Here is a 55,521-nt window from a genome sequence, read left to right as displayed (position 1 = left end):
CAGGCGGATCGGGTCACGTAGGTTACGGACGATCTCCTCCGGACCCCGGTCGTTGAGGTCGTTGACGTCGCGGAGCTTGGCCACCGCCTCCGGCAGGTCCCGGCTGGCCACGGACATGGCGCCTTCCCGCAGCCGTCGCAGCGAGTCGTTCAACGAGCGGGCCAGGACCACCGCGAGGGCGATCGCCAGCACCAGGGCGATCAGCACCGCGATCGACTCGATGATCGCCTGCCGGGTGACGTTGGTGCTGACCTGGGTGGCCCGGTCGAGCAGCCGGTTCTCCAGCTGGATCTCGGCCCACCGCATCAGGTCGTTGACCGCGCCCACGGCCCGGGCCGCCTGTGCGGCGCTCATCGGAGCTCGCTGGCCCACCGAACGGGTGATCTCGGTGGCGACCCGGTCGGCCAGGAAGACGGCGTCACCGGTGACGCTGCTGTCGACCAGCTCCTGCTCCCACGGCGACGCGGCCAGCGAGAACGACAGCAGGGCCTCCTGCTGGCTGGTCAGCGTGGCCAGGTACGACGAGAACTGCTCCTCGTCCAGCCGGCCGGTGGACAGCGCGGCGAAGATGATCGCCTCCTCCTCCGCCGTGGCCAGCTTGGCCCGGGCGAAGGCGGAGACGGCACGCAGGCTGTCCGGCACCTCGCCGTCACCGGAGACCTGGCCGAGCACCTCACCGTAGGAAGCCAGGTCGGACAGGATGACGCCGTACCGCAGCACCGCTTCCGGCACCGGCATCTGCCGCCGGTCGAGCACCTCCTGGCGGGTGGCGTTCAAGGTGTCCAGATGGTCGTCGATGGCGACCAGCTGCCGCTCGACCGCCTCCGGCACGTTACCGACCCGGTCGCGTTCGGCGGCGTACGCAGCGATCCGCTCGTCGGTGCTGCGCACCCGGATGTTGTAGGCCTCGGCGTCGGCGTCGCGGGCGGCGAGGAAGGTCACCGCAGCCATCCGCTCCTTGTGGACGTCCTGGGCCAGGGCCGAGACGTCAACGGAGAGTTCGGCCATCGACCGCACCATCCGCGCGTCGATTGCTCCCTGTCCCACGTCGACCAGCCGCACCGTGGCCAGAGCGGCGACCGCGGCCAGCGGAACGACCAGGATCAGGGCCAGTTTGGACCTGATCCGCGCATCCCTCAGTCGCGGCACCCAACGCAATGGCGCGCGGCGCTTCCGCGGGCCATTGTCGGGCAGGGTCGTCGGTCCGGTCCTCACGACATCGCCTCCGTCGCTATCTCCACACGCGGACTGCCGACCGATGCCTGCTGCAGCGGTGAGCGCCGCATGCGGCACGGCCGCGATTTCACCAGAAGTGGACCCGCTTGGGAAGCCTCAGTGGGGCAGGAATCGGTCGGACGACCTGTAATCACCCTAGTACTACCGGAGAGTATCTTCATCACACCGCCCTGATCAGCGCGGATAGAACTTCCACCGTCAGTTGTCCCGCCAAAGTCAACGATCGCAACATGTACTCGTTGCCAACATGTGGGACGACAGTCCCGGAAACGCCCCGACCGGCGCGCTTGACCAGAACGCCGCCCATTGGCATGGTTTCCCAAGTTTGCAGGCTCCGCGCACACCGTACGGCATGCCGCCGGCGCGACTTCTACTGAGGACGTGCTCAGCCGCGCCGCCGCCCACCGACCGGGTGCGCATCCGCCGCGTACCTGGAGGACTGACTTGAGGCCCACCCGTTCCGCCCTACTCACGGCGCTCGCATCCACATTGCTGGCCTCTTCGCTCACCGGCTGCCAGTTCGCCAGCGACTCGGCCGGCGGGGACGGCGGCGAGATCGTCATCGCCGCCGACCTGGAACTGTCCGGTGCCGCCGCGACCGTCGGCAAGGGCTTCCAGCGAGCCCTCGAGCTGAAGGTCGAGCAGATCAACGAATCGGGTCTGCTGGGCGACCGGACGATCCGGCTGGACGTCCGGGACAACCGTTCCGACCCGAGCGAGTCGCTGCGCAACATCGGCGACTTCACCGGCGACTCCGCGGTGACCGCGATCATCATGGGCAGTTGCAGTGACTGTGCGGTCGGCGCCGCCCGGACGATCAACGACAAGCGGGTGCCGACCATCTCGCTGGCCCCGGCCACCGCGGTCGCCACCCCGGTTACCGAGCGTCGCTACCTGTTCAAGCTCGGTCCCAACGCGGCGGACAGCGCCGCCGCGGTCGCCAACGAACTGCGCCGCCGAAACATCGGGCGGGCCAGTCTGCTGCACACCGACGACGAGTACGGCCGGGACGGCCTGCGGGTGATCACCGCCGAACTGGACAAGCTCGGCATCAACCTGGTCGGCACCGAACAGGTGCGTACCACCGACACCGACGTGAGCCAGGCCGTCGCCACCCTGGCGCAGCCGGTGACCGGCGAGAACCCGGGCGCGCTGCTGGTCTGGACCTCGGCCGAGCAGGCGGCGCTGGCGGCGGACAGCGCCGCGCAGGCCGACTACCCGGGGCCCCTGTTCTTCGACGCCGCCGCCGCCGGGGACCTGTTCCTGTCCGGTGGCTCGGCCACCGGCACCAAGGGCGTCAATCTGGTCTTCACCCAGACCATGGTGATCGACGACGTGATCGCCAACACCCCGGCGAAGGCAGCCCGCAAGCAGTGGTTCCGCGACTACACGGCCAGGTTCGGCAGCTACTACGGGTTCTCTTCGTTCGCGGCCGACGCGGTCCAGCTGATCGCCGACGCGGTGGCCACGTCGACCGGCGACGGCGACGTCGACCGGGAGGCCATCCGTGAGGTGCTGGAGACCACCCAGTTCGACGGGCTCTCCGGGCCGATCCGGATGACGCCGGACAACCACTCCGGACTGATGCCCCAGGCACTGACCATGCTGGTCTCCCGGGGTGGCCGCTGGCGACTGGCCAGCTGACGACCCCGGTACGGTCCGGTCTCGTGCGCCCGCCAGGAGTTGTTCCTGGCGGGCGCACGACGTCCGGGGCGGGCGCGACATGGTGGCAGACGTCAGCGGGCCGACGTCGTCTCCCGCACCCACGGCAGCAGCAGCCGTTCGATGGCGACCAGCGCGAAGTAGAGCAGGATGCTCATCAGCCCGATCAACACGATCGCCGCCCAGGCGGCGGAGTTCTCGCCCATCCCGCTGAACTGCAGGGTCATGTAGCCCAGACCCTCCTCACCGGCCTGGAACTCGCCGATCACGGCACCGATCGCCGCCAACGGCATCGCGACCTTCAGGCCGACGAAGATCTGCGGCAACGCCGCCGGGAAGCGGATCTTGCGGAAGGTCTGCCAGCGGGACGCGTCCAGCGACCGGGCCAGCTCGGCCAGATCGGCCGGGGTAGAGGTCAGACCGGTCACCGTGGAGAGCACGATCGGGAAGAAGCAGAGCAGGAAGACCATGGTGAGGATCGACTGCTGGCCCCAGCCGAGAGTGACCACGAGCAGCGGGGCGAGCACGATCTTCGGTACGGCGTTGAGCGCCACCAGCAGCGGAGCGAACATCCGCTCGGCCACCTGGGAGCCGGCCAGCACCAGTCCGATCAGCACCCCGATGACGGTGGAGATCGCAAACCCGACGACGGTCGAGGTGGTGGTCGCCAGGGTATGTTCCAGCAGCCGTGGCATCCGCAGGGAGAACGCCGCGTACACGTCCTGCGGGGGTGGCAGCACCACCGAGTGCACCAGGTTGAACACGCTGGTGGCGAGCCACCACGCGGTCACCGTCACCGCCACGCCGAGCAGCGGTAGTCCGACTACGGCGACCCGGCCGCCGGCGGGGCGGCGGACCGGAGCGGTGGTCGCGGCGCGGACCGGTGGCGCCTGCGCCGGTTTGAGTACGGTCATCAGATGCCTTCCGTGGATACTCCGGCCTTCCGGCCGGGGAGGAAACGGACACCTGCGGAGCACGGCAGGGAAAGTCGACTCGCCGCCGAGGCGGATCGACGTCCACTACTCACACACCGAGAGATCCGGCGTGCGAACAGGTGTGCTAACGTGGCCTTGCCCTTCCGGTGACAGCCAGGCCGGTCGGGCCTACCGCCGGGCTGGTGGGAAGTGACGTCTGTGGAGACGGTGTAAGACCGATGGGCGGTACTCCGCCGGTGCGGGCGGGTGGGTCACCGGACGGTGGTCCACCCACCCGCACCCGGGTCGGTCAGGATTCGGCGTTCGGGGCCAGGTCGAAGTTGACGACCTGCTCCGGCTCCAGGCCCGGCGGGATCGCTCCGGCGCCCTGCAGGATCGCGATGCTGCGGGCGATCCGCTGGCTGTCCAGCGCACCGACCGGCACACCGGAGCTGGTCGACTTCACGAAGGCGGCCATCAGCTCCAGTTCGGCGGCGGCGGCGGCCGGGTTGGCCTCCTCCACGTTCTTGGCCAGGATCTCGCCGGCCTCCTCCGGGTTGGTGATGCTGTACTCCAGGCCCTTGAGCAGTGCCGCGCTGAAGCGCTTCACCATCTCCGGGTCCTCCTCGGCGATCGCCGTCGAGGTGATCAGCACGTTGCCGTACAGGTCGGTCATGATGTCGCTGTACGGCAGCACCACGGCGGTCTTGCCCTGCGCGACGGTCTCCACGGTGGGCTTACCGACCACGAACTGGCCGATGCCGTCCACCGAACCGGAGGCCAGGGTGCCCATCAGGGTCTGTGGGGCACCGTTGACCCACTCGACCTTGGTCTCGTCGATGCCGGCCAGCGAGGCGTACGTCGGGAACAGGTTGCGCACCACCGAGCCGGGGGCGTCGGCGAGCGTCTTGCCCTCCAGGTCCTTGGGGGTGGTGATGCCGCTGCCGTCGAGCGCGATGATCGCGGCCATGGTCCGCTGCTGGATGCCGGCGACCACGACGAAGTCCTTCGCCTCGCCGTTGCCGTACTGCAGCAGTCCGCCGGTCATGTCGATCGGCGTGAAGTGGGCCTGCCCACCGACGACGGTCTTGATGTTGTCGCCGGTGCCGGCTCCTGCCTTGACCTCGACGTCGAAACCGGCCTCCTCGAAGAAGCCCTTGTCCTTGGCGACCCAGGCGTAGGAGTCCCGGCCGAAGTTACCGAAGGAAGTGAGGTAAGTCACTTTCTTCAATTCCTCGGTGCCACCGGCATTCGCCTCGTCACCGTCGTCCGCGCTGCAGCCGGCAGTGACCGCGAGCGCCGCCGCGAGGGCCGTGGCGGCGATCGTACGGGTGAGCCTTGTCATGAACGTGTGTCCTTTCCAACCCGACGGCCCCTCGACGAACCCGCAGGTCGTCGAGGCGACCGGAGGGGGTAGTTGGTCCGGCGCGGCAGCCGGTCGGTGGGGGCCGCACGGGTGCCGCGGTCGCGTTGGGAAACTTCGCGGGCAACAGAGTACGAGGGAAACCTGACCAATGCGACAGCCGGGCATCGCGGACCCTGGATCGCAATCAAAAGTGTTTACCGCGCGGGTGGTGCGTGGCCGGCACGATCTGGATACTCTGTCCCCCGCTTGTTGATCGACCCAGGACGAGGGAGCTGCCGCCCCATGATCCAGCTCAGCGGAGTCGGGCGGACGTTCGCCGGTCGCTCCGGCACAGTGGAGGCACTTCGCGGTATCGACCTCTCGGTGACCGCCGGTGAGTTCGTCGCGGTCGTCGGTCGTTCCGGCTGCGGCAAGTCCACCCTGCTCAGACTCATCGCCGGACTGCTTCCGACGACAGCCGGCGAGATCACTGTCGGTGGCGAGCAAGTGGTCAAACCACGCCGGGACATCGCGATGCTCTTCCAACGCCCGGCCCTGCTGCCCTGGCGATCAGTGCTGGACAATGTCCTGCTGCCGGCGGAGATTTTCGGGTTGCGCCGCAGGCAGCACCGGGCAAAGGCCTTGGAACTGCTGGAGATGGTCGGGCTGGCCGGCTTCGACAAGCGGCTGCCGCACGAGCTGTCCGGCGGCATGCAGCAGCGGGTGTCGCTGTGCCGCTCGTTGCTCGCCGAACCACGGGTGCTGCTGATGGACGAGCCGTTCTCGGCGCTGGACGCGCTGACCCGGGAGGAGCTCTCCGTCGAGCTGCAACGGATCCACATGGAGCGCGCGGCGACCATCGTCTTCGTCACCCACTCGATCGACGAAGCCGTCCTGCTCGCCGACCGGGTCGTGGTGCTGAGCCCTCGACCAGGGCGAATCCGCAAGATCGTACCGATCGACATTCCCCGCCCCCGCAGCCTGGGGCGCAACGCGCACACCGAGGACGTAGCCCGGTGCAGTGCGGAGCTGCACGAGGTGCTGATGGAACGCGACGCACCGGCGACGGCCGGGATCGGAGGGTACTGACCATGCGGGTCAGCGTGTTCACCGAGCCGCACCGCGGCGCCAGCTACGACGACCAGCTCCGGCTGGCCCGGCTCGCAGAGGAGTCCGGGTTCGAGGGTTACCTACGGGCCGACCACTACCAGTCGATGGGCGAGGAGCTGGCGCTGCCGGGGCCGACCGACGCCTGGCTGACTCTGGCCGCGCTGGCCCGGGAGACCTCCCGGATCCGGCTCGGCACGCTGGTCACCTCGGCGACCTTCCGGCTGCCCGGACCGCTCGCCGTGATGGTCGCCCAGGTCGACCAGATGAGCGGCGGCCGGGTCGACCTCGGCATCGGCGCCGGCTGGTACGCCCGGGAACACACCGCGTACGGGCTGCCGTTCCCGTCCGTCGGGGAACGCTTCGACCGGTTGGCCGAACAGCTCGAGGTGATCACTGGGCTGTGGCGTACCCCGGTCGGTGACAGGTTTAGCTTCCACGGCGACCACTACCAACTGGTCGACGCTCCGGCGCTACCGAAGCCGGCGCAGCCGGCCGGCCCGCCGATCATCATCGGCGGACGAGGACCGAAGCGGACCCCGGAGCTCGCTGCCCAGTTCGCCGACGAGTTCAACATGCCGTTCAAGTCGGTCGCCGAGACCGCGGCGGCTTACGATCGGGTGACCAAGGCCTGTCACCGGACCGGGCGCACCGAGCAGGGCCGACCGCCGCTGACCATGTCGGCCGGCATCGTCATCGCGATCGGGCGTACCGACGCCGAGGCGCAGCGCCGCGCCGCGCCGCTGCACGAGAAGAGCGCCCTGCCGCCGGAGGACCCGGTGATCGGTTCGCCGGCCCAACTGGTGGACCGGATCGGGGAGTTCGCGGCGGTCGGTACCAGCCGGGTACACCTGCGGTTCATCGACCTCGCCGATCTGGACCACCTGGAGCTGGTCGCTGCCGAGGTGCTGCCCCAGCTGGGCTGACCTGCCGGCCCGGCGGCGGTCGCCCGGTCCAGGTCGACAGTGCGGGCGGCCGGCCGTAACCTCCCGGCATGGCCTTGCGGACCTGGCTCAGAGCGATCACCACGGCATTCGGTGTGGCGGCGTTCGCCGGTGCCGTCCAGCTTGGTGCTGCTTACGGTCTCCAACTGGTACGCCTGCGCCGCGACTTCGTCGGGCCGACCGCAGACTTCTGGCCGACCCAGCTGTCCTGGCTCGCCTGGTTCGCGATCGTCGCTGCCGTCGTCGGCGGGTGTGTGGCGCAACGGGTCGCCGAACAGCGTCCGGCCCGGCCCCGGCGGGTGTCGGCGGTCCGGACAGCGGTCCGCCGGGTCGTATTGGCGCTGGTCGCCGCAATCGGTGCGGCGCTCGCCGTGGTCGGGTTGTCGGTGCTGCCGGCGCAGGCGTCGACCGGGGTCGACGATCCGGTGACGGTTACCGCCCTGATCGGCGGAATCGGGGCGGTGGTGGGTCTGCCGGCGGCTCTGGCCGCGCTTGCCCATCCGGCGATGCGCTGGAACGTGCTGGTGTTCAGCGGCGTGCTCTGGCTACTGGCGGTCGGGTCAGTCGCCCCGGATCTGTGGGCGGGTGACCCCGTCGCCGAGATCCGACCCGGGGTACTCGAACCGGTCGTGCTCGACACGGCTGGCTCCGGTTGGCAGGTGTTCGTGCTGCTGCCGGTGCTGGCGCTGGCGCTCGGTGCGGCGGTGAGCGGGCTGGCCCGGTGGCGGGCGGCGCCGACGGTGGCCACAGCGGTGTCCGGAATGGCCGGACCCGCGGTCCTCGACGCCGCGTACCTGGCCGCCGGGGCCGGCCGCGCCGGGCCTTACCAGGACGACCCCTACTGGGCGGCGCTGCTGGCGGTGGCCGCCGGGGTCGTCGGTTCGATCACCGTGGCTGCCGTGCCCCGGCCTGACCGACGGGTCAGCACCGCAACCGGAACGCCGACAACCGTGCCCGCGAGTGGGACGCCCGCGCCCGCCGCCGGAACGACCGTCGGACCCGCCGACAGCTCGTCCGAGAGCCGAGAACCTGTAGTGGAAATTGCCCTATCTGAAAAGATTCCCGCCGATTCAGCATCCGTCGGGCGGGTGTCACCCGGTCCGGCAGCGCCGCCTGTGCCGGACCCGCCGACGCCGGGCCTGACCTCACCACAACCGGTCCGATCAGGCCCGGTCCGGTCAGCCCCGACCGTAGCGTCACCGGTGCCAGTCGCCGCGCAGTCACATCCGGGCGACCGTCCGCCGCCGGTACCTGCGGCGGTCACCCCCCGTGTCGACCCGACCCCGATCGCGCCGGACGGGCCGCCGACACCGACACCGACTCCGGTGGCCGATGGCGTCGACCGGCCGACGCCAAAGCCGGTCGCACCACCACCGGTCGCACCGCAACCGGTCGCACCGCAACCGGTCGCCGCACCGCCCACCGCACCTGCGGCCGGCCGGATCCCCCGGCCACGGTTCATGCGCCAGCGGCGGCCGGCGCCTCCACCGACGTTGACCGACGAGGACGCCGAACACGTGGACTGGGTCAGCGAGTTGGGCCGGCAGCCCCGCCGCGCGGACGGCCGGAGCCGTAGCGGCGCCGACGATCAGGCCAACGGCAGGTAGACCCGGCCACCGGAGGCGACGAATTCATCCGACTTATCCTTCATGCCCTGTTGGGCGTACTCCTTCAGATCCTGCGTGATTTTCATCGAGCAGAACTTCGGGCCGCACATCGAGCAGAAGTGGGCCGTCTTCGCCGGCTCGGCCGGCAGCGTCGCGTCGTGGTAGGACCGGGCGGTCTCCGGGTCCAGCGACAGGTTGAACTGGTCCTCCCAGCGGAACTCGAACCGCGCCTTGGACAACGCGTCGTCCCAGGCCTGCGCTCCCGGGTGTCCCTTGGCCAGGTCGGCCGCGTGCGCCGCAATCTTGTACGCGATCACTCCGGCCTTGACGTCGTCGCGATCCGGCAGCCCCAGGTGCTCCTTCGGCGTGACGTAGCAAAGCATCGCGGTACCGAACATGCCGATCATCGCCGCCCCGATCGCCGACGTGATGTGGTCGTACGCTGGCGCGATGTCGGTGGTCAGCGGGCCGAGCGTGTAGAACGGCGCCTGGTGGCACAGTTCCTGCTGCAGGTCCACGTTCTCCTTGATCTTGTGCATCGGCACGTGGCCAGGGCCTTCGATCATCACCTGCACGTCGTGCTCCCACGCCACGGAGGTCAGCTCGCCCAACGTCCGCAGCTCGGCGAACTGCGCGGCGTCGTTGGCGTCGGCGATCGACCCCGGCCGCAGCCCGTCACCCAGCGAGAAGGTCACATCGTAGCGGGCCAGGATCTCGCACAGCTCGGCGAAGTTGGTGTAAAGGAAGTTCTCCTGGTGGTGTGCCAGGCACCAGGCGGCCATGATCGACCCGCCCCGGGAGACGATCCCGGTGACCCGGTCGACCGCCAACGGCACGTACGGCAGCAGCACCCCGGCGTGCACCGTCATGTAGTCGACGCCCTGCTCGGCCTGCTCGATCACGGTTTCCCGGAACACGTCCCAGCTCAGCTTGACCGGATCCCCACCGACCTTCTCCAACGCCTGGTAGATCGGCACCGTACCGATCGGCACCGCCGAGTTGCGCACGATCGCCTCGCGGGTTTCATGGATCCGCTTGCCGGTGGACAGGTCCATCACCGTGTCCGCACCCCACCGGGTAGCCCAGGTCAGCTTCTCCACCTCGTCGGCCACCGACGACGAGACCGCCGAGGTGCCGATGTTGGCGTTCACCTTCACCAGGAACCGACCACCGATGATCATCGGCTCGGACTCCGGGTGGTTGACGTTGGCCGGCAGCACCGCACGTCCGGCGGCGATCTCCTCCCGTACCACCTCGACCGGAAGGTTCTCCCGCAGCGCGACGAACTCCATCTCCGGGGTGACGGTCCCGGCCCGGGCGTACGCCAACTGGGTGGGCCGACGCCCGTGGGCCCCAGCCAGCGGGGTGCCCGCACCGCGTACCGGGGCGACGTCGCCGCGCTCGGCGATCCACCGCCCGCGCAGCGCGGCCAGCCCGACCTGCGGGTCCGACCCCGGGCCGGACGTGTCGTACAGCCGCACCGGCGGGTTGTCGCCGGCGAGGGTCACCTCGGCGAACGGCACCTGGATGTCCGGTCGCGGTCCTTGCACGTACACCTTGCGCCGAGCCTGCATCAGCGGGCCTCCTTCAGGTAGTTGCCGACTGTCCGGCGGTTGCCGGCTCTCTCTCAGGTGGTTGCCTACGGTCAGGTGGCCGCCAGCTGATTCGACCATCCGAAGTGGTCTATTGGTCCGTGACCGGAGCCCAACCGCCAGTGCCGGGCGCCGTCGAGCGCCCGCGCGACGTACTCCTTGGCGAAGACCAACGCCGCCGGTACGTCGTCGCCGAGCGCCAACCGGGCCGCCACCGCCGCCGCGAAACTGCACCCGGTGCCGTGCGTGTTGCCGGTGTCGCACCGTTCGCCGGCCAGCCGCCAGCCGGCGACAGCGGTTCCGGCGACGTCGACCGCCGGGTCCGCGGTCGCGACCACGTCGACCGCCGCCGGGTCGGTCGACGTACCGTCCGGGTCGCCACCGGTCACCACCACGAACCTCGGTCCGCCGGCGGCCAGCTCGACGGCGGCTCGGGCCATCTCGTCGACGGTCCGCACCGGCCAGCCGACCAACGCCGAGGCCTCCGCCCGGTTCGGCGTCGCGACCAGCGCGTACGGCAGCAGCCGCTCGACCGCGCCAACCACGCCGAGCCGGTGCCCGCTGGTCGAGACCAGCACCGGATCGACCACCAGGTTCGGCAACTCCCCGGCTCGGGCCAGCGCGGCGACCGCCCCGGCGATCCGGGCCGTACCGAGCATGCCGGTCTTCACCGCGCGCACCGGCAAGTCGGCGCGGACCGCCTCTATCTGGGCCAGCACCTGCGCTGCCGGCAGCTGATGGACGCTGGTGACGCCGGTGGTGTTCTGCGCGGTCACCGCAGTGATCGCGCTGGTGCCGTAGACGCCGAGCGCGGCGAAGACCTTCAGGTCCGCCTGGATTCCGGCGCCGCCGCCGGAATCGGAGCCGGCGATCGTCATCGCCACCACCGGGGTGATCCGGTCGGCGGGCATCAGCTGCTCACCTCGCTCGCCGGCCATCAGCCGCTCACCTCGGCCAGTGCGGCCGCAGCGACCAACTCCGCCACGACGGCCGCCGGGTCGGCGGCGCGCATCACCGCGCCCATCACCGCCACCCCGGCGGCACCGGCCGCCCGACAGGTGGCGACCTGCTCCGCTGTGGTCACCCCGGCGAGCGCGACCACCGGCCGGCCGGCGGCCACTCGGACCAGACGGGCCAGCCCGGCGGGCCCCAGCAGCGGACCGTACCCGGGTTTGGACGCGGTCGCGAAGACCGGCGACACCGTCACGTAGTCCTCCGTGGTCAGTCGACCGAGCTCGGTCTCGTCGTGACAGGAGCGGCCGACCAGACCGAACACCGGCGGCGGGTACGGCCCGGCGGCGCGCAGGTGCACCGCGGCACCGCCCAACGGGTCGGGGCCGGCGACGATCAACGTCCCGCCGACCGGGGCGAGGATGCCGCGCAACCGGTCGGCCAACGCGGCACGTTGTGCCCGGGGCAGGTCCCGTTCCCGCAGCACCACCTGCCGGAGCCCGCCGGCCACCGCCGCCGCGACCACCTCCGACAGCGGCCGGGCCGTCTGCCGGCGGTCGGTGAGCAGCATGATCCCGTTCACAGCTCGGGCCGCCCATCGTCCGGAGTGGATGCCAGGGCGTGGAAACGCTTCGGGATCCGCCCGGCGCGGGCCGCCAGCCGGCCTGCGTCGATGGCGTACCGCATGGCGGTGGCCATCGCGACCGGGTCGGCGGCCCGGGTCACCGCGCTGGCCAGCAGCACCGCGTCGCAGCCGAGTTCCATCGCGAGCGCGGCGTCGGAGGCAGTGCCGACCCCCGCGTCCAGCACCACCGGGATGTCCACCGACTGTCGGATCAGTCGGATGTGGTGCGGGTTGAGGATGCCAAGCCCGGAGCCGATCGGTGCACCGGCCGGCATCACCGCCGCGCAGCCGGCGTCGGCCAGCCGGCGGGCCAGCACCGGATCGTCGGTGGTGTACGGCAGGACTGTGAAGCCCTCGTCGACCAGTTGCTCGGCGGCGCGCAGCAGCTCGGCGCCGTCCGGCAGCAGGGTCCGTTCGTCGCCGATGACCTCCAGCTTCACCCAGTCGGTGTCGAACGCCTCGCGGGCCAGGTGGGCCACCTTGACCGCCTCGGTGGCGGTGTAGCAGCCGGCGGTGTTCGGCAGCAGCCGTACGCCGCAGCGCTCCAGCAGGTCGAGCAGGCCGCCGTGCATCGTGGCGGCGCTGTCCACCCGGCGCAGCGCGACCGTGACCAGGCCGGTGCCGCTGGCCGCAATCGCCTGCTCCAGGATGTGCAGGTTGGCGGCACCGCCGGTGCCGAGGATCAGCCGGGAGTCGAAACTGTGCCCGGCAACGGTGAACGGCATCCGACTCACCCGCCCTGCGCCGCGATCAGCACTTCGACCCGGTCGCCGTCGCACAGCTGCTCGGCCGACCAGCCGCTGCGCGGCACCACTTCACCGTTGACGGCGACAGCGACGCCGCGTGCCCGGTCGGTGACCGCCCGGACGACGTCGACCAGCAAAGTCCCGGTCGGCGCGGTCATCGGTGCCCCGTTGACGATCAACTCCACGGCTGCTCCTCCCTCGCGATCTCGCTGGTCGCGGCGGTGAACCGGGCCGGCTGGAACGGTGCCAGCGCCGGATCCGGGTCGCCCCCAGCCGCCAGGTCTGCGATCAGGTCGGCGGTCACCGGGGCCAGCACGATGCCGTGCCGGTGGTGCCCGGTCGCCACCAGCACTTCCCGGCCTGCGGTGCCGCCGGCCGAGTTGACGTCGGGCTGCTGGTGCCAGCCGAGCAGCGGCGCGTTGTCCGGGGTGCCGGGCCGGGCCGCCGCCTGTGCCTCGACCAGCTCGTACTCGGCGATCTCCGGCAGCAGGTCGGCGGCGGCGCGCAGCAACTCCAGCACCGCTCCGGCGGTGACGGTGGTGTCGACGCGCTCCTCGACGGTGGCGCCGACGACCACCTCACCGTCGGCGCGCGGCACCAGGTAGACGTGCCGGCCGTCGGCGTACCCCCGGATCACATGCCGGAACCCGACGGCGCCGGCGGGTGCCCGCAGCCGCAGAATCTGGCCTTTCACCGGGCGGACCGGCAGCCCGGTCAGCGCCGCCGATCCGCAGCCGGCGGCGACCACGACGACCCGCGCGTCCAGTGCGGAAAGATCGGTGACCGGCTGCGGGACGACGGTCACCCCGGCCCGGTCCAACGCGGTGTCCAACGCCGCGACCAGCCGACGCGGGTCGACCTGGTGGTCGTCGGGCATCAGCGCACCGCCGCGCACCCTCGGCGCCAACGCCGGTTCGCGCTCGCGCAGCGCCGTGGCGCGCAGCAGCGTGATCGGCAGGTCCAGACTCTGCTGGTACGCCCAGAGCCGCTCCGCCTCGCGCCGGTCGTCGCCGGTGAGCGTGACGACCAGCGTGCCGTCGGTGCGGTAGCCGATGTCCTGGCCGGTGACGGCGGTCAGCTCGGCGGCGAACGCCGGCCAGCGGGCCGCCGAGTCGACCAGCAGCCGGGTCAGCTCGGCCTCGCCGAAGTGCGACTCGGCGACCGGGGCGAGCATCCCGGCGGCCACCGAGGACGCCCCGGACCCGGGCGCCGGGTCGTAGAGCGCGGTACGCAGCCCGCGCTGGGCGCACCGCCAGGCGATGCTCATCCCGATCGGCCCGCCGCCGACCACCGCGACATCGGCCCGGCCGTTGGCGTTTCCGCTGCCTGTCACCGTCATGCCGGCGCTCCGTCGGCGGCGGCGGGCCGCTGCCGTACCGCGGTCAGCAGGTCAGCGGTGGCCCGGCCCGGATCGGCGGCTCCGGCGATCGCGCCGACCACCGCGACCCCGTGCGCCCCGGCGGCCAGCAGCTGCACAACCCGGTCCACAGTGACCCCGGCGATCGCGATCACCGGCACGTCGACCGTAGCGGCGACGGCGGCCAGCCCGGCCGGCCCGATCGGGTCGGGCAGACCGGTCTTCGTGCCGGTGGCGTAGCACGGCCCGACCCCCAGGTATGTCGCCCCGGCCGCGACCGCCGCCCGCCCGGTGGCCGGGTCGCGAGCGGTGGCGCCGAGGATCGCGGCCGGCCCGAGCACCCGACGGGCGGCGTCGACCGGCAGATCCAGGGCACCGACGTGCGCGCCGGCCGCACCGGTGGCGAGCGCGATGTGCAGCCGGTCGTTGACCAGGCAGGTCACCCGGTACGCGGTGCATTCGGCGACCGCGCGGACGGTCAACTCGTACGCGTCCCGGTCCGACATGTCGTCCTCGACGCGGACCTGCACGACCAGGTCGGCGGCGGCGTCGGCGGACCGCGCGGCCGCGAGCGCGGCCCGCAGTACGCCGAGCGGGTCGCACCCGGGTCGGGTGTCGGTGATCAGATGCAGTCGCCCAAGGGACGGCACGGCAACGCTCCTCCCTGCGCCGGCATTACCCGGATCAGGTTCGACGGTCGGAGGCCGCGTCAGCCTCCCTCTCAGCCCGGTGCACCGGGCTCCCGTGGGTTACTTGCCTGTTACCGTACGACGGTCTCGTCGATCCGCCAAGGGCCGATCCGAGGCAACCTTCGGTCGCTGCCCACCCCGCCGCTGTCGGCCGTGACCAGGCTCACCGCAGGCCGGCCAGACAGAATGATGCCGACCCCAGGTGCTGTCTCATTGGCGTAGGCGACTGCCAGTAGTCATGCTGCGCTCGGTAGCGCAGGAGGCCCTTCGGGGTTCCCGCAGCCGCCTTGGGGCCCGCTCACGCGGGCCCTTTGTGCGTCTGGCGTGCCGGGTTCCAACACCACGTGTGGTAGACCCGTGGTTGCACCCAGGACCACATGCGCTCGTTGGGTCCGGCCGCCCTACGCGATCCTCTGGTCGGCCGGACCCAGAAGCGTTAGCTGGTGAAGGTGCCAGCCCTCGCGGCGGCGACGAAACTCGACCAGCTTGCCGGGGCGACCACCAGCACCGGACCAGCCGGATCCTTCGAGTCCCGCACCCCGATCACGCCACCCAGCCCGTCCGCCACCTCGACACACTCGCCCTGGTTGTTCGACCGGCTGCTCTTCCGCCAGTTGGTGGAACCAAAGTCGATCATCGCCGTACTCCCTTACGGATCGGATCACGCCTCGGCGGTCGAAGTCACGAGGCGGCGTCGCGGCGGAACTCAACCGACCGCCAATCAACTCGTGAGGGTGCTGTTCTTCGTAGCGGCGACGAAGCGTGACCAGCTTGCCGGGGCGACCACCAGCACCGGACCAGCCGGATCCTTCGAGTCCCGCACCCCGACGACCCCACTCAGTCCGTCCGCCACCTCGACGCACTGACCCTGGTTGTTTGATCGGCTGCTCTTGCGCCAGCTAGCTCCGGAAAGATCGATCATGACTCGTACTCCTTCGCGGTCCGCCAGAAGAGGTCACGACTGGCCTGCTCGCTCAGCGCCCGGCCAGCGATGTCGGTGAAGGTCCAAGCGTACCGCTCAGCCTCATCCGGCCGATCGAGGAACAGGAGCTCCTGTCAGCTCCTCCACGTAGACAGTCGTCGGCTCGTTCCCTTCTGGAAAATCAAGAAGAGTGAACGAACCGTGCGCCATCAGGCCGGCGTGCAGCCCGGCGCTGAAGGGCAGCACCCGGATCGAGACATTCGGCTGCTCCCCGGCCTGAGCCAGCCGACGCAACTGTCCGGCCATGGTCTGACCGCTGCCAATCGGTCAACGCAGGATCGCTTCGTCGAGCACGATGTCGAACCTGGGCAGGTAGGGCTCCATTCGGGTCAGCAACCGCGCGCGACGCATCCGCATCTCGACCCTGCGCTCGATCTCCTCCGCCGGCACTTCGTACTGGTTCACGCTGAACACGGCAGTTGCGTACTCGCGGGTCTGCAGCACGCCGGAGACGAGCTCCGTATGGAATTCGCGGAGGTGGGCGGCGGCCTCCTCCAGACCGATGAACAGCTCGAACCAGGACGGGATGCTGGCGTAGTCGTGCCACCAGCCCTTCTCCTTGGTCTTCGGGGCCAGCGCCGCCAGCGCCTCGATGGTCTTCAGGTCCGCGCCGTACAACTCGCAGAGCAACACCACATCCTCGGCGCGGATCGGCACCTCACCGCGCTCCATCCGCAGCAGCTTGGTCGCCGACCACTCCAACTCCCGGGCCGCCGTGGTCTGCGGAACCCCGGCCAGCCGCTCCCGCAACCGACGCAGCTCCCGACCGAGCTGCCGCCGCGGCACCGACGAGTTCAACAATGCTGCGGGCACGTTGCCACCTCCTGATATGCCACTCACCGACGACAGAATGATCGACAGACGACGTTCGCTATCGAGTGGACATATCTCTACCACAACGCCACGACGCCATTGCTGAACCGCTAATTAATCAACGGCTGACGGCTAACCCGAAATCGACACGAAGCACCGCGATCCGCAGCCAGCCTCCACGCCACGCAATGCGGGTACCCGATCATCGGCGGAAGTCCAGCCGAGGGGACAAGATCATGTGAGGCTCAGATACCTTACGAGCGCGACGTAGGGTATCTGAGCCTCACATGATCTTGTGGATGCAGTTCCGGTCAGCTCAGCGAGCCGCCGGGGCCGGCGGGCTCCGGCAGGATCGACCGCAGTTCGGCGAGGTCGGCGGCGTCGGGCTGCCAGGTCCCGGCGGCGGCGTTCGCCCGTACCTGCTCGGGGGTGGTCGCCCCGGCGATCACCGACGCCACGGCCGGCTGCGCGGCCAGGCCGCCGATCGCGACCGCGAGCAGCGGCAGGTCCCGCTTCCCGGCGTACGCGTCGAGGGCCTCGATGACGTCCCACGGCGCCCCGGCCAGCCGGGCGGCGTACCGGCTGCTCTCGCCGGCCAGCCGGCTGCCCGGCGGCGGCGCCTCGCTCCGGCGGTACTTGCCGGTCAGCAGCCCGTCGGCGAGCGGGAAGTACGGCAGCAGCCCCAGCCCGAAGCGCTCGCAGGCCGGCACCACTTCCTGCTCCACCCGCCGGTCCAGCAGGTTGTACTCGTTCTGCGCACTGACGAACGGCGACAGCCCACCAGTACGCGCGGTCCACGCCGCATCGGCGATCTGCCAGCCGGCAAAGTTCGAGCAGCCCAGATAGCGGACCTTGCCGCCGCGTACCAGGTCGTCCAGGGCCTGCAGGGTCTCCTCGACCGGGGTGACCGGGTCCGGCTCGTGGAACTGATACAGGTCGATGTGGTCGGTGCCGAGTCGACGCAACGACGCCTCGACGGCCCGCATGATGTACCGCCGCGAGCCGCGTACCCCGTGGTCGACGCCGTTGCGCCCGGACATGTCCATGCCGAACTTGGTGGCCAGCACCACATCGTCACGGCGGCCGCGCAGCGCCGCCCCGAGCTGTTCCTCGGAACCACCCGAAGGCGTGCCGTAGATGTCGGCGGTGTCGAACAGGGTGATCCCGGCGTCGAGTGCGGCGTCAACCACCGCCCGGGTGCCGGCGGCGTCGAGCTTGCGGCCGAAGTTGTTGCAGCCGACCCCGACCGCCGACACCATCAGCCCCGAGTCGCCCAACCGGCGGTAGGTCATCTCCGTCACACCGGCCAGCCTACGACGGTCAGCGTACGTCCCAGACCGGCTCGGGGACCTCGATTACCTCGCCGTCGCCCTGGAACAGCACGAACCGGTCGAACGACCGGCTGAACCAACGGTCGTGGGTGACCGCGATCACCGTACCCTCGAAGGCCTTCAGCCCTTCCTCCAGCGCCTCGGCCGAAGCCAGGTCCAGGTTGTCGGTCGGCTCGTCGAGCAGCAGCAGGGTGGCACCGGACAGCTCCAGCAGCAGCACCAGGAACCGGGCCTGCTGGCCGCCGGAGAGGGTGCCGAACCGCTGGTCGCCCTGGCCGGCCAGGTCGTAGCGGGACAGTACGGCCATCGCCGCGTGCCGGTCCATCCCGTCACGGTGGTCGTCGCCGCGCCACAGCACGTCGGCGAGGGTCTGGTCGAGCAGTTCCGGCCGGTCGTGGGTCTGCGAGAAGTGGCCGGGACGCACCCGGGCACCGAGCCGGACCATGCCGTCGTGGGCCACCGGGGCCAGCGCCGCGCCGGCGATCGGGCCGGCCGCCGGGTCCGGGTCGGTGCCGCCCCGGGCCAGCAGTCGCAGGAAGTGCGACTTGCCGGTGCCGTTGGCGCCGAGCACCGCGACCCGGTCGCCGTACCAGATCTCCAGGTCGAACGGGTAGGTCAGCCCGTCCAGCTCCAGTTGCTCGCAGATCACCGCCCGCTTGCCGGTACGCCCGCCGGACAGCCGCATCCGCAGCGACTGGTCCTTCGGCGGCAGCGGCGGAGGGCCGGCCTCCTCGAACTTGCGCAGCCGGGTCTGCGCGGCCTGGTACCGCGAGGCCAACCCGTCGTTGTACGCCGCCTTCTGCTTGTACATCAGCATCAGTTCGCGCAGCTTCTCGTGCTCCTCGTCCCAACGGCGGCGCTGCTCCTCCAGCCGGGCGTGCCGGGCGACCCGCGCGGAGTGCCAGCTGGCGAAGCCGCCCGGGTGGGTCCATGCGGAGCCGCCTTCGACGGCGACCACCCGGTCGGCGGTCTGGGCCAGCAACTCCCGGTCGTGCGAGACGTAGAGCACCGACTTGGTCGACTCTCGCAGCCGCTGCTCCAGCCACCGTTTCCCGGGTACGTCGAGGAAGTTGTCCGGCTCGTCGAGCAGCAGCACCTCGTCGGTGCCGCGCAGCAGCAGCTCCAGCGCGAACCGCTTCTGCTGTCCACCGGAGAGTGTCCGGACGGGACGGTCATGGACCCGTTCCCACGGCAGGTCGAGCACGGCGGTGGCCACCGTGTCGAAGACGACCTCGGCCTCGTAGCCGCCGGCTTCGCCCCAGGCGGCGAGGGCGTTGGCGTACCCGATCTGGGTTTTCTCGGCGGCGGCCGGGGTGGTGCCGGCGGCCTCAGCGGCATGCACGGCCCGTTCGGCGGCGGCGAGCCGTTCTCCTGCGGCCCGCAGCGGCGGCGGGGCGAGCGACAGCGCCAGGTCGGCGAGGGTACGGTCGTCGCCGATCATGCCGATGAACTGCCGCATCACGCCGAGCCCGCCAGCGCGGGCGACTGCTCCGGTGGCCACCGGCAGGTCGCCGGCGACCATCCGCAGCAGCGTCGTCTTGCCGGCGCCGTTCGGGCCGACCAGTGCCACCTTGGCACCCTCACCGACCCGGAACGACACGTCGGCAAAGAGCTCCCGACCGTCCGGCAGGGTGTGCCCCACCGCGGCCACGTCCACGTATCCCACCCCGGCATGGTGCCTGATCGGGCCTGTCGTCGGCAGCTGAGATTCGCCGCCACCGGGTGGGCGTCCGGCACTGACTCTGGCTTACCTGGCCTACCGGTCAGTCGGCGTGGTGAGTGACCCGCAGCACCCGGTAGCCCTTCTGGCTGGCGTGCCGGTCCACCTGCCAGCCCTGGTCGCGCAGCCACTGCTGCACCGAATCGCCGCCCAGGTAGCGGGCGATGACCAGCCAGCCGACGCCGCCCGGGGCGAGGCGAGGCAGCCAGCGGGTGAGCAGGGCGTGCAGTTCCGCCTTGCCGACCCGGATCGGCGGGTTGGACCACAGCTGGGTGAAGGTGAGCTCCGGCGGCACGCGGTCCGGATCAGCAACCCGGACCCGGTCGGCGACGCCGAGCCGGTCGGCGTTGAGCAGGGTGAGCTCGCGGGCGCGGGCGTTCACATCCACCGCGTGGACCGTTGCGGCTGGCGCCTGGTCGGCCAGCACACAGGTGATCGGACCGTACCCGCAGCCGAGGTCGAGGAAGGGGCCGGGGTCGGTCGGTGCGGGCAGGTCGGCCTTGCGCAGCAGTACGGCGGTGCCTGGGTCGAGCCGGCCGGCGGAGAACACTCCGGCGGCGACGGTCAGAGTGTAGTCGCGGCCGGCGACCGCGAAGTCGATCTCCGACCGTACGTCCGCGGTGCCGGGCTGCGGGCTGAAGTAGTGGTCGCCGGTCACCGGTGCATTGTCGCCCAGCCCGGGGTACGGCGTTGACGGCGGTCACCACGATCGATAGGGCTTATGCCCGATCTTCAATTGATGCAAGTCTTGACCGGCAGCTCTCCCCCCAATCCGTCCGTTACTCTGTGCGATATGACGTACGGGTACGAATCCGGCGCGGACCGCCGGCCGATTCGACCCGATCAATCGGCTCGGCCGCCGGGGTCCGCCGGTGTACCGCCGACGCCACCGCGCCCCCGGCCCCAGCCGACACCCCGAGCACACCCCGGTGGACAGCCGTCACCGCGACCGCGCCCCGGGGCCCAGCCGCCGCCGGGAGCACACCCCCGCGCCCGGCCCCAACCGCATCCCCGCGCTCAGCCCCAACCGCATCCGGGGCTGCCGAGTCGGCCGCCGCCTGCCGCACCGCCGCCGGGTGCCGGGCCGGCGCACTACGCCGTGCCCCGCGGCGCCGGGCCGGCGCACTACGCCGTACCGCCTGGCACCGGGCCGGCACACTACGCTGTGCCACCGCCGCGTGGCTTCCCTGCGCCGCAGGCATTCCGGCCCTCGCAGGTTTCCCCGCCGCCGCAGGCATTCCGCTCACCGCAGACCTTGCCGCCGCAGGCCGTACCGAGACCGGCGGACGGCGAACCTGCTGCGCCCGGATTGTCGTCCCGTACCACCAGGGCGCGTCGTCAGGCCGGCCGGCGGCCGGGCACCACCCCGCCGCCGGGCAGGACCCCCCGACCGCGTCGACCCCCGACCGACGGTCCCACTGAACCTCACGGCCGGCGACCGACCGGGCCGGCCACGGCAGTGTGGTCGTCGACAAAGCTGTGGCAGGTCGTGATCAGCGGCGTCGCCGTCCTGCTGATGCTCGGCGTCTGCGGGCTGAGCTCGTACTTCATCGTCGTGGACGAACGTAACGGGCGGGCGGCGGCGGGTGCCCCGGCGGCACCGACCGTGGTCCCCCGGGACGTCAGCTCCCGGGAGGCCGATCCGCAGCCGCTCACCGTCGAGGAGGTCTTCCCGACCGGTGACATCGTGATCGACCCGGCCGAGCCGCCGTACCGGCTGCTGAAGACCCAGATCGAGGAGCGCTGCCGGGCGGCGGTCGCCGGCGACATCGGCACCCTGCTCGACGAGCTCGGCTGCAACCAGGTGGTCCGCGGCACGCTACGGTCACCGACCGGCGAGTACCTGATCACCACCGGGGTGTTCAACCTGGCCGACGCCTCCGGCGCGGAATGGGCACACACCCGGATCAAGCCGATGGTCGACGAGGAGAAGGGCCGCTTTCAGGGCATGATCGCCGACGAGGGGACCGAGGCGATCGCGCTCTCCTCCGCCCAGGTCGGCTGGCACTCGCTCGGCCACTTCCTGATGTACTGCGTGATCGCCCGCGCCGACAGCGAACCGGTGCCCGCCGACGACCCGTACGCCCGGCAGATCCTCTTCGACATGCTGCAACTGCACCTGCAGGCGAACGTGCTGGAGAAGCGGGCAGTGCAACCGGCAGCACCGGACGAGCCGGCCGAGTCCGACGGCGATCCCGCAGCGGCCGACGGCGACGCGGCGCCGGACGAGGCCGACGCCGGGGCCGACGCGGCAGCAGCTCGGTGACCGGCCGTCAGTCGGCCGCCGGTAGCCGCAGCCGGCGGGTGACGCTGGCGCGGGCCGCGTACCCGGCCGGGTCGGTGGGGTAGCCGACCTCGACCAGGGTGAGCCCGTGCGGCGGGGCGACGGTGACCTCACTGGACCGTTCCCGCCGGGTCAGCAGGCTGCCCGGCCAGTCGACCGGCCGGCGGCCGTCGCCGACGAACAGCATCGCCCCGACCAGGCTGCGCACCATCGCCTGGCAGAACGCGTCCGCCTGTACGGTGCCGATCAGTGTCCCGTCCGCGTCACGGCGCCAGTCCAGCCGGGTGATCTGCCGGATCGTGGTGGCATGCTCCTTGCGCCGGCAGTACGCGGCGAAATCGTGCTCGCCGACCAGCAGGGCGGCGGCGGCGTTCAGCGCGGCCAGGTCGATCGGACGGGGCCAGGCAAGCGTGTCGTGCCGGCGCAGCGGCTCCGCACCGTACGGGGCGTCGGTGACCCGGTAGGCGTACCGCCGGTAGGTGGCGGCGAACCGGGCCTCGAAGTCGGCCGGTACCTCGGTGACCGCCCGCACCCGGACGTCGCGGGGCAGCGTACCGGCGAACCGGCGCAGTAGCGTCGCGGACCGTTCGCTCCACACCTCGGCCGGCACGTCGAGGTGGCAGACCTGACCGGTGGCGTGCACCCCCGCGTCGGTACGCCCGGCCACGGTCAGCCCGAGTGCGACGCCTGGCCCGAACGCCCGGTCGAGGGCCTCGGTCAGCACCCCGGCGACGGTCCGCCGCTGCGGCTGCACCGCCCAGCCGGAGAAGTCGGTGCCGTCGTACGCGACATCGAGCCGCAGCCGGACGTACCCCTGCCGCACCTGATCCTCCTGTGTCGCGTGGTTGCCGGGAAGGTCTCGTGGTTGCCGGAAAGACGGTGGGACCCGACGCTGCTGTCGCAGCGCCGGGTCCCACCGGTTGTGCTCGTCGCCGACTCAGGCCGTGTCGTCGCCTTCGGCGGCGGCTCAGGCCTTGTTGTCGCCTTCGCCGGCCGGGGCCGCCTGGGTCGCGCCAGTGTCGGTGTCACCGGAGGCCGACACCGGCGGCTCGGCGTCCTGGTCGGCCGCGGTGTCCGCGTCGGTACGCGCGGCCGGCACCTCGTCGGCACCGGCGAGCGCCTCGACCTTGTCCTGCTGGGCGGCCGCCCGACGGTCGGCCTTGGCCGGCGCCGGGGTGGTCACCACCAGCTCCTCGACCAGCTCGATGATCGCCATCGGGGCGTTGTCCCCCTTACGCGGTCCGGCCTTCACGATCCGGGTGTAGCCACCCGGACGGTTGGCGAACCGGGGCGCGATCTGGTCGAACAGCTCGAAGACCACGTCCTTGTCCCGCACGACGGTCAGCACCCGACGGCGCGAGTGCAGGTCGCCCCGCTTGGCCTTGGTGATCAGCTGCTCCGCGAGGGGACGCAGCCGCTTCGCCTTGGTCTCGGTGGTCTTGATCTTGCCGTACCGGAACAGCGAGGTGGCCAGGTTGGCCAGCATCATCCGCTCGTGCGCGGGGCTGCCGCCGAGGCGGGGGCCCTTGGTGGGCGTGGGCATGGTTGGTGCTCCTCAGTGGTGGCGGCAGCCGGCGTTACAGCTGCTCGGTCTCGCGGTAGTCGTCGGTGTCGTAGTCGGCTTCGCTGAAGGAGTCCACGACGTGTGCCGGGTCGAAGTTGGGCGCCGAATCCTTCAGGCCCAGCCCCATCCCGGCGAGCTTCATCTTGACCTCGTCGATCGACTTCTGACCGAAATTCCTTATATCGAGGAGGTCCGCCTCGGTCCGCCCGATCAGCTCGCCGACGCTGTTGATGCCCTCGCGCTTGAGGCAGTTGTACGACCGTACGGTCAGGTCCAGCTCCTCGATCGGCAGCGCCAGGTCAGCGGCCAGCTGGGCGTCCTGCGGCGACGGCCCGATGTCGATGCCCTCAGCGGTCTCGTCCAGCTCACGAGCCAGACCGAACAGCTCGACCAGGGTGGAGCCGGCCGAGGCCAGCGCGGTACGCGGCCCGATCGACGCCTTGGTCTCGACGTCGATGATCAGCCGGTCGAAGTCGGTCCGCTGCTCGACCCGGGTCGCTTCGACCCGGTAGGTGACCTTGAGCACCGGCGAGTAGATCGAGTCGACCGGGATCCGGCCGATCTCGGCACCGGCCTGCTTGTTCTGCGCGGCGGTGACGTAGCCGCGGCCCCGCTCGACGGTGAGCTCCATGTCGAGGCGGCCCTTGCCGTTGAGGGTGGCCAGTTTGAGGTCCGGGTTGTGCACCGAGACGCCGGCCGGCGGCTGGATGTCACCTGCGGTCACGTCACCGGGGCCCTGCTTGCGCAGGTACATGCTGACCGGCTCGTCATGCTCGGAGCTGACGCACAGCTCCTTGACGTTCATGACCAGCTCGACCACGTCCTCCTTGACGCCGGGGATGGTGGTGAACTCGTGCAGCACGCCGTCGATCTTGATGCTGGTGACCGCTGCGCCCGGAATGGAGCTGAGCAGGGTACGCCGCAGCGAGTTGCCGAGCGTGTAGCCGAACCCCGGCTCCAACGGCTCGATGGTGAACAGGGACCTCGTGTCGCTGATCGACTCCTCGGACAGAGTCGGCCGCTGGCTGATGAGCACGTACTTCTCCTTGGGTCGGGGCGACCGCTATATGACGCCCGTCGGTCGTGCGCCCGTCGACGGGGGCCGGGCCGGTGCCGTACGTCGGTGACGCCGGTCGACCGCGACCCCCGTCGACGGGGGTGGCTCACTTCGAGTAGAGCTCGACGATCAGCTGCTCCTGAACCTGCGTGTCGATCGTCTGACGCGCCGGCATGGAGTGCACGAGGATCTTCATCTGGCTGGGGATCGCCTCCAGCCAGGCCGGGACGGTCTTGGAACCGGCCTCGCCCTGGGCAACCAGGAACGGGGTGAGCTCCTTCGACTTCGTCCGCACCTCGACGATGTCGTGCTCCTTGACGCGGAACGAGGGGATGTCGACCTTCTTGCCGTTGACCATGAAGTGCCCGTGCTTGACCAGCTGGCGCGCCATGTCCCGGGACTTGGCGTAGCCAGCCCGGTACACGACGTTGTCGATCCGGGACTCCAGGATCTGCAGCAGAACCTCACCGGTCTTCGCCTGCTTGGCAACTGCTTCCTCGTAGTAGCCGCGGAACTGCTTCTCCAGCACGCCGTACACCCGGCGGGCCTTTTGCTTCTCCCGCAGCTGGAGGAGGTACTCGGTCTCCTTGGTCCGACCACGGCCGTGCTGGCCGGGCGGGAAGGGCCGGGATTCGAACGGGCACTTCGGCCCATCGCACTTGCTGCCCTTGAGGAACAGCTTCATCTTCTCCCGCCGGCAACGGCGGCAGTCAGCACCCGTGTAACGAGCCATCTCTTCCTAACCTCTCAGACCCGGCGACGCTTCGGCGGACGGCACCCGTTGTGCGGCTGCGGCGTGACATCGGAGATCTGCCCGACCTCCAGGCCGACGGCCTGCAACGAACGGATGGCGGTCTCCCGGCCGGAGCCGGGGCCCTTGACGAAGACGTCGACCTTGCGCATGCCGTGCTCCATCGCCCGCCGGGCGGCAGCCTCGGCGGCCAGCTGCGCGGCGAACGGCGTCGACTTGCGGGAGCCCTTGAAACCGACCTGGCCGGCGGAGGCCCAGGAGATCACCGCACCGGTCGGGTCGGTGATCGAGACGATGGTGTTGTTGAAGGTGCTCTTGATGTGCGCCTGCCCGTGGGCGACGTTCTTGCGTTCCTTGCGCCGGACCTTCTTGACAGCGGCTCCAGCGCGAGCCTTCGGTGGCATAAGTTTTCTGCGCTCCTATTGAACGATCGAGGTATCCGGGCGAGCCCGGCGTCGGCCAGGACTACTTCTTGCCCGGCTTCTTCTTGCCGGCGACGGTCCGCTTCGGGCCCTTGCGGGTCCGGGCGTTGGTCCGGGTGCGCTGGCCGTGCACGGGCAACCCGCGGCGGTGCCGGATGCCCTCGTAGCAGCCGATCTCCACCTTGCGGCGGATGTCTGCGGCAACCTCCCGACGCAGATCACCCTCGACCTTGAAGCTGGCCTCGATGTGATCCCGGAGCTGGACCAGCTCCTCGTCGGTGAGGTCCCGGACCCGCTTGTTCGGGTCGATGCCAGTCGCGGCAAGCGTGGCGATCGAACGGGTCCGGCCGATCCCGAAGATGTAGGTGAGCGCGATCTCCATCCGCTTCTCGCGGGGCAGATCCACGCCGACTAGACGTGCCATGTGCGGGCGTACTCCTCAAGTGGTGTGCACGGAGGTCTGAGCCCGCCCCACCCCGGCTGCCCTCGCCGACCACCCAGCTGGGTGGGCCGGCATGCCGGGCCCCGGCCTCCGACCGGGGGTTGCGCCGCGGACACGGCGACATGGTCACCGGGTGCTCGCGGCTGGAACGAGCATGTGCTGTTGTGCGATCGGCCGCCTGAACCGCCCCGTCGCCGGCCCGGCTCCTGCCGGTCGGCTCGGGGTCAGCCCTGGCGCTGCTTGTGCCGGGGGTCGGTACAGATCACCATCACCCGGCCGTGCCGGCGGATCACCCGGCACTTGTTGCAGATCCTCTTGACGCTCGGCTTGACCTTCACGGTGTGCCTTACTTCCGTTGACGCCCGGCCGCATACACGGTGCGGGCTTGAGGACGGACACGGGACGCCCCGGCCGCCGTCAGGCGGTTACTTGTAGCGATAGACGATGCGCCCGCGGGTCAGGTCGTACGGCGAAAGCTCGACGACGACCCGGTCCTCGGGCAGGATGCGGATGTAGTGCTGCCGCATCTTGCCGCTGATGTGAGCCAGCACCTTGTGGCCGTTGGCGAGCTCCACCCGGAACATGGCGTTCGGTAGTGGCTCGATCACTCGACCTTCGATCTCGATGGCCCCGTCTTTTTTCGGCATGTCCTCCGCTGTCCTGACGTCGGTTGCTCGGGATCGGCTCACAACACCATTCGCGGACGGACCCGTCCGGCCTGCCGACCGTACCGATTCGACCGCGCCAGCCGCGGCTCCAGACGTCTGACGACGGGCTCGGCCCGGGTTACCGAAACCCAGGCGACACCCGATCAGACACGGCCTGCCGAAGCGCAGAGCAGGCACGCTGGAGTGGACGCTGTGCGCCGACCTATCAGTGTACGCGGGTTGTCACGCGGACAGCAAACCGCGCGCTGCCGCGGGTCAGCATACCCGACAAAGCAGCAGGAGCAGGGATTTTACCGGCGACCCGCCGGGCGTCGGTCAGGCCACTAGGCCGCCGGCCGCCCGCTTGGCCTCCGGTGTCCGGCCGGGTGGCTACCCCTGGCCCGGGGCCGGACCGTCGGCCCCGCCGGACTCATGCTCGAGCCGCTTGCGTTCCGCTTTCTCCTGCTTCGCCAAGTGCCGCCGGGCCTGCTTGGCCGCACACCGCTGCGGCTCGCCCTTCATCAGGCCCAGCACGGTGGTCACCAGCAGCACCGCACCCCACGGGCCGGCCACCCAGCCCGGCCAGAAGTACAGCAGATCCTGAGTCATGACGCAGGTCACCGCCCAGATCGCGATGGTGATCCCGACCGCCGCCCCGTACCCGTCCCACTCGTTGACCAGCCACCGGCGGGTCGCACCGGGATAGCGCCCGTCCGGGCCGGGAGTCAACTCGGCGGGCAACCCGCCCGTGGCGACCGGCGCCAACTGCGAGCGTCCGGCGGCGGTCACCGGCGGCAGATCGTCGAGCAGGCCGTCCAGATCACCGTACGTCTTCGCCGCGTAGGCCCGCTGCAGCCGCTCGTCGAACTCGGCAAGATCCAGTCGACCCTCGCTCAGCGCGTTACGCAACCGCTCGGCCACTGCTTCCCGGTCGGCGTCGGCCGCCCGCATCCCGTCCCGCCGATCCATGGCTACCAGCTTGACACCCCGGTGCCAGCCCGGCCACAGCGGTCAGCGTCGGGAATCGGCCGGCTGGCGGGCGGTCACCAGATCACCGAGCCGGGAGCGGCCGCCGTCCGGCGCGGTCAACACCCAGACGCCGTCCGGCAGCAGCGCCATCGAATGTTCGACGTGCACCGCCATCGACCCGTCCCGGGTCACCACCGTCCAGCCGTCGGCGAGCTCGTCGGTGCGGGCCGACCCCTCGGTGATCATCGGCTCGATGGCCAACGCCATCCCTGGGACCAGGCGCGGGCCCTTGCCCGGCCGGCCGTAGTTGAGCACGTGCGGGTCCTGGTGCATCTCGGTGCCGATCCCGTGGCCGCCGTAGCCCTCGACGATGCCGTACCGGCCGCCCGCCCGGATCGCCCGTTCCACCGCGTACGAGATGTCGGTGAGCCGGCCACGGCCGCTGACCGCACCGCGCGCCGCAGCGGCGATCCCGGCCCACAGCGCGTCCTCGGCGACCGTGATCATCCGCAGCAGTTCCGGACGTACCTCCCCGACCGGAGCGGTGAAGGCCGCGTCGCCGTGCCAGCCGTCCAGTACGGCCCCGCAGTCGACCGAGATGACATCACCGTCGCGCAGCACCTGCCCAGCGGCCGGGATCGCGTGCACCACCTGCTCGTTGACCGAGGAGCAGATGGTCGCCGGGTAGCCGTGGTAGCCCTTGAACGACGGGACAGCGCCGGCGTCGCGGATCGTCTCTGCGGCGATGGCGTCCAGGTCGGCGGTGGAGACGCCGGGAGCGATCGCCGCCCGCATCCGGGCGAGGGCGTCGGCGACCACCAGGCCGGCGGCACGCATCCGGTCGATCTGCTCCGGGCTCTTCAGCTGGATGTCCAACTGCTGGCGGCGCATCGGACGCTACCCGCCGTACGAACGCAGGGCGTCGATCGCGCGTACGGTGACGTCCTCGACCGGCCCGGTGGCGTCGATCCCGACCAGCTTGCCCTGGGCGCCGTAGAAGTCGACCAGCGGCGCGGTCTTCTCGGCGTACTCCACCAGTCGCTGGGCGATGGTCTCCGGCTTGTCGTCGTCGCGCTGGAACAGCTCGGCGCCGCACCGGTCACAGCGGCCCTCGGTCGCCGGCGCGTCGAACTCGACGTGCCAGATCTTGCCGCAGCCGCGACAGGTACGCCGACCGGACAGCCGCCGGATCACCTCGTCGTCGTCGACGACCAGCTCGAGCACCAGATCCAGCGCGGTGCCGAGGTCGGCCAGCAGCTTGTCCAGCGCGGCGGCCTGCGGAGTGGTCCTCGGAAAACCGTCGAGCAGGAAGCCTTCAGCGGCGTCCGGCTCGGCCAGCCGGTCCCGGACCATGTTGATGGTCACTTCGTCCGGGACCAGCTTGCCGGCGTCCATGTATCGCTTGGCCTCGACACCCAACGGCGTGCCCTGGGAGACGTTGGCCCGGAAGATGTCCCCGGTCGAGATCTTGGGCACGACCAGGTGAGCGGCGATGAACTCGGCCTGGGTCCCCTTCCCCGCCCCGGGGGGACCGACCAGTACCAGCCTCATCTACCGGAGGAACCCTTCGTAGTTGCGCTGCATGAGTTGGCTCTCGATCTGCTTCACGGTTTCCAGACCGACACCGACCATGATGAGCACGGCGGTGCCACCGAACGGGAAGTTCACGTACTGGTCGCTGTCCAGCCAGATGAAGAAGAAGTTCGGCAGGACGGAGATGAGGCCGAGGTAGAGCGCACCGGGGAGGGTGATCCGGCTGAGGATGAAGTCGAGGTACTCGGCCGTGGGCCGGCCCGGTCGGATGCCGGGCACGAAGCCACCGTACTTCTTCATGTTCTCCGCGACCTCGGTCGGGTTGAACGTGATCGACACGTAGAAGTACGTGAAGAAGATGATCATAAAGAAGTACGTGACGATGTAGATCGGGCTGGTCGGGTTCGCCAGGTTGTTCTGGATCCACGCCTGGACCTGACCAGGGTCGTTCGGATCGAAGAACTGCAGTCCGAGCTGCGGCAGGTAGAGCACCGACGAGGCGAAGATCACCGGGATGACACCGGCCTGGTTGACCTTCAACGGGATGTAGGTCGAGGTGCCGCCGTACATCCGCCGGCCGATCATCCGCTTGGCGTACTGCACCGGGATCCGGCGCTGTGCCTGCTCGATGAAGACCACCGCGGTGATGACCACCAGGACCAGCACGATCACCAGGCCGAACATGCCCCAGCCGTGGGTGTTCTTGATCGCCCAGCCCTCGCTGGGCAGCCGCGCCGCGATCGAGGTGAAGATCAGCACCGACATGCCGTTGCCGACGCCCCGGTCGGTGATCAGCTCGCCGAGCCACATCACCACGCCGGTGCCGGCGGTCATCGTGATGACCAGCACGCTGAGCGTCAACCAGGTCGGCAGGCCGGTCCCGTCCGGGATGATCGGCCACTGGTCGCACTGGTTGTTGAACAGTTGCCCGGAGCGGGCCAGCGCGACGAACGCCGAGGCCTGCAGGATGCCCAGGCCCAGGGTCAGGTACCGGGTGTACTGGGTGATCTTGGCCTGGCCGGACTGCCCCTCCTTGCGGAGCTGCTCCAACCGTGGAATCACCACGGTGAGCAGCTGCAGGATGATCGACGCGGTGATGTAGGGCATGATGCCCAGCGCGAAGACGGACAGGGACAGCAACGCACCGCCGGAGAAGAGGTTCAGCAGGGTGAAGACCCCGCTGGAGTCCCCGGACTCCAGGGCGGTGATGCACTGCTGCACGTTGCCGTACGACACGCCTGGGCTCGGCAGCGTGGCGCCGAGCCGGTAGACCGCGACGATGAAGACCGTGAACAGCAGCTTCTTGCGCAGGTCAGGCGTGCGGAACGCACTGAGAAAGGCGGAGAGCAACTTCTTCCTCCTGCGCGAGGCGGCCGCCGGATGTTCTGGCGGGTCGGGATGGGTGCGGAGCGCCCGATATCCATGGCTGGCATCGGACTCTAACAGTCCGGCGTCGGTCTGGGCAGGCGTGCCCTAGAACATACACCGGTCCCGATATTAACGGGACGGGGGCTTCACCAGTAGGCCGTGGCGCCCGTCAGTCGCGGACAACTGAGCGAGCGCCACGTCCAAGCTGGGTGTTCAGAGCTCGGTGACCGAGCCGCCAGCTGCGGTGATCTTCTCCTTGGCCGACCCGCTGAACGCGTGCGCCGACACCTGGAGAGACACACCACCGAGGTCGCCGCTGCCCAGCACCTTGACCGGCTGGCCCTTGCGGACCGCACCGGACTCGGCCAACTGCTGCGGACCGACCTCACCACCGTTCGGGAAGAGCTCCGCCAACCGGTCCAGGTTGACCACCTGGTAGACGACCTTGAACCGGTTTTTGAAGCCCTTCAGCTTCGGCAGACGCATGTGGATGGGCATCTGCCCACCCTCGAACGCCGCCGGGATGTTCTTGCGGGCCTTGGAGCCCTTGGTGCCCCGACCGGCGGTCTTGCCCTTGGAACCCTCACCGCGGCCCACCCGGGTCTTCGCGGTCTTGGCCCCCGGCGCCGGCCGGAGGTGGTGGACCTTGATCGCCATTACTCGACCTCCTCGACCTTCACGAGGTGGTTCACGGTGAAGATCATGCCCCGGATCTCGGGCCGGTCCTCCTTGACCACCACGTCGTTGATCCGCTTCAGACCGAGCGACCGCAGCGACTCCCGCTGGTTGCGCTTGGTCCCGATCCCGGACCGGACCTGGGTCACCTTCAGACGTGCCATCACAGCCGCCCTCCGTTCATCTTCGCTGTCACGCCCCTGCGCCCGCGCGGGACGCGAGCATCGCGGCTGGGGCCACGTCCTCGACCGGCAGGCCACGCCGGGTGGCGACCGCCTCCGGCGACTCCAGGCTCTTCAGCGCGGCGACCGTGGCGTGCACGATGTTGATCGGGTTCGACGAGCCGAGGCTCTTGGAGAGCACGTCGTGGATGCCCGCGCACTCCAGCACCGCACGCACCGGGCCACCGGCGATCACACCCGTACCGGCGCTCGCCGGCTTCAGCAGGACCACGCCGGCGGCGTCCTCGCCCTGCACCGGGTGCGGGATCGACGCGGCGATCCGGGGCACCTTGAAGAAGTGCTTCTTGGCCTCCTCGACACCCTTGGCGATCGCCGCCGGCACCTCCTTGGCCTTGCCGTAACCCACGCCGACCGTGCCGTCACCGTCGCCCACGATCACCAGGGCGGTGAAGCTGAAACGCCGACCGCCCTTCACGACCTTGGCGACCCGGTTGATCGCGACGACGCGCTCCAGGTGTGGGGTCTTCTCGACGGGCGCGTTGCCGCGACCGCCCTCACGGCGGTTGTCGCGGCGACCACCTTCGTTGCCACCGGACCCGCCGCCACGACGCTGTTGACCTGGCATCAGCAGCCTTCCTTCCTACTCGTGACGGGGTTTGCTTCGATTTGCGTCTGGACAGGCATCAGACGGCCGCTAGAACTCGAGTCCGGCTTCGCGGGCGGCGTCGGCCAGCGCGGCGATCCGCCCCGCGTACCGGTTGCCCCCACGGTCGAACACGACCTTGGAGATACCTGCCGCCTTGGCCCGCTCGGCGAGCAGCGTGCCCACCTTGCCGGCCAGTTCGCTCTTGGCACCCGCGGTACCCCGCAGCGACGCGTCCATGGTCGACGCGGACGCCAGGGTGTGGCCCTTGGTGTCGTCGACGATCTGGGCGACCATGTGCTTCAGGGAACGGGTGACCACCAGGCGCGGCCGCTGCGCGGTCCCGCTGAGATTCTTGCGCACCCGGAAGTGCCGGCGCGCCCGCCCGATGGCACGCCGCGCGGAGACGCTGCCGCCCGCCCGACGCTTCAACAGTGTGGCGCTCACTTCTTACCTGCCTTTCCGGCCTTGCGGCGGATGACCTCGCCCTGGTATTTCACGCCCTTGCCCTTGTACGGCTCCGGCGGGCGGATCTTCCGGATGTTGGCGGCAACCTCGCCGACCTGCCACTTGTTGATCCCGGCCACGTGGAACAACGTCGGCCGCTCCACGGTGAAGGTGATCCCCTCCGGGGCCGGCACCAGCACCGGGTGCGAGAACCCGAGCGCGAATTCCAGGTCCTTGCCCTTGGCGGTGACCCGGTAACCCGTACCCGCGATCTCCAGGGTCTTGCGGTAACCGTCGGTCACCCCGATGACCATGTTCGACACCAGGGTGCGGCTCAGCCCGTGCAGTTCCTTGGCCTGGCGCTCGTCGTTGGCCCGGTTGATCTGGAGCTGACCGTCCTCGGCCCGCTCAACGGTGATCGACTCGGGCAGGACGTGCGACAGCTCGCCCTTGGGGCCCTTGACCGTGATGGTCTGGCCATCGATCTTGACATCGACGCCGGCCGGCACCGGGATCGACTTACGTCCAATACGCGACATTGTTACCAGTCTCCCGATTACCAGACGAAGGCGAGGACTTCCCCGCCCACGCTCCGCTTACGGGCCTGCCGGTCGGTGAGCAGCCCCTGGGACGTCGAAATGATCGCCACGCCCAGGCCGCCGAGCACCCGGGGCAGCTCATCCGACTTGGCGTACACCCGCAGACCCGGCTTGGACACGCGCTTGATCCCGGCGAGGCTGCGCTCCCGGTTCTGGCCGTACTTCAAATCGACCACCAGCCGCCGGCCGACGGCACCCTCCGCGGGGTCCTCGACCTGCCAGGTCGAGATGTAACCCTCGGCCTTGAGGACCTCGGCGATGTTCGCCTTGACCTTCGAGTACGGCATCGTCACCCGGTCGTGGTACGCCTGGTTGGCGTTGCGCAGACGGGTCAGCATGTCTGCGATCGGGTCGGTCATCGTCATGGGTCTCGTCAACCTTTCTCGCCGGGGTTCCCGGTGGCTGTGCCACCGGGCCTACGGCGAAGACCTGTCAAGGTGGGGTTACCAGGAAGCCTTGGACACGCCGGGCAGCTCACCGCGGTGCGCCATCTCCCGGATGCAGACCCGGCAGAGGCCGAACTTGCGGTAGACCGCCTTGGGCCGCCCGCACCGCTGGCAACGGGTGTACGCGCGCACCGAGAACTTCGGCTTCGCGGCGGCCTTGATGATCAGCGCCTTCTTGGCCATAGCTCAGTTCTCCTTGAACGGGAAGCCCAGGAGCTTGAGCAGCGCCCGGCCCTCGTCGTCGGTCTTGGCGGTGGTCACCACCGTGATGTCCATGCCCCGGGTGCGGTCGATCCGGTCCTGGTCGATCTCGTGGAACACCGACTGCTCGGTGAGCCCGAAGGTGTAGTTGCCGTTGCCGTCGAGCTTGCGACCGTCCAGCCCGCGGAAGTCCCGGATTCGGGGCAGCGCGATGGACAGCAGCCGGTCCAGGAACTCCCACATCCGGTCACCGCGCAGGGTGACCTTCGCGCCGATCGGCATCCCCTCGCGGAGCTTGAACTGCGCGATCGACTTGGTCGCCCGACGCACCTGCGGCTTCTGACCGGTGATGGTGGCCAGGTCACGCATGGCACCGTCGATCAGCTTGGCGTCCCGGGCGGCCTCGCCGACACCCATGTTCACGACGATCTTGACGAGCCCCGGAACCTGCATCGGGTTCGCGTACTGGAACTGCTCACGCAGCTGCGCGATGGTCTCCTCGCGGTACCGCTGCTTGAGGCGCGGCGCCGGCCTGGTCTGGGTAGCGGTGGTCATCACAGGTCCTTACCGTTGCTACGCGCGATTCGCACCTTCTGGCCGCTGTCGTCGAACCGGTAACCGACCCGGGTCGGCTTGCCGTCGGAGTCGAGCACCTGCACGTTCGAGACGTGGATCGGAGCTTCCTGGGTGACGATGCCACCGGTCTGTCCGCCGCGCTGGGTGGTCTGGATGCGGGTGTGCTTCTTGATCCGGTTCACGCCTTCGACGAGGACCTTGTCCTGCCGTGGGTAGGCCGCGATGACCTTGCCCTTGGCACCCTTGTCCTTACCGGCGATGACGACGACCGTGTCGCCCTTCTTCACCTTCACGGTCACAGCACCTCCGGCGCCAAAGAAATGATCTTCATGAACCGCTTGTCCCGCAGCTCACGCCCGACCGGGCCGAAGATGCGGGTACCGCGCGGGTCCCCACCGTCCTTGATGATGACGGCAGCGTTCTCGTCGAAGCGGATGTACGACCCGTCCGGCCGCCGCTTCTCCTTCGCGGTCCGGACCACGACGGCCTTCACCACGTCGCCCTTCTTCACGCCGGCGCCGGGAATCGCGTCCTTGACCGTCCCGACGATCACGTCGCCGATGCCTGCGTAGCGCCGACCGGAGCCACCGAGCACCCGGATGCACAGGATCTCCCGGGCACCCGTGTTGTCGGCGACACGCAGTCGCGACTCCTGCTGGATCACGTCTATCTCCTATGTCTGCCAGTCCTCCGGTCACCCGGAGCTTGGAAGAACCTGGTCCGCGCTACGCGCGGGCTGCCATCCGGACCCGACCGACCCGAACGCCGCGCGACGGCGGCGGACGGGTCGCCCGGCTACTTCGCCTTCTCGAGGATCTCGACGACCCGCCACCGCTTGGTGGCGGACAACGGCCGGGTCTCCATCAGCAGCACCCGGTCACCGACCCCGCACGCGTTCTGCTCGTCGTGTGCCTTCAGCTTGCTGGTACGGCGCATGACCTTGCCGTACAGCCGGTGCTTGACCCGGTCCTCGACCTCGACGACGACGGTCTTTTCCATCTTGTCGCTGACCACGAGCCCTTCGCGAACCTTGCGGCGGGCCCGGACGACCGTTGCGCCCTGCTCGGGGGCGGTGTTCTCACTCATGATGCAGCCACCTCAGTCGGCGCGGCGGAGAGTCCCAACTCACGCTCACGCATGATCGTGTAGATCCGGGCGATCTCCCGACGGATGACCTGCAGCCGGCGGTTGTTGTCCAGCTGACCGGTCGCGGCCTGCACGCGGAGGTTGAACAGCTCCGCCTTGGCCTCCCGCAGCTTCGTGACCAGCTCCTCCTCGGAGAGTTCACGCAGCTCGGCGGCCGAAACGCCCGCTGCCATCAGCTTTCACCCACTTCGCGCGTCACGATGCGGCACTTCATCGGGAGCTTGTGGATCGCACGACGCATCGCCTCACGCGCGATCTGCTCGTTCGGGAAGGACATCTCGAAGAGCACCCGTCCCGGCTTGATGTTGGCGACCCACCACTCGGGCGAGCCCTTACCGGACCCCATCCGGGTCTCGGCCGGCTTCTTGGTCAGCGCCTGGTCGGGGAAGACCGTGATCCAGACCTTGCCACCACGCTTGATGTGGCGGGTCATGGCGATACGGGCCGACTCGATCTGACGGTTGGTCACATACGCCGGCTCGAGCGCCTGGATACCGAACTCGCCGAACACCACCCGGGTGCCGCCCTTGGCGGCGCCAGTACGGCTCGGGTGATGCGGCTTGCGGAAGCCCTTCGGGGGCTTGCGCGGGATCAGCATCTGTCAGCCCTCCTGCGCTGAGCTGTCCGCTCCGGCCGAAGCGGCCGGAGTGGCCGGCGCGGCATCAGCCGGCGCGGCACTGCTGGTCGTGGTCGACGGGCCACCGGAGATCTCCGCGGCGGCCGCCCGGCCGGCCTCGGTGCCACCGGCGGTCGTCCCGCTGGAGCCGGAACGCCCGCGACGGGGCCGGTCCGGCCGCTCCCGGCGGGGACGGCTGGGCGCCTCGGCCGGAGCCTCCCGCCCCGGGACCGCGTCGCCCTTGTAGATCCACACCTTGACGCCGATGCGGCCAAAGGTGGTCCGAGCCTCGAAGAAGCCGTACTCGATGTTGGCCCGCAGCGTGTGCAGCGGCACCCGACCCTCGCGGTAGAACTCGGTACGGCTCATCTCCGCACCGCCGAGCCGGCCGGAGACCTGCACCCGGATACCCTTGACGATCGGGTTCTTCATCGCCGACTGCATGGCCTTGCGCATCGCCCGCCGGAAGCTCACCCGGCTGGCCAGCTGCTCGGCGACGCCCTGCGCGACCAGCTGTGCGTCCGACTCGGGGCTCTTCACCTCGAGGATGTTCAGCTGCACCTGCTTGCCGGTGAGCTTTTCCAGCTTGCCCCGGATCCGGTCCGCCTCGGCGCCTTTGCGGCCGATGACGATGCCCGGGCGGGCGGTGTGGATGTCGACCCGGACCCGGTCACGGGTCCGCTCGATGTCCACCTTGGAAATACCGGCACGCTCGAGACCGCTGGACATCATCCGGCGGATCTTGACGTCCTCGGCGATGTAGTCCTTGTACAGCTTGTCCGCGTACCAGCGCGACTTCCAGTCGGTCGAGATGCCGAGCCGGAACCCGTGCGGGTGAACTTTCTGCCCCATTACTCGGCACCCTCCGTGCTGCTCTGCTTGCCGCCGGCCGGCTCGTTCGCGGTCGTGCCGCCCTGCGCCGTGCTCTCGGTCTGCTCCACGGCCGCCGGCTGCGCGTCGGTCGCTGCCGCCTCGGCCGGCTGTGCCTTCTTCGCGGCCTTCGCCGGCTGGGCCTTGGCCGCCCGCCGCGTCGGCTTCGCCGCAGCGACGGCCTCCACCGCGATGGTGATGTGGCAGGTCCGCTTACGGATCCGGTACGCCCGGCCCTGCGCCCGTGGCCGGAACCGCTTCAGCGTCGGACCCTCGTCCACGAACGCCTCGCTGACCAGCAGCGCGTCGGGGTCCAGCTGCTCGTTGTTCTCGGCGTTGGCGATCGCGCTGGCCAGGACCTTGTACACCTGCTCACTGGCGGCCTGCGGCGCGAACTGCAGGACGGTGAGTGCCTCCTTCGCGGGCAGACCGCGGACGAGGTCGACCACCCGACGCGCCTTCATCGGCGAGATGCGCACGTACCGCGCAACCGCCCGCGCGCCCGGAAGCACCGGAGCGTCGCCCTTCACTGGCATCGCTGTAACCCCTTGATCCTCTATCCGTGCCCGCGACTCAGCGCCGACGGCTCTTGCGGTCGTCCTTCTCGTGACCCTTGAAGGTGCGGGTCAGGGCAAACTCGCCGAGCTTGTGCCCGACCATCGACTCGGTGATGAACACCGGGACGTGCTTGCGCCCGTCGTGCACGGCGATCGTGTGCCCGAGCATCTCCGGGGTGATCGTCGAGCGCCGCGACCAGGTCTTGATGACGTTCTTCGAGCCCTTGTCGTTCTGCGTCTCCACCTTCTTCATCAGGTGGTCGTCGACGAACGGGCCCTTCTTCAGGCTGCGAGGCATGTGCTACCAGACTCCTTCTAGCCGCGCTTGCGGGTGGCGTAGCGGCGGCGGACGATCAGCCGGTCACTCGGCTGGCCCTTACGACGGGTCCGGCCCTCCGGCTTGCCCTTCGGGTTCACCGGGTGGCGACCACCGGAGGTCTTGCCCTCACCACCACCGTGCGGGTGGTCGACCGGGTTCATCGCGACGCCACGGACGGTCGGGCGCTTGCCCTTCCACCGCATGCGGCCCGCCTTGCCCCAGTTGATGTTTGACTGGTCGGCGTTGCCGATCTCGCCGATGGTGGCCCGGCAGCGCACGTCGACCCGGCGGATCTCGCCGGAGGGCATCCGCAGCGTCGCGTAGGCACCCTCCCGGCCGAGCAGCTGGATGCCGGTGCCGGCCGAGCGGGCCAGCTTGGCGCCGCCCCCCGGCCGCAGCTCCACACCGTGGATGGTGGAACCGACCGGGATGTTGCGCAGCGGCAGGTTGTTGCCGGGCTTGATGTCGGCCCCGGGACCGGACTCGACGGTGTCGCCCTGCTTCAGGTCCTTCGGCGCGATGATGTAGCGCTTCTCGCCGTCGGCGTAGTGCAGCAGCGCGATCCGGGCGGTCCGGTTCGGGTCGTACTCGATGTGCGCGACCTTCGCCGGTACGCCGTCCTTGTCGACCCGCTTGAAGTCGATCAGCCGGTACTGGCGCTTGTGGCCACCGCCGTGGTGCCGGGCGGTGATCCGGCCGTGCGTGTTCCGACCGCCCTTCTTGGGCAGCGGCACCAGCAGCGACTTCTCCGGCGTGGACCGGGTGATCTCGGCGAAGTCGGCGACGGACGAACCACGGCGGCCCGGCGTCGTCGGCTTGTACTTACGGATTGGCATTGTCTACACCCCTCAGCTGACCGGGCCGCCGAAGGCCTCGATACGGTCACCGTCGGCCAGCTTCACCATCGCCCGCTTGGTCGCCTTGCGCTGACCGAAGCCGGTCCGGGTGCGCTTGCGCTTGCCTTCGCGGTTGAGCGTGTTCACGGTCAGCACCCGGACGTCGAAGATCTGCTGGATCGCGATCTTGATCTGGGTCTTGTTGGCGTCCGGGTGGACCAGGAACGTGTACCAGTTCCGGTTGAGCTCGGCGTAGCTCTTCTCCGAGACCACCGGCGCCACGATGATGTCGCGCGGGTCGGCAATCGTGCTCACTTGTCGCCCTCCTCGGTCTGCGCCGGAACACCGAGGAACTCGTCGAGAGCTCCCTTGGTGAAGACCACGTCGTCGGCGACCAGCACGTCGTACGTGTTGAGCTGCCCCACCTCGATGAGGTGCACCAGCGGCTCGCTGTTGCGCAGGTTGCGCAGCGACAGCCAGTTGAGCTCGTCGGTCGCGCTCAGCACGACCAGCACCCGCTTGGCGGAGCTGACCTTGCGCAGCGTGGCGAGGGCGCTCTTGGTCGACGGCTTTTCACCGGTGACGAACGCCTCCACGACGTGCAGCTGCCCGGCCCGCGCCCGGTCGGAGAGGGCGCCGCGCAGCGCGGCGGCCTTCATCTTCTTGGGGGTCCGCTGGCTGTAGTCACGCGGCACCGGGCCGTGCACCACGCCACCGCCGGCGAACTGCGGCGCGCGGATCGAGCCCTGCCGGGCCCGGCCGGTGCCCTTCTGCTTGTACGGCTTCTTGCCGCCGCCGGCGACCTCGCCGCGGGTCTTGGTCTTGTGGGTACCCTGCCGCGCGGCGGCGAGCTGGCCGACCACGACCTGGTGCATCAGGGCGATGTTGGCCTGTACGTCGAAGACCTCGCCCGGCAGGTCGACGGTGCCGCTCTTGGCACCCTCGGGGTTGATCACGTCAACGGTGGTCATTTGGCGGCACCGCCCTTCTTCGCCTGCGCCTTCGCCGCGCTGCGGACCAGGATCAGCGCGCCCGCCGGGCCCGGGATCGCGCCCTTGACGAGCAGCAGGTTGCTCTCCGGGTCGACCGCCTGCACGGTGAGGTTTTGCACGGTGTAGCGCACGCTGCCCATGCGGCCGGCCATCCTGACGCCCTTGAAAACGCGACCCGGGGTAGCGCAGGCGCCGATCGAGCCGGGCGAGCGGTGCTTGCGCTCGACACCGTGGCTGGCCCGCAGGCCGTGGAAGCCGTGCCGCTTCATGACACCGGCGAAGCCCTTGCCCTTGGTCCGGCCGGTGACGTCGACCCGGGCACCCGGCTCGAAGGTCTCGACGGTGATTTCCTGGCCCAGCTCGTACTCGCTGGCGTCCGTGGTGCGCAGCTCGACCAGGTGCCGCCGCGGTGCCACGCCGGACTTGGCGAAGTGACCGGATTCCGGCTTGTTCACCTTGCGTGGGTCGACCGCGCCGAACGCGAGCTGGACCGCGGCGTAACCGTCCTTGTCGGCGGTCCGCACCTGGGTCACCACACACGGGCCGGCCTGCACCACCGTCACCGGGACGACCCGGTTGTTGTCCCAGACCTGGGTCATGCCGAGCTTGGCGCCCAGGATGCCCTTCACTTGCCTGTCCATTGTCCGGTCCCTACAGCTTGATCTCGATGTCGACGCCAGCCGGCAGGTCGAGGCGCATCAGCGAATCGACCGTCTTCGGAGTCGGGTCGATGATGTCGATCAGACGCTTGTGCGTGCGCATCTCGAAGTGCTCGCGCGAGTCCTTGTACTTGTGCGGCGAACGGATGACGCAGAAACGGTTGATCTCAGTGGGCAGCGGCACCGGGCCTGCGACCTGAGCGCCGGTGCGCGTCACCGTCTCGACGATCTTCCGCGCCGAGGAGTCCACGACCTCGTGGTCATAGGCCTTGAGCCGGATGCGGATCTTTTGTCCCGCCATGGTGGCTTCTGTTCCTTCTCTCTCCGCCCGCAATGGAGCCCGCTCGCCGGAGCGGATGCCGCCGGTCGGACCCCGGCGCTGCCGTTTCATTTCGGTGTCCGACCCCCGCGGTCGGGCGTGTCGCAACCGCTGACCAGGCTCCGCCCCGGGACTCCGGAGCTATCTGGCCCCACGCGGAGACGATCCCCACCGCTGAGGTCTTGGGCACCGGGCCAGGCCAGCGGCATCGCCACCCCGGTCGGCGAAACGGCGAAGCCGTACGCTGCCGAACAGTGCGGGTGCCGCGGCGAATCTGCCCCGGACGCCGTGCGAGGGTGGCTGACTGCCGGGCAGCCAGCCACCCTACGCGGACGCAACCTGACTAGTATGCCGTACCGAGGTACGGCAAGGCCAATCGGGTTACCAGTTCACTTGATGATCTTGGTGACCCGGCCGGCGCCGACGGTGCGGCCACCCTCCCGGATCGCGAACTTGAGGTTCTCCTCCATGGCGATCGGCTGGATCAGCTTCACGCTCATCGAGGTGTTGTCACCGGGCATGACCATCTCGGTGCCTTCCGGCAGCGTGACCACGCCGGTCACGTCGGTGGTCCGGAAGTAGAACTGCGGACGGTAGTTCTGGAAGAACGGGGTGTGCCGGCCGCCCTCCTCCTTGGAGAGGATGTAGACCGTCGCCTCGAACTCCGTGTGCGGGGTGGTGGTACCCGGCTTGATGACCACCATGCCGCGCTCGACGTCCTCGCGCTTGATACCACGCAGCAGCAGACCGACGTTCTCACCGGCCCGCGCCTCGTCGAGCAGCTTGCGGAACATCTCGATACCGGTGCAGGTGGTCTTCATCGACTTCTCACGGATGCCGACGATCTCCACCTCCTCGTTCGGCTTGAGCACGCCACGCTCGGCGCGACCGGTCACCACGGTGCCCCGACCGGTGATCGTGAAGACGTCCTCGATCGGCATCAGGAACGGCTTCTCGGTCTCCCGCTCAGGCTGCGGGATCGCGGTGTCGACCGCGTTCATCAGCTCCATGAGCTTGTCGGACCACTCCTGGTCGCCCTCCAGCGCCTTCAGCGCGGAGACCCGAACCACCGGCAGGTCGTCGCCCGGGTACTCCTGGGCCGACAGCAGCTCACGGACCTCGAGCTCGACCAGCTCGAGCAGCTCCTCGTCGTCGACCATGTCGCTCTTGTTGAGCGCCACGACGATGTACGGGACGCCGACCTGACGGGCCAGCAGCACGTGCTCGCGGGTCTGCGGCATCGGGCCGTCGGTCGCCGCGACCACCAGGATCGCGCCGTCCATCTGCGCGGCACCGGTGATCATGTTCTTGATGTAGTCGGCGTGCCCGGGGCAGTCGACGTGCGCGTAGTGCCGCGCCTCGGTCTGGTACTCGACGTGCGCGATCGAGATCGTGATGCCGCGGGCCTTCTCCTCCGGCGCCTTGTCGATCTCGTCGAACGGCGTGTACGGGTTGAGGTCCGGCATCCTGTCGTGCAGGACCTTGGTGATGGCCGCCGTCAGCGTCGTCTTACCGTGGTCGATGTGACCAATGGTGCCGATGTTGACGTGCGGCTTAGTCCGCTCGAACTTCGCCTTCGCCACTGGTGTCCTCCTGTGGACTTCTTGGTTCGTACGCCCGGCGCGCCGTTCGGCGCTTAGGACTCTGTCGACAGCCTTTCCGGTCCGGTGTCGGCGACCGGGAAGTGCTCGGGTCTTGCGGCGGTCACGCCTTCAGGCCCGGTATGCAGTTCGCCCGAGACGGGCCGGGGAGGGTCAACTCCCCGACCTGTTACTCGCCCGTCGCCTTCGCGATGATCTCCTTTGCCACGCTCTGCGGCACTTCGGCGTAGGAGTCGAACTGCATGCTGTAGCTCGCCCGGCCCTGGGTCTTCGACCGCAGGTCGCCGACGTAGCCGAACATCTCCGACAGTGGCACCAGGGCACGGACGACGCGGGCTCCGCCGCGCTCCTCCATCGCCTGGATGATGCCACGCCGGGAGTTGAGGTCGCCGATGACGTCACCCATGTTCTCCTCGGGAGAGGTGACCTCAACGGCCATCATCGGCTCGAGCAGCGCCGGATCCGCCCGACGGGCGGCCTCCTTGAGCGCCATCGAGCCGGCGATCTTGAACGCCATCTCGGACGAGTCGACCTCGTGGTACTGCCCGTCGACCAGGGTCAGCTTGACCCCGACCAGCGGGAAGCCGGCGAGGATGCCGTACTGCATGGCGTCCTGGGCACCGGCGTCGACCGACGGGATGAACTCCCGCGGCACCCGGCCACCGGTAACCGCGTTGGCGAACTCGTAGGTCGGCGCCTCGTTGTCCAGCGGCAGCGGCTCCAGACTGATGATCACCCGAGCGTACTGGCCGGAACCACCGGTCTGCTTCTTGTGGGTGTACTCGACCTTCTCCACCTTCCGGCGGATGGTCTCCCGGTACGCCACCTGCGGCTTGCCGATGTTGGCCTCGACGTTGAACTCGCGGCGCATCCGGTCGACCAGGATGTCCAGGTGCAGCTCGCCCATGCCGGCGATGACCGTCTGCCCGGTCTCCTCGTCGTTCTTGACGCGGAAGGTCGGGTCCTCCTCGGCCAGCCGCTGGATCGCGGTGGAGAGCTTCTCCTGGTCGGCCTTTGTCTTGGGCTCGATCGCCACCTCGATGACCGGCTCCGGGAACGTCATCGACTCCAGGATGACCGGGTTCGCCGGATCGGACAGGGTGTCGCCGGTGGTGGTCTGCTTCAGGCCCTGGACGGCGATGATGTCGCCGGCGATCGCGGTCGCCCGCTCCTCACGCTTGTTCGCGTGCATCTGGTAGATCTTGCCGATCCGCTCCTTGCGGTCCTTGGTGGAGTTGATCACCTGGGACCCGGAGTCCAGCGTGCCGGAGTAGACCCGTACGTAGGTCAGCTTGCCGAGGTGCCGGTCGGTCTGGATCTTGAACGCGAGGCCGGAGAACGGCTCGGTGGTCGACGGCTTGCGCAGCATCGGCGTCTCGCCGTCCGTGGCGGTGCCCTCGATCGCTGGCACGTCCAGCGGCGACGGCAGGTAGTCGACCACCGCGTCCAGCATCGGCTGGACGCCCTTGTTCTTGAACGCCGAGCCGCACAGCACCGGGTTGCCCTTGTCCGCGAGGGTGGCCCGGCGAATCGCCGCCTTGACCTCCTCGACCGACAGCTCCTCACCCTCGAGGTACTTCTCCATGATGGAGTCGTCCACGTCGGCGAGGGTCTCCAGCAGCTTCTCCCGCCACTCGGCGGCCGAGTCGGCGAGGTCGGCCGGAATCTCCTCGACCGCGTAGTCCTCGCCCTTCATCGTCTCGCCACGCCAGGTGAGCGCCCGCATCTCGACCAGGTCGACGACGCCGATGTGACCGCTCTCGAGGCCGATCGGAATCTGCAGCACCAGCGGGGTGGCGTTGAGCCGGTCCACCATCATCTGCACGCAGCGGAAGAAGTCGGCCCCGGTCCGGTCGAGCTTGTTGACGAAGCACATCCGGGGGACCTTGTACTTGTCCGCCTGCCGCCACACGTTCTCGGTCTGCGGCTCCACACCGGCCACGCCGTCGTAGACCGCGACCGCACCATCGAGCACCCGCAACGACCGCTCGACCTCGACCGTGAAGTCGACGTGGCCCGGCGTGTCGATGATCTGGATCGTGTGGCCCTTCCACTCGCACTTGGTGGCGGCGGAGGTGATGGTGATGCCCCGCTCCTGCTCCTGTTCCATCCAGTCCATGACGGCAGCGCCCTCGTGGACCTCACCGATCTTGTACGTGATACCGGTGTAGAACAGGATCCGCTCAGTGGTGGTGGTCTTACCGGCATCGATGTGCGCCATGATGCCGATGTTGCGTACCTTGGCGAGCGCGTCTACGGCGGCCACTTCAATCCCTACTTCGTCTCGTCGTCGACTGTGTCTGCGCGGCTATGCCGGCGGGCATGACAGCGGCCTACCAGCGGTAGTGGGCGAAGGCCTTGTTGGACTCCGCCATCTTGTGGGTGTCCTCGCGGCGCTTGACCGCCGCGCCGAGACCGTTGCTCGCGTCCAGCAGCTCGTTCATCAGCCGCTCGATCATCGTCTTCTCCCGGCGGGCCTTGGAGTACTGGACGAGCCAGCGCAGCCCGAGGGTGGTCGCCCGGGACGGGCGAACCTCGACCGGCACCTGGTACGTCGCGCCACCGACCCGGCGGCTACGGACCTCCAGGGTCGGCTTCACGTTGTCCATGGCGCGCTTGAGGGTGACGACCGGGTCGGTACCGGACTTCTCCCGGCAGCCCTCCAGGGCGCCGTAGACGATCCGCTCGGCTAGCTGACGCTTGCCCCGCAGCAGGATCTTGTTGACCAGCTGGGTCACCAGCGGGGAGTTGTACACCGGGTCCGCGACCAGGGGGCGACGCGGAGCAGGGCCCTTACGCGGCATCTCAGCTCTTCTCCTTCTTCGCGCCGTAGCGGCTGCGAGCCTGCTTGCGGTTACGGACACCCTGGGTGTCCAGCGAACCGCGGACGATCTTGTAGCGGACGCCCGGGAGGTCCTTCACCCGGCCGCCGCGCACCAGCACGATGGAGTGCTCCTGCAGGTTGTGGCCGACGCCGGGGATGTAGGCGGTCACCTCGATCTGGCTGCTCAGCTTCACCCGAGCGACCTTGCGCAGCGCGGAGTTCGGCTTCTTGGGGGTGGTGGTGTACACACGGGTGCACACGCCACGACGCTGCGGGCTGCCCTTGAGCGCCGGCGTCTTGGTCTTGCTCGTCTTGTCCTGGCGGCCCTTACGGACCAGCTGCTGGATCGTTGGCACCGGGTTCCTTTGCTCCCTCCGGCCACACAGGCGGCCGCACTTTTCCTCAGCCGCCCCGCAGGCCGACTCTCCTACACTCCGACCGGCCACCCGCCAGGGCACCGGCACCCGCGGTCGGGCGTGTCGCCCGCACACGGACCCCGGCCGTCAGCTGTCAACCACCGGGATCTGCACTCCGCCGTTGCGCTGCTCGATGACCATCGGCTGGATCGGGCGCACGCACGACTTGCCCGGGCAGGCCGGGCACAAGAGGGTAGAGTACCCACCACGCGCGCGCAGGTCAAAACGGCGGCACCGAACTCCTGACCCCGGCCCCGCAATCGCGGAACCCGAACCCCGGACCTCGGATCGGCCGTCTGTCTGCTCCGCCCGCAGCGGACCGCTCCGGTCACCAAGTGTACCGGTTCGCCCGGCCGTCGGCCCGACGGGCGGCGTACTGGGCACTGGCCGGATGCATCCGGCGAATGTCAGCCGGCGACCAGCAGGAGCGCGACGGCAAAGCTGAACAGGGTCACCGCCAGCCCCACCCCGCCGCAACTGATCCCGGCGATCGCCAAACCGCGGCCGGTGAACCGCACCGCCGGCGGTGGCGCGGTCTGCCGGACCTGGCGCAGACCGAGCAGGCCCAGGCCGACGGCCGCCCCTCCGAAGGCGACGCCGAGCAGGGTGAACGCCCCGGCGGCCCAGCCGCCCCAGCCACCGTCCGCGCCGGCCACGCCCAGGCAGCCGACGGTCAGCGAGACCAGCACCGAGATGACGCCGGCGATCAACGACGTCACCGCCAGCCCGGACACCACCGGCGGCACCTCCAGATGCACCAGCCCGAAACTCGTGCCGGGCACCTGCTCCACCCGCCGTGGGGACAGCCGTCCCTCCGGCGGTGGCGGGGCCACCGGTCGGGCACCGGGCGGCGGCCCGGCCGGTGGCACTGCGGTCCCGTACCCCGAGGGCTGGGTCACCTGCGTTCCTCCTCGTCCTGCGGCCGGCCCAGCCGGTCGTCCGTGACCAGCCGGTGACTCGGCCCGGTCGCCCGGGCCGGCCCGGTGCCGCTGCGGTCAGTCGATGCCGGGGTCGAAGTCCTGCCCGACCGGACCGGTGGCCCAGTCGAAGATGCCGAACACCAGCGCCAGGGTCAGCGTCACCGCGGCAAGGAGCAGGCCCGTCCAGGCCAGGCGTTCGCCGCGGCGCAGCCAGCCCGTCCCGGTCAGGTAACCCCGCGACGAGTACGCCTCCCGGCGTGCCTGGTTGGCCAGCAGCAGCGCCACCACGGCCGGCACCACGCCGCCGACCAGCAGCCCGGTGAGCGCCGCGACCAACCCGAGCGCGAAGACAGCTCCGGCCTTGGTGGACCGCACCGGGTCGGGGTCCGCCGGATGCCGTGGCGTCGGGTGCACGGCCTGGGGCACCGGGGTCACCTGCACGGTGCCAGCCTACAAGCTGAAGGCGCCTGCCCCGCCGCGGTCGCGGCGGGGCAGGCGCCCGGACAGTCGTACCAGCCGTTGATCAGCGGTAGGAACCGAAATCAAAGTCGTCCAGCGGTACGGCCTGACCGCTGGCCGGCCCGAACCCGTAGTCGGTCTCCGGGTAGCCGGTCATCGAGTAGACCTTCGCCTTCGCTTCCTCGGTCGGCTCGACCCGGATGTTGCGGTACTTGCTGATGCCGGTACCGGCCGGGATGAGCTTACCGATGATCACGTTCTCCTTGAGGCCGATCAGCGAGTCGCTGCGGGCGTTGATCGCCGCGTCGGTCAGCACCCGGGTGGTCTCCTGGAAGGAGGCCGCCGAGAGCCAGGAGTCGGTGGCCAGCGACGCCTTGGTGATGCCCATCAGCATCGGCCGACCGGCGGCGGGCTCGCCGCCTTCGGAGACGAGTCGGCGGTTCTCCGACTCGAAGACGGCGCGGTCGACGAGCACGCCGGGCAGCAGTTCGGTGCCGCCGGAGTCGATGACCGTCACCCGCTTGAGCATCTGCCGGATGATGATCTCGATGTGCTTGTCGTGGATCAGCACACCCTGCGAGCGGTAGACCTCCTGGACCTCCTGGGTCAGGTGGACCTGGACCGCCCGCGGGCCGAGGATCCGCAGCAGTTCGTGCGGATCGATGGTGCCCTCGGTGAGCTTCTCGCCGACGGTGACGTGGTCACCGTCGTGCACCCGCAGCCGGACCCGCTTGGATACCTTGTCGTGGACGATCTCGTCGCTGCCGTCGTCCGGGATGACGACAATCTTCCGGGACCGTTCGCCGTCCTCGATCCGCACCCGGCCCGGGGTGTCGGCGATCGGCGCCTTGCCCTTCGGCACCCGGGCTTCAAAGATCTCCTGCACCCGGGGCAGACCCTGGGTGATGTCCTCACCGGCGACACCACCGGTGTGGAAGGTCCGCATCGTCAGCTGGGTACCCGGCTCACCGATCGACTGGGCGGCGATGATGCCGACCGCCTCGCCGATGTCCACCGTCTTGCCGGTGGGCAGCGAACGCCCGTAGCAGGCGCCGCAGACACCCAGCTTGGATTCGCAGGTGAGCACGCTGCGTACCCGCACGTTCTCCACCCCGGCAGCGACCAGCTTGTCCACCAGGATCGAGTTGAGGTCCGCGCCGCGCTCGACCACGACCTCGCCGTCGGCGCCCTTGATGTCCTCGGCGAGGGTACGGGCGTGCACGCCGGTCTCGGCGAACTCGTGCACCACCAGCTTGCCGTCGAGCCGCTCACCGACCTGCATGGTGATCGCCCGGTCGGTGCCGCAGTCCTCCTCGCGGATGATGACGTCCTGCGACACGTCGACCAGTCGACGGGTCAGGTAACCGGAGTCGGCGGTCCGCAGCGCGGTGTCGGCCAGACCCTTACGGGCACCGTGGGTGGAGATGAAGTACTCCAGTACCGACAGACCCTCCCGGTAGCTCGACTTGATCGGCCGCGGGATGATCTCGCCCTTCGGGTTGGCCACCAGACCACGGATCGCCGCGATCTGCCGTAGCTGCAGCAGGTTGCCTCGAGCGCCAGAGTGGATCATCTTCCACAGCGGGTTCTCGTGCGGCAGCGAGGTCTCCAGATCCTTGGCGATCTCGTTGGTCGCCTTGGTCCAGATTTCGATCAGCTCACCGCGTCGTTCCTCGCCGGTCATCAGACCGCGCTGGTACTGCTTGTCGATCCGGGCAGCCTCCGCCTCGTACCGCTCCAGGGTCTCCTGCTTGTGCGGCGGCGCGACGACGTCCTGCATGCCGATGGTCACGCCGGACCAGGTGGCCCAGTGGTAGCCGGCCTCCTTGAGCCCGTCCAGGGTCGCCGCGAGGGCCACCTTCGGGAACCGCTCGGCCAGGTCGTTGACGATCGCCGACAGCTGGCTCTTGCGGACCTCGTAGTTGACGAACCGGTAGCCGACCGGCATGACCTCGTTGAACAGCACCCGGCCGAGGGTGGTGTCGACGATCAGCGGCGTACCCGGCTGCCAATCCTCAGGTGCTACCCAACGCGACGCGCCGGCACCGTTGTCGACCTCGACCACGCCGTGCAGCCGGATTCGGACCGGCGACTGCAGGTGCAGTTCGCCGTTGTCGAACGCCATCCGGGCCTCGGCGTCCGAGCTGAACACCCGACCCTCACCGGTCAGACCTTCGGTCCGGTGGGTGAGGTGGTACAGCCCAATGATCATGTCCTGGGTGGGCATGGTCACCGGCTTGCCGTCGGACGGCTTGAGGATGTTGTTCGACGACAGCATCAGGATCCGGGCCTCGGCCTGCGCCTCGGCCGACAGCGGTACGTGCACCGCCATCTGGTCACCGTCGAAGTCGGCGTTGAAGGCGGTGCAGACCAACGGGTGGATCTGGATCGCCTTGCCCTCGACCAGCTGCGGCTCGAACGCCTGGATGCCCAGCCGGTGCAGGGTCGGCGCCCGGTTGAGCAGCACCGGGTGCTCGGAGATGACCTCTTCGAGCACGTCCCACACCACCGGCCGCTGCCGCTCGACCATTCGCTTGGCGGACTTGATGTTCTGCGCATGGTTCAGGTCGACCAGCCGCTTCATCACGAACGGCTTGAACAGCTCCAGCGCCATCTGCTTGGGCAGACCACACTGGTGCAGCTTCAGCTTCGGACCGACGACGATGACCGACCGGCCGGAGTAGTCGACCCGCTTGCCGAGCAGGTTCTGCCGGAACCGGCCCTGCTTGCCCTTGAGCATGTCGGACAGCGACTTCAGCGGCCGGTTACCCGGGCCGGTCACCGGCCGACCGCGGCGGCCGTTGTCGAACAGCGCGTCGACGGCCTCCTGCAGCATCCGCTTCTCGTTGTTGACGATGATTTCCGGTGCGCCCAGGTCGATCAGCCGCTTGAGCCGGTTGTTCCGGTTGATCACCCGGCGGTACAGGTCGTTGAGGTCGCTGGTGGCGAACCGGCCACCGTCGAGCTGCACCATCGGGCGCAGGTCCGGCGGGATCACCGGTACGCAGTCCAGGACCATGCCCCCGGGCGAGTTCCGGGTGCTGAGGAACGCGGCGACAACCTTGAGCCGCTTCAAGGCCCGGATCTTGCGCTGGCCCTTGCCGCTGCGGATGATCTCCCGCAGGTTGTCCGCCTCGGCGTCCAGGTCCATGTGCTGCAGCAGGGTCTTGATCGCCTCGGCGCCCATCCCGCCGGTGAAGTACTCACCGAACCGGTCGCGCAGCTCCCGGTACAGCAGCTCGTCGGTGACCAGCTGCTTCGGCTCCAGCTTCCGGAAGGTGTCGAGCACCTCGTCGAGCCGGTCGATCTCCCGCTGCGCCCGGTCGCGAATCTGGCGCATCTCCCGCTCGCCGGACTCCTTGACCTTGCGGCGTACGTCGGCCTTGGCGCCCTCGGCCTCCAGCTCGGCCAGGTCGGCCTCCAGCTTGGCGGCCCGCTTCTCGATCTCCGAGTCGCGGCTGTTCTCCGACTGGCGCTTCTCCGCAAAGATCTCGTTCTCGATCGTCGACATGTCGCGGTGGCGCGCCTCGGCGTCCACCCCGGTCACCACGTACGACGCGAAGTAGATGATCTTTTCCAGGTCCTTCGGCGCCAGGTCGAGCAGGTAGCCGAGCCGGCTCGGGACGCCCTTGAAGTACCAGATGTGAGTGACCGGAGCGGCGAGCTCGATGTGCCCCATCCGCTCCCGACGGACCTTGGATCTGGTCACCTCGACGCCGCACCGCTCACAGATGATGCCCTTGAAGCGGACGCGCTTGTACTTGCCGCAGTAGCACTCCCAGTCCCGCTGCGGGCCAAAGATCTTCTCGCAGAAGAGCCCGTCCTTCTCCGGCTTGAGGGTGCGGTAGTTGATCGTCTCGGGCTTCTTGACCTCGCCGTGGGACCACTGACGAATGTCGTCGGCGGTGGCGAGACCGATGCGCAACTCGTCGAAGAAGTTGACGTCGAGCACGTTTCGTGTCCCCTATGTCGTCGTCGCTACTGCTGGTTCACGGGCCCCGGTCGGCGGCCCTGGGGTCAGGGCCGCCGACCGCGCCTCACACTTCCTCGACCGAGCTCGGCTCCCGCCGGGACAGGTCGATACCGAGTTCCTCCGCGGCCCGGAACACCTCGTCGTCGGTCTCGCGCATCTCCAGGGCCACGCCGTCGCTGGACAGCACCTCGACGTTGAGGCACAGCGACTGCAGCTCCTTGAGCAGCACCTTGAACGACTCCGGGATGCCCGGCTCGGGGATGTTCTCGCCCTTGACGATCGCCTCGTAGACCTTGACCCGGCCCAGGACGTCGTCCGACTTGATGGTGAGCAGCTCCTGCAGGGCGTAGGCGGCGCCGTAGGCCTGCATCGCCCAGCACTCCATCTCACCGAAGCGCTGGCCGCCGAACTGTGCCTTACCGCCGAGCGGCTGCTGGGTGATCATGGAGTACGGGCCGGTCGACCGCGCGTGGATCTTGTCGTCCACCAGGTGGTTGAGCTTGAGGATGTAGATGTAGCCGACCGCGATCGCGTCCGGCAGCGGCTCACCGGAGCGCCCGTCGAACAGCTGGGCCTTACCCGAGCTGCCGATCAGCTGCACGCCGTCCCGGTTGGGCAGGGTGCTGCCCAGCAGGCCGGTGATCTCCTCCTCGCGGACACCGTCGAAGACCGGGGTCGCGACGTTGGTGTCCGGCTCGGCGTCGTCCGAGCCGATGGCGCGCAGCGCGGCCTTCCACTCGGCGTCGTCGCCCTCGACCTTCCACCCGGTCTTGGCCACCCACCCGAGGTGGGTCTCCAGGATCTGGCCGATGTTCATCCGGCCCGGCACACCGAGCGGGTTGAGCACGATGTCGACCGGGGTGCCGTCGGAGAGGAACGGCATGTCCTCGACCGGCAGGATCTTGGAGATGACGCCCTTGTTGCCGTGCCGGCCGGCAAGCTTGTCGCCGTCCTGGATCTTCCGCTTCTGCGCGACGTAGACCCGGACCAGCTCGTTGACGCCGGGCGGCAACTCGTCGCCGTCGTCGCGGGAGAAGGTCCGTACGCCGATCACCGTGCCGGTCTCGCCGTGCGGCACCTTCAGCGAGGTGTCCCGGACCTCCCGGGCCTTCTCGCCGAAGATCGCCCGCAGCAGCCGCTCCTCCGGGGTCAGCTCGGTCTCGCCCTTCGGGGTGACCTTGCCGACCAGGATGTCACCGGGGACCACCTCGGCACCGATCCGGATGATGCCGCGCTCGTCGAGGTCGGCGAGCATCTCCTCGCTGACGTTCGGGATGTCGCGGGTGATCTCCTCGGGGCCGAGCTTGGTGTCCCGGGCGTCGACCTCGTGCTCCTCGATGTGGATCGAGGTGAGCACGTCCTGCTGCACCAGCCGCTGGGACAGGATGATGGCGTCCTCGTAGTTGTAACCCTCCCACGGCATGAACGCCACGAGCAGGTTGCGGCCGAGGGCCATCTCGCCGTCGTCGGTGCACGGGCCGTCCGCGATGACCTGGCCGGCCTCGACCCGGTCACCCTCGAAGACGGTCGGCTTCTGGTTGACGCAGGAGCCGGCGTTCGAGCGACGGAACTTGTGCAGCAGGTAGGTCCGGCGGTGGCCGTCGTCCTGGTGCACGGTGACGTAGTCGGCGCACAGGTCCTCGACCACACCGCCGGACTCGGCGATCACCACGTCACCGGCGTCGACCGCGGCGCGGTACTCCATGCCGGTGCCGACCAGCGGAGACTCCGCCTTGACCAGCGGCACCGCCTGGCGCTGCATGTTCGCGCCCATCAGCGCCCGGTTGGCGTCGTCGTGCTCCAGGAACGGGATCATCGCGGTGGCGACGGAGACCATCTGCCGCGGTGAGACGTCCATGTAGTCGACGGCCGCCGGCGGGACGAAGTCGACCTCACCGCCCTTGCGTCGGACCAGGACCCGGTCCTCGGCGAAGGTGCCGTCGGCCATCAGCGGCGCGTTGGCCTGCGCCTTGACGAACCGGTCCTCCTCGTCCGCGGTCAGGTAGTCGATCTGGTCGGTGACCCGGCCGTCGATGACCTTGCGGTACGGGGTCTCGATGAAGCCGAACGGGTTGACCCGCCCGAAGGTGGACAACGCCCCGATCAGACCGATGTTCGGGCCTTCCGGGGTCTCGATCGGGCACATCCGGCCGTAGTGCGACGGGTGCACGTCACGGACCTCGAAGCCGGCCCGCTCCCGGGACAGACCACCCGGGCCGAGCGCGCTGAGCCGCCGGCGGTGGGTCAACCCGGCCAGCGGGTTGGTCTGGTCCATGAACTGGGACAGCTGCGAGGTGCCGAAGAACTCCTTGATCGCCGCCACCACCGGGCGGATGTTGATCAGGGTCTGCGGCGTGATGGCCTCGACATCCTGCGTCGTCATCCGCTCGCGGACGACCCGCTCCATCCGGGACAGGCCGACCCGTACCTGGTTCTGGATCAGCTCGCCGACGGTACGCAGCCGCCGGTTGCCGAAGTGGTCGATGTCGTCGGCTTCGTAGCCCTCCTCACCGGCGTGCAGCCGGCAGAGGTACTCGACGGTGGCGACGATGTCGTCCTCGGTGAGCGTCCCCGAGTTGATCGGGACGTCGAGGTTGAGCTTCTTGTTGAACTTGTACCGGCCGACCTTGGCGACGTCGTACCGCTTGGGGTTGAAGAACAGGTTGTCGAGCAGCGTCTGCGCGTTCTCGCGGGTCGGCGGCTCACCGGGACGGAGCTTGCGGTAGATGTCGAGCAGCGCCTCGTCCACCCCGGCGATGTGGTCCTTCTCCAGGGTGGTCATCATCAGCTCGGACCAGCCGAACCGCTCCCGGATCCGGTCGGCGGACCAACCGATGGCCTTGAGCAGGACGGTGACGGCCTGACGCCGCTTACGGTCGATGCGGACACCGACGGTGTCGCGCTTGTCGATGTCGAACTCCAGCCAGGCACCCCGGCTAGGGATCACCTTGACACTGGACAGGTCGCGGTCGGAGGTCTTGTCCGGCTGCTTGTCGAAGTACACGCCCGGGGACCGGACGAGCTGGCTGACCACCACGCGCTCGGTGCCGTTGATGATGAAGGTGCCCTTCGGCGTCATCATCGGGAAGTCACCCATGAACACCGTCTGGCTCTTGATCTCGCCGGTGGTGTTGTTGGTGAACTCCGCGGTGACGAAGAGCGGTGCGCAGTAGGTGAGGTCCTTCTCCTTGCACTCCTCGATCGAGGCCTTGACCTCGTCGAAGCGCGGGCTGGAGAAGGAAAGCGACATGGTGCCGGAAAAGTCCTCAATGGGACTGATCTCGTCGAGGATCTCCGCGAGGCCGGATCGTGCGTGCGGGTCGTCAGCCGACCGGCCCTGCCAAGCCTCGTTGCCCACCAGCCAGTCGAAGGACTCGGTCTGGATGGAGAGAAGGTTGGGGACCTCGAGGTGTTCGGTGATCCGGCCGAATGAGATTCGGCGAGGAGCGAAAGCGCTCGACGTACGACTGGTCTTCGCAGGGCGGGAAGCTGCCAAGATGCGTCCTTCCGAGGACCGGTGCTGCAGACGGCTGTTTCGCGCGCACTCCAAAGAACCTCGGTCGAAATATCCAGGATCGGACATTCCGGGCGCGAGGCAAGTCGGAAGGCAGCGCAAACTAGCAGTGTAGCCGAGCGGCTAACCGCTGTCCAGCCCGACGCCGAAGGACGTCGCGGAGCTGGTCGGGGCGACCGGGACCGGTGCCTCCGTACCGCTCGGAACGCGGCGTTCCCACGGAGCCTGGTGGGGGCTGGCGAACACCGGGACCCTGACCGGTCTCCCGATCCGGCGACCCGCTGCTGGTGCCATTACCCAGCTTTGGCCGTCGCAAGCCCATGAAACAGCTTGCTGTAGTCAGCGTGCCTGCCGGTCCGTGCCGCGTCAAGGCCTGTCGTACGGGGAGATCGCCCACTACGTCAGCCGGTTGCCGGCCGGGCGGGCAGCCCGTCGACCCGACCAAGGGCGAAATGCCCTGATCATCGGGCAGTCGCACCGGGTGTGCGAACGGAAACGGGCGGCAACCCCCGTGGGGGATAGCCGCCCGCAACCAACCTCGGTGTGGGTCAGGTCACTTGAGGGTGACCTTGGCGCCCTCCGCCTCCAGCTTGGCCTTGGCCTTGTCGGCGGTCTCCTTGTTGGCCTTCTCCAGGACCGCCTTCGGCGCGGCCTCGACCAGGTCCTTGGCCTCCTTGAGGCCGAGGCCGGTCAGCTCCCGGACCACCTTGATGACCTGGATCTTCTTGCCACCGTCCGCGTCGAGGATGACGTCGAACTCGTCCTTCTCCGGCTCGGCCTCGGCCGGTGCGGCGGCCGGGCCACCAGCGGCCGCGACGGCCACCGGCGCGGCGGCGGTCACGTCGAAGGTCTCCTCGAACTGCTTCACGAACTCCGAGAGCTCGATCAGCGTCATCTCCTTGAACGCGTCGAGCAGCTCGTCGGTGCTGAGCTTCGCCATGGTCGGCTTCCTTTCGAATTGAGTACGTTGACGGGGCGCTGGCGGGTCAGGCCTGCGTACCCTCGGATTCGCGCTTGTCCTGCAGCGCTGCCGCCAGGCGGGCGGTCTTCGACAGCGGGGCCTGCAGCACGGC

Annotated in this window: 65 protein-coding genes and 1 riboswitch (2 of these 66 running past the window's edge); of the genes, 5 read left to right on the top strand and 60 right to left on the bottom strand. The window is 69.4% G+C overall.

Annotation, left to right across the window (positions count from 1 at the left end; genetic code table 11):
* Positions 1–1,215: the 5' end (the start) of a sensor histidine kinase gene (locus O7621_RS08925; RefSeq protein WP_282233550.1), read on the bottom strand. 2,025 nt of this gene lie to the left of the window's left edge; the window shows 1,215 of its 3,240 coding nt (coding positions 1–1,215); its start codon is at positions 1,213–1,215; the stop codon falls past the left edge of the window.
* Between the two features lie 465 nt (positions 1,216–1,680).
* Between O7621_RS08925 and O7621_RS08920 the strand changes: the two genes are divergently transcribed.
* Positions 1,681–2,880 (top strand): ABC transporter substrate-binding protein, encoded by a 1,200-nt coding sequence (locus O7621_RS08920; protein ID WP_282233549.1) that lies wholly within the window; start codon positions 1,681–1,683, stop codon positions 2,878–2,880.
* 92 nt (positions 2,881–2,972) lie between these two features.
* Here the strand turns inward: O7621_RS08920 and O7621_RS08915 are convergent, their stop codons facing one another.
* Complete coding sequence (locus tag O7621_RS08915) at positions 2,973–3,812, bottom strand: ABC transporter permease (RefSeq protein WP_282233548.1); 840 nt, start codon at positions 3,810–3,812, stop codon at positions 2,973–2,975.
* Positions 3,813–4,122: 310 nt separating this feature from the next.
* Positions 4,123–5,157 carry an ABC transporter substrate-binding protein gene (locus O7621_RS08910; RefSeq protein ID WP_282233547.1) on the bottom strand — a complete coding sequence of 345 codons (1,035 nt, stop codon included), beginning with the start codon at positions 5,155–5,157 and terminating at the stop codon, positions 4,123–4,125.
* A gap of 303 nt (positions 5,158–5,460) precedes the next feature.
* On the opposite strand from O7621_RS08910, the gene O7621_RS08905 reads away from it, so the two are divergent.
* From O7621_RS08905 to O7621_RS08895, 3 genes are all read left to right on the top strand, one after another.
* Entirely contained in the window at positions 5,461–6,246 is a 786-nt protein-coding gene (locus tag O7621_RS08905; protein WP_282233546.1) for an ABC transporter ATP-binding protein, read from the top strand.
* Positions 6,247–6,248: 2 nt separating this feature from the next.
* Positions 6,249–7,190 (top strand): LLM class F420-dependent oxidoreductase, encoded by a 942-nt coding sequence (locus O7621_RS08900; protein WP_282233545.1) that lies wholly within the window; start codon positions 6,249–6,251, stop codon positions 7,188–7,190.
* 68 nt (positions 7,191–7,258) lie between these two features.
* Positions 7,259–8,815, top strand: a complete 1,557-nt coding sequence (locus tag O7621_RS08895; protein WP_282233544.1) for a hypothetical protein — start codon at positions 7,259–7,261, stop codon at positions 8,813–8,815.
* Here the strand turns inward: O7621_RS08895 and thiC are convergent.
* From thiC to O7621_RS08825, 14 genes are all read right to left on the bottom strand, one after another.
* On the bottom strand, positions 8,797–10,389 hold the full coding sequence (gene thiC / locus O7621_RS08890; RefSeq protein ID WP_282233543.1) for a phosphomethylpyrimidine synthase ThiC: 1,593 nt from the start codon (positions 10,387–10,389) through the stop codon (positions 8,797–8,799). The genes O7621_RS08895 and thiC overlap by 19 nt on opposite strands.
* 71 nt (positions 10,390–10,460) lie before the next feature.
* Positions 10,461–11,303, bottom strand: a complete 843-nt coding sequence (thiD, locus tag O7621_RS08885; RefSeq protein ID WP_282234506.1) for a bifunctional hydroxymethylpyrimidine kinase/phosphomethylpyrimidine kinase — start codon at positions 11,301–11,303, stop codon at positions 10,461–10,463.
* A 41-nt stretch (positions 11,304–11,344) separates the two neighbouring features.
* Positions 11,345–11,929, bottom strand: coding sequence for a thiamine phosphate synthase (locus tag O7621_RS08880; RefSeq protein ID WP_282234505.1), 585 nt, complete (start codon positions 11,927–11,929; stop codon positions 11,345–11,347).
* Between the two features lie 8 nt (positions 11,930–11,937).
* The gene (locus O7621_RS08875; RefSeq protein ID WP_282233542.1) at positions 11,938–12,708 is read right to left on the bottom strand and encodes a thiazole synthase; all 771 of its coding nucleotides are present in this window, start codon (positions 12,706–12,708) and stop codon (positions 11,938–11,940) included.
* A 5-nt stretch (positions 12,709–12,713) separates the two neighbouring features.
* Positions 12,714–12,914: a sulfur carrier protein ThiS gene (gene thiS / locus O7621_RS08870; protein ID WP_278173720.1), complete on the bottom strand. Its 201-nt coding sequence runs from the start codon at positions 12,912–12,914 to the stop codon at positions 12,714–12,716.
* Positions 12,905–14,068, bottom strand: a complete 1,164-nt coding sequence (gene thiO, locus O7621_RS08865) for a glycine oxidase ThiO (protein ID WP_282233541.1) — start codon at positions 14,066–14,068, stop codon at positions 12,905–12,907. Before thiO ends, thiS begins: the two co-directional genes overlap by 10 nt.
* A complete protein-coding gene (locus O7621_RS08860) occupies positions 14,065–14,736 on the bottom strand; it encodes a thiamine phosphate synthase (protein WP_282233540.1) in 672 nt (223 codons plus the stop codon). The genes thiO and O7621_RS08860 overlap by 4 nt, the downstream gene beginning before the upstream one ends.
* A riboswitch (TPP riboswitch) is annotated at positions 14,731–14,842 on the bottom strand. It overlaps the preceding gene by 6 nt.
* A 369-nt stretch (positions 14,843–15,211) precedes the next feature.
* Positions 15,212–15,412 (bottom strand): DUF397 domain-containing protein, encoded by a 201-nt coding sequence (locus O7621_RS08855; RefSeq protein WP_282233539.1) that lies wholly within the window; start codon positions 15,410–15,412, stop codon positions 15,212–15,214.
* Positions 15,413–15,496: 84 nt separating this feature from the next.
* Positions 15,497–15,697, bottom strand: a complete 201-nt coding sequence (locus tag O7621_RS08850; protein WP_282233538.1) for a DUF397 domain-containing protein — start codon at positions 15,695–15,697, stop codon at positions 15,497–15,499.
* 102 nt (positions 15,698–15,799) lie between these two features.
* A complete protein-coding gene (locus O7621_RS08845) occupies positions 15,800–16,021 on the bottom strand; it encodes a Scr1 family TA system antitoxin-like transcriptional regulator (protein ID WP_282234504.1) in 222 nt (73 codons plus the stop codon).
* Positions 16,022–16,024: 3 nt separating this feature from the next.
* Positions 16,025–16,570, bottom strand: a complete 546-nt coding sequence (locus O7621_RS08840) for a Scr1 family TA system antitoxin-like transcriptional regulator (protein WP_282233537.1) — start codon at positions 16,568–16,570, stop codon at positions 16,025–16,027.
* A 311-nt stretch (positions 16,571–16,881) separates the two neighbouring features.
* A complete protein-coding gene (locus O7621_RS08835; RefSeq protein WP_282234503.1) occupies positions 16,882–17,880 on the bottom strand; it encodes an aldo/keto reductase in 999 nt (332 codons plus the stop codon).
* A gap of 10 nt (positions 17,881–17,890) precedes the next feature.
* Positions 17,891–19,567: an ATP-binding cassette domain-containing protein gene (locus O7621_RS08830; RefSeq protein WP_282233536.1), complete on the bottom strand. Its 1,677-nt coding sequence runs from the start codon at positions 19,565–19,567 to the stop codon at positions 17,891–17,893.
* A 97-nt stretch (positions 19,568–19,664) separates the two neighbouring features.
* A complete protein-coding gene (locus O7621_RS08825) occupies positions 19,665–20,279 on the bottom strand; it encodes a methyltransferase (protein ID WP_281551880.1) in 615 nt (204 codons plus the stop codon).
* A gap of 831 nt (positions 20,280–21,110) precedes the next feature.
* Here O7621_RS08825 and O7621_RS08820 point away from each other — a divergent pair.
* Positions 21,111–21,887 carry a hypothetical protein gene (locus O7621_RS08820; protein ID WP_282233535.1) on the top strand — a complete coding sequence of 259 codons (777 nt, stop codon included), beginning with the start codon at positions 21,111–21,113 and terminating at the stop codon, positions 21,885–21,887.
* Between the two features lie 7 nt (positions 21,888–21,894).
* On the opposite strand, the gene truA is transcribed toward O7621_RS08820, so the two are convergent.
* The 43 genes from truA to rplJ all read right to left on the bottom strand — a co-directional run.
* Positions 21,895–22,728, bottom strand: a complete 834-nt coding sequence (gene truA / locus O7621_RS08815) for a tRNA pseudouridine(38-40) synthase TruA (RefSeq protein WP_282233534.1) — start codon at positions 22,726–22,728, stop codon at positions 21,895–21,897.
* Between the two features lie 144 nt (positions 22,729–22,872).
* Positions 22,873–23,448: a 50S ribosomal protein L17 gene (gene rplQ, locus O7621_RS08810; RefSeq protein ID WP_282233533.1), complete on the bottom strand. Its 576-nt coding sequence runs from the start codon at positions 23,446–23,448 to the stop codon at positions 22,873–22,875.
* A gap of 34 nt (positions 23,449–23,482) precedes the next feature.
* A complete protein-coding gene (locus O7621_RS08805; protein ID WP_278173705.1) occupies positions 23,483–24,505 on the bottom strand; it encodes a DNA-directed RNA polymerase subunit alpha in 1,023 nt (340 codons plus the stop codon).
* Between the two features lie 127 nt (positions 24,506–24,632).
* Complete coding sequence (rpsD, locus tag O7621_RS08800; RefSeq protein ID WP_278173704.1) at positions 24,633–25,259, bottom strand: 30S ribosomal protein S4; 627 nt, start codon at positions 25,257–25,259, stop codon at positions 24,633–24,635.
* A 14-nt stretch (positions 25,260–25,273) separates the two neighbouring features.
* Positions 25,274–25,681, bottom strand: a complete 408-nt coding sequence (gene rpsK, locus O7621_RS08795; protein WP_007073011.1) for a 30S ribosomal protein S11 — start codon at positions 25,679–25,681, stop codon at positions 25,274–25,276.
* 61 nt (positions 25,682–25,742) lie between these two features.
* The gene (rpsM, locus tag O7621_RS08790; RefSeq protein WP_123606127.1) at positions 25,743–26,123 is read right to left on the bottom strand and encodes a 30S ribosomal protein S13; all 381 of its coding nucleotides are present in this window, start codon (positions 26,121–26,123) and stop codon (positions 25,743–25,745) included.
* Between the two features lie 242 nt (positions 26,124–26,365).
* The gene (gene rpmJ / locus O7621_RS08785; RefSeq protein ID WP_012184307.1) at positions 26,366–26,479 is read right to left on the bottom strand and encodes a 50S ribosomal protein L36; all 114 of its coding nucleotides are present in this window, start codon (positions 26,477–26,479) and stop codon (positions 26,366–26,368) included.
* A gap of 87 nt (positions 26,480–26,566) precedes the next feature.
* Positions 26,567–26,788, bottom strand: a complete 222-nt coding sequence (gene infA, locus O7621_RS08780; RefSeq protein ID WP_007073013.1) for a translation initiation factor IF-1 — start codon at positions 26,786–26,788, stop codon at positions 26,567–26,569.
* A 390-nt stretch (positions 26,789–27,178) separates the two neighbouring features.
* Entirely contained in the window at positions 27,179–27,757 is a 579-nt protein-coding gene (locus O7621_RS08775; RefSeq protein ID WP_282233532.1) for a DUF1707 domain-containing protein, read from the bottom strand.
* A gap of 42 nt (positions 27,758–27,799) precedes the next feature.
* Complete coding sequence (gene map, locus O7621_RS08770) at positions 27,800–28,648, bottom strand: type I methionyl aminopeptidase (protein ID WP_282233531.1); 849 nt, start codon at positions 28,646–28,648, stop codon at positions 27,800–27,802.
* Positions 28,649–28,654: 6 nt separating this feature from the next.
* The gene (locus O7621_RS08765) at positions 28,655–29,308 is read right to left on the bottom strand and encodes an adenylate kinase (protein WP_278173701.1); all 654 of its coding nucleotides are present in this window, start codon (positions 29,306–29,308) and stop codon (positions 28,655–28,657) included.
* Complete coding sequence (gene secY, locus O7621_RS08760) at positions 29,309–30,640, bottom strand: preprotein translocase subunit SecY (protein WP_282233530.1); 1,332 nt, start codon at positions 30,638–30,640, stop codon at positions 29,309–29,311. It lies immediately after the preceding gene.
* A gap of 231 nt (positions 30,641–30,871) precedes the next feature.
* A complete protein-coding gene (gene rplO, locus O7621_RS08755) occupies positions 30,872–31,315 on the bottom strand; it encodes a 50S ribosomal protein L15 (RefSeq protein WP_278173697.1) in 444 nt (147 codons plus the stop codon).
* Positions 31,315–31,497, bottom strand: coding sequence for a 50S ribosomal protein L30 (gene rpmD / locus O7621_RS08750; RefSeq protein ID WP_199757998.1), 183 nt, complete (start codon positions 31,495–31,497; stop codon positions 31,315–31,317). The genes rplO and rpmD overlap by 1 nt, the downstream gene beginning before the upstream one ends.
* A gap of 28 nt (positions 31,498–31,525) precedes the next feature.
* Positions 31,526–32,140, bottom strand: coding sequence for a 30S ribosomal protein S5 (rpsE, locus tag O7621_RS08745; protein WP_123606133.1), 615 nt, complete (start codon positions 32,138–32,140; stop codon positions 31,526–31,528).
* A gap of 69 nt (positions 32,141–32,209) precedes the next feature.
* Positions 32,210–32,593 carry a 50S ribosomal protein L18 gene (gene rplR, locus O7621_RS08740; protein WP_347403741.1) on the bottom strand — a complete coding sequence of 128 codons (384 nt, stop codon included), beginning with the start codon at positions 32,591–32,593 and terminating at the stop codon, positions 32,210–32,212.
* 8 nt (positions 32,594–32,601) lie between these two features.
* Entirely contained in the window at positions 32,602–33,144 is a 543-nt protein-coding gene (gene rplF, locus O7621_RS08735) for a 50S ribosomal protein L6 (RefSeq protein ID WP_282233529.1), read from the bottom strand.
* 17 nt (positions 33,145–33,161) lie between these two features.
* Entirely contained in the window at positions 33,162–33,569 is a 408-nt protein-coding gene (gene rpsH / locus O7621_RS08730) for a 30S ribosomal protein S8 (protein ID WP_123606136.1), read from the bottom strand.
* A 78-nt stretch (positions 33,570–33,647) separates the two neighbouring features.
* Positions 33,648–33,833 carry a type Z 30S ribosomal protein S14 gene (locus tag O7621_RS08725; protein WP_007465272.1) on the bottom strand — a complete coding sequence of 62 codons (186 nt, stop codon included), beginning with the start codon at positions 33,831–33,833 and terminating at the stop codon, positions 33,648–33,650.
* Between the two features lie 3 nt (positions 33,834–33,836).
* Positions 33,837–34,406, bottom strand: coding sequence for a 50S ribosomal protein L5 (gene rplE / locus O7621_RS08720; protein ID WP_278173693.1), 570 nt, complete (start codon positions 34,404–34,406; stop codon positions 33,837–33,839).
* The gene (rplX, locus tag O7621_RS08715) at positions 34,406–34,726 is read right to left on the bottom strand and encodes a 50S ribosomal protein L24 (protein WP_123606138.1); all 321 of its coding nucleotides are present in this window, start codon (positions 34,724–34,726) and stop codon (positions 34,406–34,408) included. The genes rplE and rplX overlap by 1 nt, the downstream gene beginning before the upstream one ends.
* The gene (gene rplN / locus O7621_RS08710) at positions 34,723–35,091 is read right to left on the bottom strand and encodes a 50S ribosomal protein L14 (protein WP_123606139.1); all 369 of its coding nucleotides are present in this window, start codon (positions 35,089–35,091) and stop codon (positions 34,723–34,725) included. Before rplN ends, rplX begins: the two co-directional genes overlap by 4 nt.
* Positions 35,092–35,222: 131 nt before the next feature.
* The gene (gene rpsQ, locus O7621_RS08705) at positions 35,223–35,513 is read right to left on the bottom strand and encodes a 30S ribosomal protein S17 (RefSeq protein ID WP_123606140.1); all 291 of its coding nucleotides are present in this window, start codon (positions 35,511–35,513) and stop codon (positions 35,223–35,225) included.
* Entirely contained in the window at positions 35,510–35,746 is a 237-nt protein-coding gene (gene rpmC, locus O7621_RS08700; RefSeq protein ID WP_278173689.1) for a 50S ribosomal protein L29, read from the bottom strand. Before rpmC ends, rpsQ begins: the two co-directional genes overlap by 4 nt.
* Positions 35,746–36,171 carry a 50S ribosomal protein L16 gene (rplP, locus tag O7621_RS08695; protein ID WP_123606142.1) on the bottom strand — a complete coding sequence of 142 codons (426 nt, stop codon included), beginning with the start codon at positions 36,169–36,171 and terminating at the stop codon, positions 35,746–35,748. Before rplP ends, rpmC begins: the two co-directional genes overlap by 1 nt.
* 3 nt (positions 36,172–36,174) lie before the next feature.
* On the bottom strand, positions 36,175–37,041 hold the full coding sequence (gene rpsC, locus O7621_RS08690; RefSeq protein WP_278173687.1) for a 30S ribosomal protein S3: 867 nt from the start codon (positions 37,039–37,041) through the stop codon (positions 36,175–36,177).
* Positions 37,041–37,595: a 50S ribosomal protein L22 gene (gene rplV / locus O7621_RS08685; protein WP_282233528.1), complete on the bottom strand. Its 555-nt coding sequence runs from the start codon at positions 37,593–37,595 to the stop codon at positions 37,041–37,043. The genes rpsC and rplV overlap by 1 nt, the downstream gene beginning before the upstream one ends.
* 37 nt (positions 37,596–37,632) lie before the next feature.
* On the bottom strand, positions 37,633–37,914 hold the full coding sequence (rpsS, locus tag O7621_RS08680) for a 30S ribosomal protein S19 (protein ID WP_123606145.1): 282 nt from the start codon (positions 37,912–37,914) through the stop codon (positions 37,633–37,635).
* Between the two features lie 17 nt (positions 37,915–37,931).
* Positions 37,932–38,771, bottom strand: coding sequence for a 50S ribosomal protein L2 (gene rplB, locus O7621_RS08675; RefSeq protein ID WP_278173683.1), 840 nt, complete (start codon positions 38,769–38,771; stop codon positions 37,932–37,934).
* A 12-nt stretch (positions 38,772–38,783) separates the two neighbouring features.
* On the bottom strand, positions 38,784–39,086 hold the full coding sequence (rplW, locus tag O7621_RS08670) for a 50S ribosomal protein L23 (protein WP_278173680.1): 303 nt from the start codon (positions 39,084–39,086) through the stop codon (positions 38,784–38,786).
* Entirely contained in the window at positions 39,083–39,742 is a 660-nt protein-coding gene (rplD, locus tag O7621_RS08665) for a 50S ribosomal protein L4 (protein ID WP_282233527.1), read from the bottom strand. The genes rplW and rplD overlap by 4 nt, the downstream gene beginning before the upstream one ends.
* Positions 39,739–40,404, bottom strand: coding sequence for a 50S ribosomal protein L3 (gene rplC / locus O7621_RS08660; protein ID WP_282233526.1), 666 nt, complete (start codon positions 40,402–40,404; stop codon positions 39,739–39,741). Before rplC ends, rplD begins: the two co-directional genes overlap by 4 nt.
* Positions 40,405–40,414: 10 nt before the next feature.
* Positions 40,415–40,723, bottom strand: a complete 309-nt coding sequence (gene rpsJ, locus O7621_RS08655; RefSeq protein WP_007073037.1) for a 30S ribosomal protein S10 — start codon at positions 40,721–40,723, stop codon at positions 40,415–40,417.
* A gap of 407 nt (positions 40,724–41,130) precedes the next feature.
* Entirely contained in the window at positions 41,131–42,324 is a 1,194-nt protein-coding gene (tuf, locus tag O7621_RS08650; RefSeq protein WP_123606150.1) for an elongation factor Tu, read from the bottom strand.
* A 187-nt stretch (positions 42,325–42,511) separates the two neighbouring features.
* Positions 42,512–44,608, bottom strand: a complete 2,097-nt coding sequence (gene fusA / locus O7621_RS08645; protein ID WP_282233525.1) for an elongation factor G — start codon at positions 44,606–44,608, stop codon at positions 42,512–42,514.
* Between the two features lie 67 nt (positions 44,609–44,675).
* Entirely contained in the window at positions 44,676–45,146 is a 471-nt protein-coding gene (rpsG, locus tag O7621_RS08640; protein WP_278112081.1) for a 30S ribosomal protein S7, read from the bottom strand.
* A 1-nt stretch (position 45,147) separates the two neighbouring features.
* Positions 45,148–45,522 (bottom strand): 30S ribosomal protein S12, encoded by a 375-nt coding sequence (rpsL, locus tag O7621_RS08635; RefSeq protein WP_123606153.1) that lies wholly within the window; start codon positions 45,520–45,522, stop codon positions 45,148–45,150.
* Between the two features lie 467 nt (positions 45,523–45,989).
* Positions 45,990–46,364: a hypothetical protein gene (locus O7621_RS08630; protein ID WP_282234502.1), complete on the bottom strand. Its 375-nt coding sequence runs from the start codon at positions 46,362–46,364 to the stop codon at positions 45,990–45,992.
* Between the two features lie 213 nt (positions 46,365–46,577).
* On the bottom strand, positions 46,578–46,943 hold the full coding sequence (locus O7621_RS08625; RefSeq protein WP_282233524.1) for a hypothetical protein: 366 nt from the start codon (positions 46,941–46,943) through the stop codon (positions 46,578–46,580).
* A gap of 82 nt (positions 46,944–47,025) precedes the next feature.
* A complete protein-coding gene (locus O7621_RS08620) occupies positions 47,026–50,913 on the bottom strand; it encodes a DNA-directed RNA polymerase subunit beta' (RefSeq protein WP_282233523.1) in 3,888 nt (1,295 codons plus the stop codon).
* Between the two features lie 85 nt (positions 50,914–50,998).
* Positions 50,999–54,430, bottom strand: coding sequence for a DNA-directed RNA polymerase subunit beta (locus O7621_RS08615; protein ID WP_278173667.1), 3,432 nt, complete (start codon positions 54,428–54,430; stop codon positions 50,999–51,001).
* A 571-nt stretch (positions 54,431–55,001) separates the two neighbouring features.
* The gene (rplL, locus tag O7621_RS08610) at positions 55,002–55,388 is read right to left on the bottom strand and encodes a 50S ribosomal protein L7/L12 (RefSeq protein WP_123606157.1); all 387 of its coding nucleotides are present in this window, start codon (positions 55,386–55,388) and stop codon (positions 55,002–55,004) included.
* Between the two features lie 46 nt (positions 55,389–55,434).
* A protein-coding gene (gene rplJ, locus O7621_RS08605; protein ID WP_282233522.1) for a 50S ribosomal protein L10 crosses the window boundary here: on the bottom strand, positions 55,435–55,521 show its final stretch. 456 nt of this gene lie beyond the right edge of the window; the window shows 87 of its 543 coding nt (coding positions 457–543); the start codon falls outside the window, past its right edge — the gene reads right to left on this strand; the stop codon is at positions 55,435–55,437.

The sequence above is a fragment of the Solwaraspora sp. WMMD937 genome (assembly GCF_029581175.1).
Lineage (GTDB): Bacteria > Actinomycetota > Actinomycetes > Mycobacteriales > Micromonosporaceae > Micromonospora_E.
The sequence above is the reverse complement of the archived record's forward strand: the minus strand, read 5'-3'. Positions and strand labels throughout refer to the sequence as shown.

What these genes read in the sequence shown, in the direction of transcription:
- O7621_RS08915 (WP_282233548.1), bottom strand. Translation starts at nt 3,812, where the DNA reads ATGACCGTACTCAAACCGGCGCAGGCGCCACCGGTCCGCGCCGCGACC.
- O7621_RS08910 (WP_282233547.1), bottom strand. Translation starts at nt 5,157, where the DNA reads ATGACAAGGCTCACCCGTACGATCGCCGCCACGGCCCTCGCGGCGGCG.
- O7621_RS08905 (WP_282233546.1), top strand. Translation starts at nt 5,461, where the DNA reads ATGATCCAGCTCAGCGGAGTCGGGCGGACGTTCGCCGGTCGCTCCGGC.
- O7621_RS08900 (WP_282233545.1), top strand. Translation starts at nt 6,249, where the DNA reads ATGCGGGTCAGCGTGTTCACCGAGCCGCACCGCGGCGCCAGCTACGAC.
- O7621_RS08895 (WP_282233544.1), top strand. Translation starts at nt 7,259, where the DNA reads ATGGCCTTGCGGACCTGGCTCAGAGCGATCACCACGGCATTCGGTGTG.
- thiC (WP_282233543.1), bottom strand. Translation starts at nt 10,389, where the DNA reads ATGCAGGCTCGGCGCAAGGTGTACGTGCAAGGACCGCGACCGGACATC.
- O7621_RS08880 (WP_282234505.1), bottom strand. Translation starts at nt 11,929, where the DNA reads ATGCTGCTCACCGACCGCCGGCAGACGGCCCGGCCGCTGTCGGAGGTG.
- O7621_RS08875 (WP_282233542.1), bottom strand. Translation starts at nt 12,708, where the DNA reads ATGCCGTTCACCGTTGCCGGGCACAGTTTCGACTCCCGGCTGATCCTC.
- thiO (WP_282233541.1), bottom strand. Translation starts at nt 14,068, where the DNA reads ATGACGGTGACAGGCAGCGGAAACGCCAACGGCCGGGCCGATGTCGCG.
- O7621_RS08855 (WP_282233539.1), bottom strand. Translation starts at nt 15,412, where the DNA reads ATGATCGACTTTGGTTCCACCAACTGGCGGAAGAGCAGCCGGTCGAAC.
- O7621_RS08850 (WP_282233538.1), bottom strand. Translation starts at nt 15,697, where the DNA reads ATGATCGATCTTTCCGGAGCTAGCTGGCGCAAGAGCAGCCGATCAAAC.
- rplQ (WP_282233533.1), bottom strand. Translation starts at nt 23,448, where the DNA reads ATGCCCACGCCCACCAAGGGCCCCCGCCTCGGCGGCAGCCCCGCGCAC.
- rpsD (WP_278173704.1), bottom strand. Translation starts at nt 25,259, where the DNA reads ATGGCTCGTTACACGGGTGCTGACTGCCGCCGTTGCCGGCGGGAGAAG.
- rpsK (WP_007073011.1), bottom strand. Translation starts at nt 25,681, where the DNA reads ATGCCACCGAAGGCTCGCGCTGGAGCCGCTGTCAAGAAGGTCCGGCGC.
- rpsM (WP_123606127.1), bottom strand. Translation starts at nt 26,123, where the DNA reads ATGGCACGTCTAGTCGGCGTGGATCTGCCCCGCGAGAAGCGGATGGAG.
- infA (WP_007073013.1), bottom strand. Translation starts at nt 26,788, where the DNA reads ATGCCGAAAAAAGACGGGGCCATCGAGATCGAAGGTCGAGTGATCGAG.
- O7621_RS08775 (WP_282233532.1), bottom strand. Translation starts at nt 27,757, where the DNA reads ATGGATCGGCGGGACGGGATGCGGGCGGCCGACGCCGACCGGGAAGCA.
- map (WP_282233531.1), bottom strand. Translation starts at nt 28,648, where the DNA reads ATGCGCCGCCAGCAGTTGGACATCCAGCTGAAGAGCCCGGAGCAGATC.
- O7621_RS08765 (WP_278173701.1), bottom strand. Translation starts at nt 29,308, where the DNA reads ATGAGGCTGGTACTGGTCGGTCCCCCCGGGGCGGGGAAGGGGACCCAG.
- rplO (WP_278173697.1), bottom strand. Translation starts at nt 31,315, where the DNA reads ATGGCGATCAAGGTCCACCACCTCCGGCCGGCGCCGGGGGCCAAGACC.
- rpmD (WP_199757998.1), bottom strand. Translation starts at nt 31,497, where the DNA reads ATGGCACGTCTGAAGGTGACCCAGGTCCGGTCCGGGATCGGGACCAAG.
- rpsE (WP_123606133.1), bottom strand. Translation starts at nt 32,140, where the DNA reads ATGCCAGGTCAACAGCGTCGTGGCGGCGGGTCCGGTGGCAACGAAGGT.
- rplF (WP_282233529.1), bottom strand. Translation starts at nt 33,144, where the DNA reads ATGTCGCGTATTGGACGTAAGTCGATCCCGGTGCCGGCCGGCGTCGAT.
- rpsH (WP_123606136.1), bottom strand. Translation starts at nt 33,569, where the DNA reads ATGACGATGACCGACCCGATCGCAGACATGCTGACCCGTCTGCGCAAC.
- O7621_RS08725 (WP_007465272.1), bottom strand. Translation starts at nt 33,833, where the DNA reads ATGGCCAAGAAGGCGCTGATCATCAAGGCCGCCGCGAAGCCGAAGTTC.
- rplE (WP_278173693.1), bottom strand. Translation starts at nt 34,406, where the DNA reads ATGACCACCGCTACCCAGACCAGGCCGGCGCCGCGCCTCAAGCAGCGG.
- rpsQ (WP_123606140.1), bottom strand. Translation starts at nt 35,513, where the DNA reads ATGAGTGAGAACACCGCCCCCGAGCAGGGCGCAACGGTCGTCCGGGCC.
- rpmC (WP_278173689.1), bottom strand. Translation starts at nt 35,746, where the DNA reads ATGGCAGCGGGCGTTTCGGCCGCCGAGCTGCGTGAACTCTCCGAGGAG.
- rplP (WP_123606142.1), bottom strand. Translation starts at nt 36,171, where the DNA reads ATGCTGATCCCGCGCAAGCCCCCGAAGGGCTTCCGCAAGCCGCATCAC.
- rpsC (WP_278173687.1), bottom strand. Translation starts at nt 37,041, where the DNA reads ATGGGGCAGAAAGTTCACCCGCACGGGTTCCGGCTCGGCATCTCGACC.
- rplV (WP_282233528.1), bottom strand. Translation starts at nt 37,595, where the DNA reads ATGCCAGTGAAGGGCGACGCTCCGGTGCTTCCGGGCGCGCGGGCGGTT.
- rpsS (WP_123606145.1), bottom strand. Translation starts at nt 37,914, where the DNA reads ATGCCTCGCAGCCTGAAGAAGGGCCCGTTCGTCGACGACCACCTGATG.
- rplB (WP_278173683.1), bottom strand. Translation starts at nt 38,771, where the DNA reads ATGCCAATCCGTAAGTACAAGCCGACGACGCCGGGCCGCCGTGGTTCG.
- rplD (WP_282233527.1), bottom strand. Translation starts at nt 39,742, where the DNA reads ATGACCACCGTTGACGTGATCAACCCCGAGGGTGCCAAGAGCGGCACC.
- rplC (WP_282233526.1), bottom strand. Translation starts at nt 40,404, where the DNA reads ATGGACAGGCAAGTGAAGGGCATCCTGGGCGCCAAGCTCGGCATGACC.
- rpsJ (WP_007073037.1), bottom strand. Translation starts at nt 40,723, where the DNA reads ATGGCGGGACAAAAGATCCGCATCCGGCTCAAGGCCTATGACCACGAG.
- rpsG (WP_278112081.1), bottom strand. Translation starts at nt 45,146, where the DNA reads ATGCCGCGTAAGGGCCCTGCTCCGCGTCGCCCCCTGGTCGCGGACCCG.
- rplL (WP_123606157.1), bottom strand. Translation starts at nt 55,388, where the DNA reads ATGGCGAAGCTCAGCACCGACGAGCTGCTCGACGCGTTCAAGGAGATG.